Genomic DNA, 55,850 nt, shown 5'->3' with positions numbered 1-55,850 from the left:
ACCGTATAGGAGCCGTCCAGGTACCAGATCGGCGTGAAATGGGTGCGCCGGTTATAGGTGCTGTACTCGTTTTTCTGGAACTCCAGCCGGGAGGACGAGGAGCTGATGGAAATGCGATCCAATAGCCGCCAAAAGGATTCATAGTTGAACTCTGGGAAGTAACTGACTGCATTCTGCAGGGCGGTGGTGGCCGACCTCTGGGAACTGTTCACTCTGGCGGTGACCACCTGATTGACCCCATAGCCGGACTTCATGGTGCTGTCGCTGGCGGTGGGATTCTTCTCGTCTGGAGTAATTTCCATAGCAGCGGAAAGGCTGGCACTGTAGCGTTCCAGATCAAATTCCCACCAGCCGTGGTCACACCAGTATCCGCTGTCTTCGCCGGTACTGTGCCACACCCAGTATTCCCGCCACCAAGGGTCCCAGATGGTCCACTGGGCCGAGGTTTTCTCCGGCCGGTCTGGGACCGAGGAGGGGGTGAAGGAGTCGTTCCGGTCATCCGCCACCGGGTTGGGCGGCGGGTTCTCATCCAGATCTACGATTTTGCAGTGGATGGTGGCCTGTGCTGAGCCTGGGCCGGATACATCCACATTGATGGTCATATCCTGCGGTTCGTCCGGTGTGGTCCAGCGTACCCAGGCCAGTTGGGAATCCCCGTCCGGGTAGTAGACATTGCTGACCGTATAGGTGGTCCCATCAATATGGAACCGTACAGTGACTGGATTATCCGGATCACTCTGGCCTCCGCTGACCTCTACTGCCGTAATGACCTCGGTATTGGTCCGGTACTCATAGTCATAGGTGCTGATTTCCGGCTCCTCCGGCTGCTCCTCAAAGCGGACGATGCCAAGGCCCAAAGAAGACTTGATGTCCGAGTTGGACACATTCTTATTGGTGGGACCGGACCATGCAGGATAGCCTAAATCCGGTGTTTCGAGGAACATGGACAGTGGGAGGTTTTTGGCTGTCAGCGATCCCATCCAATAGCGGAGCTGGCCGCTGACCTGCTCGTCATAAAGCGCCGCCTCCGTTGCGGTTGTGGCGATCATGACGCCCTCGAACTTATAATAGGCAATGGGTTCCAGCAGGATTTTATACTCGCCGCTGATGAGCGTATCGTAATCCATGCCGGTTATATCGGCAATCCGCTTCACAATATACTCAGAGCAGAAATACTTTTTTATTGCTTCGATGTTGTTAGTTCCGTTAGTGCTGATTATTCTTGGCATTATCTGTCCGGGATTTTTAAAGGTGTACCCACCTTTGACAGGAGAAAGCCCCGTTCCGTTATTGTACTGGAGCTTGCTCACCTTACCGAAATGATAGATACCCTCTGATGGTGTTTTGTTGGTGAAGTCAAATGGTGTGGTGACCACAGCATGGTCACTGGCCCGTACCACAGTAACCCGGACACCGTCATTACCGGGGTTCCAGCTCCCGTGACTGGTGGCATCACCCATGCTGCCACCCCCGCCGTCAATGTTGCCAGACCCGCCAGTGTCAGCATAAGCGGACATACAAAGAAGAGCAAGTAACAGGGCCAAAGAAAGGAATGTACTGATAACTCGTTTCATGTCTCCTCCTTTCTGACAAAGAAAAAGCACAGCCGAAGCTGTGCTTTTTCTCGTCATAATTCTGCTGTATCAGTCCATGATACCAATCTGCTTATTGATGTCGCCGTCACCGTCAACATATTCGCCTTGGTTCGGACCAGCGTCTGGCACGTTATCAAAACCAGGCAGGCCACCGCTGGTGTTGGTGGAGGGCTGCTCAGGGGGCGGGGTTACATTGTCGTGGTCCTGCGGCTCAGGGGTGCCCTCTACCGGAGTCCCATCCGGCGTCTTGGTGGGGTCCTTCAGTTCCTCCTCTGTATATTCCGGCTTGGCCGGATCGCCCTGGATGGTCTGCTCTGTGCCGGTAAAGTCAGCGCCGTTTCCCTCGCCGGCGTTGGTATTGGCATCCGGTGTTTCCGGGTTGACAGTCACAGCGTCTTCCGGCTCCTGGACATCCCCGGATTCCGAGGGAGGCGGAGTGCTGTTGTCCGGGTCCACCACCACATTGCCCTGCTGGGAGCTGCTGGGCGGAAGCGGGGCGTCGGTGACCTTGTCTTTGCTGAAGCTGCTCACGATCACAACAACCAGCACCACGCAGATGACGAGGCAGCCGGCCACCGTCAGCCATTTCTTCGTATTATTCTTCATCGTCTGGATTCCTCCTTTTTCTGTTGGTCACACTTCTTGCGGAAGCGGTCCGCATGTAATTCCAGGCGGCTGAGGAGAGTTCGGCCTTAAAATCTATTGCCTACATCTTCCTATACATCCTGGTCTTTGTCAAGCTGTACCCTATCACAAGAGTGGAGAGAAGTCTATTGGGGCAACAGAAAACTTTTTGAAAACTGTGTTAAAACCGAGGTGTGTAGCCCGCGCTGACCTTGACTGTCATCCGCATGGGCGGCAGAAGCTCCCCGCCAAAGGATACCGGGACCTCCAGCTCGATCTCGCAGTCCGCCACAAAACGGTCACCGGCGCTGTCGCCAGAAGCAAACGGCGCGTTGCGGATCTCCACATCAAGGCCCCAGACACGGAACTCTGTGGTGCCGTCCTCCGTGTACTGGGTGTGGTAGCCGCCCTGGTAGGTCAGTCCGAGGATATCGTCCAGGCGTCCATAGATATCGCCATAGTCCAGCGATTCCTCGAAGTCTCCCGCCAATGGCTGATAGGCGCCGGAGTAGCCTTCCCGGACGCTATGGTACACATCGTCATAGTTGTCGTTGACGGTGGAGATCACTGCCTCCTGCACCGCGTCCCGGACCCCCTGGGCCACGATGAGCAGGCGGAAATACTCGCTGATGCAGCACATCAGCATCACCAGCACCAAAACGATGGCAATAATCAGGGGGAAGGCCACGCCACGCTGGTCTTTCAAAATCTGCCGGAGTCTGTTCATTTCCAGTACACCTCCGACTTTCCTGTGGCATCCGCCCGCAGGGTGATGGGAAAGCTGCCAAAGCCGGCAAACAGGCCGAGGTCAATCTCATAGGTGAGCGTGACCGAGACCTCCTCATTGAGCTGGATGCGGCCGGTATCGCTCCACTGGACAGCGGGGTCCAGTCCGGTCTGTTCCCGCAGGGCCTGTTCTCTGCGATCTGTTTCCGAACCGACCCGGCCGGTAATCTCCGCCTCGCGCACCAGTTCAGTGGCAAAGGTGTCGAGCTGCTGTTTGGCGATAAAGGCCGGGAGGACCTGTACCGCCAGCGCAATCATCAGCATGGCGCAGAGAACCAGTACGCACACATCCATGTATCCCTCGCCGCGGCGGGATCTCAGAATCCGTTTCAGCACATGGTCACCTCCATTTCCGGAGAACCTTGTGCCTGCTCGGGAGTTTCCGTGAGGAGATGCCACACACCGTTCTGCCGGCTGGCTGATTTAACCGTCTGAGCGAGGAGCTCATCGGCCGGAACGGTCATAGACATACCTGACACGCCAGGATGAGAAATCATGTCGTGTCCATCAAGCAGGCTTTCCGCCTGAGCTTCCGTGAGAGAAACAAAACCGCACGGCGTCATCAGGAAAAATCCCCCGCCCTTATGATCAAGCAGGAAATCCCGGACGGTTGCGGGGACACGCACATCGTTAAACTCCTGTTGGAGCGTCCATACACAGTGCAGAAGCTCCTCCTCGTGAGGGATATCGGCGCCATTTTCCGAGATCCACCGGTCTGTAAGATAACCAAGCGGGTCATCCAGGCAGAGCAGGAACTTCGCGTCCTGCTCGCTGATGGCATCGTCAAGATTGTCATGGATCAGCTGTGCGGCGGCAATCGTTTCGGCGGCATCCAGCAGTTGGGCGGGATCAGACTCCATCCACTGCTTGACCCTGCGCTCATAGCTGGCATCGATCCGCTTCTTCAGTTCTTGTTTATCATTCATCGGGAGCCTCCTCTCTTAAAACATCCCACCCAGGGAGTGGATGATCTCATAGATGATGATGGCCAGATAGGTCCCCAGGAAGCACATGAGCAGCGTGAGGGAAAAGGCCCGGATCTTGGGCGGGATCTTCATGGCCTTCGCCTTGAGCCGCTGGAGCTCCAGCTGTTTCATATCATGGGACAGCATCTGAAAGTAGTTGATCCCGTTATCACCCCGCAGCACACCGATGAGTCCCCGGACAATGTCCGAGAGGAGGGGGGAATTAAACCGGGCCTCGAAGCGGGTCAGCGCCGCCTCGTAGGAGCCGGACCGCATATCCGCGGTGAGGACATCCAGCTCAGCGGAAAAGGTTTCGCCGGCGTGCTGCTTGTAGTGCTCGATCATGCTTAGCACATCCCGGCTGACAGCCAGCTCCTGTGTGATGGTGGCCACAAACCGGGGCAGCTCCGCCTCAATCTCGTCCCGCTTGACAGAGAGCTTTTCCTCCGCCCGGCGAATCTCCTTGAAATAGACCGCCACCGCCAGAAGAACGACTACCAGTGCCAGCAGCGGGAAGACCAGCAGGCATGGGATCACCGCCAAGAGCACCGCGCTGGTCTGGACCATGGCAAAGGCGGTGTATTCCTCCGGGGTCATGTTCAGCCCAGCGGCGGCCAGTGTGTTTCTCAGGCGCCCGCGCTTGTACTCATCCATGTGGATGTGCGGAGCCAGTCTGACCGCCCAGCCCATGAGCAGGGCTTCCACACTCTTGGCCTGTTTTTTCTCCTGGCGGCCTACTGAAAGCATGGCCCTCTGTGTGGCCAGACGGGGGAGCTTAAGCAGATCGGCCATAATAAAGAACAGGCCCGCCGCGAGGAGAATACCAAAGAGGAAAATTAAAAATACCACCGACATCACCTCCGATACTCAATGGGCTGGGTCAGCTTGATAACCGCCGCGGTGCTGATGAACATCACGGCGGCGATGACCGCCAACAGCGCCTGCCCCAGCGGGGTGTGCATCAGGACATCGTACCAGTCCTGGTTGAGCCAATACAGCAGGGGGATATTGCCGATGACCAGCACCTGCATGGTGATGAACTCCTTGCGGGGCTCAAACACCAGATTCTCCAGCTCACCGTTGACGATGCGCATGTCGGAGAGCTTGGCCACGATGGGGGTCAGGATGGTCTTGAGGCCCCTGTCATGGCGGCAGGTCAGCAGAGCGGCCACCCACTCCCGAAACACGGCGTTGTCGATCTTCGTCCCCATGTCCTGGAGGGCGGCGTCCACATCGGGGTCCACCAGCTTGACGCGGGTGAGGAACTCCGCGAACACGCTCCGGACGGGCGGGTTGAGATAGTCGAGGTTTTCTTCCACCGCCGTCTGGATGTCCTCACTGCGCAGGTAGGCCGTGGTGATGATGGAGAGGGCGGTTTCCAGCTCGGCGGCAATGTTCTTTTTGTAGTGATTCGCAGTCAGGCGGATAAACCAGAACGGCACGAGCATCATGCCCACCGCCAGCACCGGCACCAGGAAGAGGTTGCCCAGCGTCAGGGCGAAGGCGGCTCCCACCAGAAAGAGAAGCAGGGACAGGGCGCACACCATGGGGAACTTGGCGGACCGGCCGGTCATCCGCAGGATATTCTGGGTATCCTCGATCTCCCGGCGCAGGAAGGATTTCTTTTTGCGCCGGGTGCTCTCATTGACCTCCGCCCGGATGCTTTTGGGCTTGCTGGTGATCCTGCGGAACACCCCTTCGGTGAAATCCATGGGCGAGACGCGCAGGAGAATGAAAAAGCCCGTGATCAGTCCGGCACAGGCAATCAACTGGATCATATTCACGCGGATTCGCCTCCTTCCTGACTGGTCTTAGGCTTTGCGGGTGGCTTGGACGCTGTGGTCCTGGTCTTTGGAGCGGACTTTGCCTGTCCTGCCTTTGCCGGACTGGAGCCTGACTTGCTTTTAGAGGGAGCGGGCTTTTTGCCCACAAGCTGGGTCAGCACCTCCCGCGGCATACCGTTGTCGATGAACCGCTTCCGCAGGCTCTCCGAGATGGGGTTGACCGCCTCGTGGCGGCCCTTGACGCGGTATTTGCCGTCCACCAATTGGTTCTGCTCAATCTTGAAATGATAGAGGGTGTTGTACCGGCGTTCCCCATTGGGCAGGATCTCGCACTCCATGATCTCCATGATTTTGCGGGATTTGTCCTCCAGCTGCTTGGCGAACACCACGATGGGGAATGCCTCGGTGACCAGATCCATGAGGGTGTCGTCGGCCATCTCATGCTTGCGCTTGCAGAGGGTGACCATGCGCCGCCAGGTGGCCTGAGAGGAGTTGGAGTGGATGGTGGTCAGCACGCCGTGGCCGGTGCGGGCCGCCTCCTGCGCCGCGTATGCCTCGGCGGAGCGCATCTCGCCCACGCAGATGATATCGGGGTGATACCGCAGGGCCATGTCCAGCAGCATATCTTGGTCGATGTTCTGCTTGGCGTTCTCGCTCTCACGGGTGAGGGTGTGGATGACGCTGTTGCACACCCTTCCGTCCTTCTCCCGCACCAGATCCAGCTCACGGGAGCCGTTCTCAATGGTGAAGATGCGTTTATTATCCGGGATGGTGGTCAGGAGCCACCCCGCCACCGTGGTCTTGCCGGAACCAGTGGCCCCGGCCACGCAGACGGAAACACCGTACCGCAGGCAGGCGGCCAGAAAATCCAGCATGGGGCCAGTGGCCGTGCCGCCCTTCACAAAGTCCTCCTTCTGCATATTCTGCGGGTTGACGATACGGATGGAGGCGGTAACGCCCACATCCTCGTCCACCAGCGGGGTTTTGAGGACAGCGATGCGGATGTTTTTCGAGAGGTGACCCAGAACGGCGGGGCTGGCGTTGTCCAGCACCATGCCGCTGACATGGAGCATGCGGCGGATCACATTGACGGCGTGTTCAGGGCTGTCGAAGTGCTCCTCCAGCTTGACCGTTTCCCCGTTGGCGTACAGTACCTCAATGTCCCGCCAGGAGTTCACATTGATCTCCTCGATGCCGGTCCCGAAGATGTACTTGGTGAGCAGACCAAACTCAGCCATCTCCGTGTAGAGGGCGTCCACCAGCTGGGTGCTGGAATAGCCCTTGACCGCGATGCGCCGGTCCTGCACATATTTGGTGATGTACCGCTTGATCTGGGCCTTGGCGTCCTCATCGCCGCCCTCGGTGATAAGAGCGGAATACTTGCCGGAGATATACTCCTGCACATCCTGCAGGACGGTGTTGAAGTCCTGTCCCTCATTCTCCGGGGTGAAGAAGAGGGAGTGCGCCCGGTGACCGCCTGCCGGCTCCGTGTTCAGGGAACGTCTGGGGAGCTCTTCCGCCATATCCACATGGTCTGCGGGATCAGATTCACCCCCTGTCTCATCATCAGCTGTGACATGATGCAGGGGCTCGTCCACGGGCCGGAATCCCCCTGTGCCGGCCCCATGACGGCTCTGCTCCGTACCGCTGCTTACCGGCCAGTCCGGACCGAAATAGAGGGGGAGCTCCTTTTTCTGTCCGTCCGGGCCTGTGGCGGTATGCGTTACGGTAGAGTCCTCCACGGATGCTTTGGGGGCAAACATGGACTGATTTCGTTTCTCACCTAACACCCAAACACCTCCCTGGCAATCTTCTCGATCTCCTTGCGGAACATCCGGCTGTCCTTCATGGAGAGGTCCGCCAGCAGATTGCCGGCCAGATAGCACCCCTCCAGCTCCACCGAATGGGGCAGCGTGAAGGCCACCGCCCCCAGCGCCTGACCCATGTGCTCTCCAGCCTGCTGGGGCTTTACATTGCTGGCGGTTTTGTACTGCTTGTCCGCGTCCCATTTGGCATCCCGCAGGAGGGGAAGCTGGCTGGACAGGTAGCTGATGCTCTTGAGATCGGCGTTGGCCAGCCGCAGAACAGAATCCGCCTCCATGAGCGCCACGGCGGAGAGGATGTCGTTGGCGATGTAGCTGCCGCAGTCGATGACCACATAGGTGGCGATCTCCCGCAGGCAGTCGATGAGTTCCCGCGCCTGCACCTCGTTGTAGGGCGGGTAGGTGTACTCATTCTCGCCCTTGAGCATCCCCAGCATGGTGAGGTAGCCGAGGCGCTTATGGGTGACCAGATTGTTCTTGACCAGATTCTCCGACACATGGGCGGCGGCCAATACGCTCCCAAGGGAGCGCTCACACTCCAGTTCCGACGCCGGGCAGATGCAGGGCAGCATGGGGGCAGTCATATCACAGAGCAGGAGGATCACATTCCGTCGCTTATCTGCCAGATACTTGGCCAGCCGCACGGCTACGGTGGTCTTGCCGCTGCCGGGACTGCCCCACACCGCCAGCACCCCGCCGCCCTGTTCCTCCTGCTCATAGGCGTCCTCCTGGCCTGTCCCGCGGGAAAAAATGCCGGCTTTCTTAAAATTCAGCATCAGGCCACCTCCTCGGATTCCGTGGGCGCCTCCGTTTCTGCGGTTTCGCTGGGATCGGCGGGAGGCTCGGATTCCACAGGATTCTCCTCCGGCTCCTCCTCGGGATCGGGTTCCGGGGGATACAGCTCCAGAATAATCTCATCCTGAGCAGTCAGGAACTTTTCAGCGTTCTTGCGGTCGCCCCGGTAGACCAGCGCCAGATGGATGGTACCCTCCGCCTCCAGTTCAGCCAGTACCTTGGCCTGTTCAGGGGATACCAGCAGGGTGACGGTATCCGGAAGCTCCTTATCGTCCTCCTCATCCGCAGGCGCGCCGGTGTTGGCGTCGTAACCGGAGGAGGCGGTGACGCTGATGATCTCCACATACTGCAGCTCAGCGGGGACAACGGTCTGGCCCTGCTGCTTGTAGTCCGGGGCGATCACCGACACAATGTCGCCGCTCTGCAGTTTGCCGGAGAGCCCCTCCGCAAAACTTTTGATGGACACAGAGATGGCCTGCTGGCTTCCATCCAGGCTGTACAGGTAGGCATTCTCAGCGGCCGGGGCGTCCGAGAGTTTGGACGAAATGATATAGTCACCTACGGCCAGATCTGCAGTGGCATATTTGCCCACGGCGCTCTCTTTCTGTCGCAGGACATCCTCCGGCAGATTGTAGCCGCCCACCTCTACAGCCTGGACCATACTCTCCGTGATCTCATCTCCGGCCCGGACGGGCTGGACCACCCGCACGATCTCAGCCTTCTGGCTTACACTCTGATTGAAGAGCGGGGTCAGGCCGAAACAGATCAGCAGGGAGAGCAGAATGCAGATCACGCCCACCACGGTGCGGTTTTTCAAAAAACTCATACTCGCATTTCCTCCTTCATTTCATGTTGGGTCGGAAAGTCCGGGCGTTACGCCCGGACCGATCTGGTTCTTCTGCCCCGCTTCAGCCGGGGCAGAAGAATGGCGGCCGCCGTCAGGGGCAGGGTCACGCCGGCGATGGTGAGCACAGTCTTTTTCGTTACATGGAACTTCTTCATAATAGTCAACCTCCAAAACAGTATAGTGCGGCAAAGCCGATGGACAAAAAGGGTCCAAACGGAAGAGGCGTCCGGCCTGTGAGGGCGTGGGGACGGCGGAATATCTTGTGATAGAGCCTGGTGATACAGAAATACAGCACCGCCAGCAGCAGGCCCAAGGCCAGCCCCCAGAATCCCTGCCAAAAGCCCAACACAAAGCCAGCTGCGGCAGTGAGCTTGATGTCACCGCCGCCCATGCATTCCGGCTGGATCAGAGCGGCAATCAGCAGAGGCAGGGATGCCAGGGGACCCAAAAGCTGGACGGGGCTGAAAGAGATCAGCCCCGCCGCAGCAGTCAGGAGACAAAGGGAATTTGGGATAACGCGCTTGCGGCAGTCCACCGCCGAGGCGGCGGCCAGCGCCGCGAGGAACAGGAGCGCCTGCACCTGGAATCAGCCGTTGTAGTCGAACATTTCCTCCACGCGCTCGGTCACGGTGGGCAGGACGGTGTCCCCGAACAGGGTGTACAGGCCGGCCAGGAGCAGAGCACCCAGCACCACGGCGATCAGGATCTTGATGGCGGTATCGATGTAGCCCTCGCCGCGGGTGCTGCAGAGGGGGGCGGACAGGCGGGCACGGGCGCGGGTCATGGCGCAGTGGGCCTTGCAGGTCATGGTCTTCACGGTGTTGGACATCTTGTTGAACATCTTCTTCATAAAGCGATTCCTCCTAAAATTTTTAGATTGTTGATTGTTGTGTGGTCAGCGGGTCACATGCCCATCTTCTGGGCCTGTGCCGTGGGGTCCGGCGCCGACTGCCGCGGCTGGCTCATAGCCTGGGTCAACGCCTGCTGATAGGCGTTGAGTACCGCACCGTCAAACTCCATCCGGGCGTCCTTCGTGCAGGGAAAGCAGATATCTTTGTACTCGCCGTTCCCGGCCTTGTAGCTGGGCATGGATACGAAAAGCCCCTTGCTGCTCTCCATGACTTTGACGCCCCGGACGGCAAAGCAGCCGTTGATATTCACGGATGCTGTGGCCTTGCAGGTTCCCTCCGGCCGGAGCGTGTGGATCTTGACGTCATAGTGGGTGGGATAGACGGCATGGGGATCGCCGGTGCTGTGGGCAGCCGGTTCAACTGCCTTCTGTTCTTTTGCCATGGTGTACTCCTCCTCTCTCTGAATATCAAAAATGAGCGGCCTCGCCGCTCTGGGGTCACAGGGTCATGGTCATACCCGATTCCTGCTCCGGGGCTTCCAACTGCACCGGAACGATGGATGTGCGGTCCACATAGTAGAACTCGCTGCCGGAATCGTCGTAGAGCTCGATGAGATCTGAGATGGCCAGCGGCTGGCCGTCGCTGCCCAGGGGCTTGCGGCAGAACGCCTCCCAGATCCCGTCCAGGCTGTTGGTGCTGACGGTACCGTCATACACCACCTGGTAGCGGGCCAGGTCCGGTCCGCTGTATTCCGCTTGCATACGGTCCAGCCCAATGAAGCGCATGGCGATGGGGGCTAAGGGGCCGAGCTGCCAGACGCGGCAGGCTTTCAGGGCTGGTCCGCCGTCTGCCGCCTGGTATCCGCCAGTGGACAGGCGGTCATAGACGCCGTCCGTCCACTGGACGGCCAGCCCCTTCTTTGCCAGCCAGTCCTCCAGCTCCTCGCGGCGGAACATGGAGTCCGCCACCACTCCCTGTTCTGTCCTGTAGCCCACTGGGTTTCCGTAGTAGAGCAGGCATCGGTTTTTCATCTCTATACTTCGCATGGCGGCATATCTCCTTTCCGCGTTTAGGTCATGCGCATCCCTCCCATACCCGCGTTCTGCCCTTGAAGCTCCTCCAGCTTTTCTCTGGCCCAGCCGGGGAGGAAGTCTTCTTTCAGAACGCCGGTGAAGTCTGTACGGTTCCAACGGGTCATTTCTTCGTCCCCGAGACAGGTGCAGCGGATGGAGCGGCCAATGGCATGCGGCCTGCATCCAAAGCCGTCATGTGCCAGCCAGAGCTGGTTCTGGGGCGTCCAGCAGGACTCCTTGAGGGTGTCTGGACTGAGCACCAGCACCCGGCCCTCATAGCCCAGAGCTTCATAAGAGTTGGGTTCGCAGTGCTCCGGCCCGAACAGCTCCAGCTTGTCGTATGCCTCCCGCACCTGACTGATGAACGTGTCCAGATACAATAGGGCGGTATCTACTTCAAAATAGCGGTTGTGGCCGCGGTCAGGGGGAACGTAGATTTTTGACTGCCAGTCCCGGCTTTCCGCGCTGAGCTGTTCCCTGTAAAAGCCCAGCCCTTCCATGGTGTTGGCCAGAACGAAATTGGTCCGCTTGAAGCCCCACCGCTCCAGCACCTTTTGGGATGCCTCCGGCTTCAACGCGCCGCAGCTGTCGCGGTAGACGCGGATGGCGGCTTCGATGTCCCGGGCGCAGGACACATTGGCGTGGAAGCTTGCGTCCCAAAGCGCCGCTTCTCCAAGCCTGTGGGCCTCTGCCCATGAGTGGGGATAGAGATACACATTATTCTCCATAGAGGATCTTCTCCGTCATCAGATGCTCCTCCAGCTCCCCCAGGCAGATCCCGGCTTCAGCCAGCATATCCAACAGATAGGGAGGTACATCCCGCAGGTCGTGGTCATACTCGGCCACGCCGATGGTGACGGTCTGTTCCTCGTCATCCGCATAGGCGCAGAGCTTGGCTCCGGCAGGGATGCACGCCTCCCGCCGCAGGTAGTCCGGCAGCTCCAGCATTCCATCCTCCAGATCGTCGAAGGGACAGCCATCCTCGCAGTCGTCGCAAGTGCCGCAGACCATGGCCAGATGGACGGTGAGTTCTGTTGCCAGCTGGTGCAGGGCGTCCATTGCCTGGATCAGCTCCGTGGCGGTCATCCGCTTTTTCAGAATGACCACCGCGCTGTCCAGAGCGTGGATCTCGGCCTTTTCATCGGCCTCAAAGCCGCTGATCTTGAATACCCCGCTGGGGATTGAAAGGGTGTTGTTGCTCATCTGTTTGTTGAACTTCATTTTTCTCATCACTCCATCAAAATTGTAGGCATGGCGGGGTTAACCTCCCCCGGCCCTTCGTAGGAATATCTTTGGTTGTGCCACTGCCGCAGCTCATCTCCATGCACCCAAAATTGGGCAAGGGCACTGACGGCACAGCCATACTGGAAGCCTGTAATGAGGTCTGTATCGGCTTGGTGGCTGGTGCGCTCCGCGATATCCGGCAGGGCGGCGCCAGACGCCATCTCCGTCTCCATTAAATCAGCCCAGCGGCCCATGAACTGCACAGCGGCAAAACTGTATCCATCTCTGCTGTTGACTTCCAGGAATTGCCGATATTCTGCTTCCAACCCCTGTTTAATGATCATTTTCTCGCACCTCTTTCAAATCGTCTGACTGAATGCCGGAATATCCAGCCTTTCCTGCTGGGCAGTCAGCCCGTCCCGGAAGGCCGTCAGGTCTTCCATCGTTGGGGTATAGCTCCTTGCTTCAAGGGCAGCCAGCAGCGCGTAGAGCTGGCCCACCTCGGACAGCAGGACCCGGAGTCCGTCCGCGTCCATATCGGTTCCCATCCGGCGAAGCTGTGCGGCGAAGGTGATGCGATAGCGGGGCTGGCCAGGGATGCTGTCGATCCGCATATCCATCCCAAGATTGGAGACGTCTTGCGGGCGGATATAGACCAGCCCCGCCACGCTGGGTCGGATCTGCAGGCGTCCCTGGCTCATCTCCTCAATCAGCTGAGCCGCCTGTTGGAGCTTCTCCAGCTCGGTGATCTGTTCATCCAATTGTTTCACCCCCATTCCAGTCAAACAGCGTCATTTGAGAGGGGACCATTCGGCTCCGCTCCCGCAGGTCATAGTTGGCGATGAGTAATTCCGGGAACTGCGCCCCGTTGTCGTACCGCTGCTTGATGTTGTTGATGCGGGTGGTTTCCATGAGATAAATGCCTGGCTGGTCATACAGCCCACGGACAAAGGTATCGTCGTTATAGGAAAGCAGGAACTTGCCCTCGATCCGCATCAGGGCGTCCCGCAGGCGGATGTGGTCCGCCTCGGTGAAGCCGTCTTCCCCGATGTTGGAGTAGTAGCCCTCGGTGGCATGGTAGGGCGGGTCGAGATAGAAGAAACTCACCGGCCGGTCATATTGACGGAGCAGTTTTTCAAAGTCCTTATTCTCAATAACCACCTTGGCCAGCCTGCGGTGGGCCTGCTCGATGAGCGGAAAGTTGCTCCACATATCATGGGGCTGGCTGCCGAAGCTGGTCAGGCCGGAGGCGTAGCTGTACCGGATGAGCTGATAGAACCAGGCGGCTTTCCGCACATCGCCGGCGGGACTGTCTCTGGCCAATGCGGAACGAATCCGGTCAAAGTCCTCGCGGGCGTTGAGGACATAGCGGAGTTCTGCCATCAGTTCCTCCGGTTTTTCCCGGACACAGCGGTACAGGTTGACCAGAAGACTGTTGAAATCGTTGTAGACCTCGAAATCATTGCCGGGCGGCTTATAGAAGAGGACCCAGCCGCCTCCGCCGAAGACCTCGATATACCGCTCATAGTAGACTGGGAACAGGGTGACGATGAGTTCACGCAGTGCTTTTTTGCCGCCGATCCAGCTCATGAAGCTATTCAACCGCATCACCGCCTTCCAGCGGCAACCGGGTCTGTGCGGTATTGAACTGTTCCAGGGATCGGTTCAGTCCGCTGATGGCGGCGGCGATCCCGCTGATCCGCCGTGTCAGATGGGCGATGGTTGCCCGCACCTCCTGTTCCGTAGTGGCGTAGAAGTACCCGCTGCCGCTGCTGGCGATGGGGACTCCCTTGCGGCGCAGGCGGTTGACCATCTGCCGCACTTCGATCCCCTTGATGGAGAAAACGCACTCCAACTCCCGGCTGGTGGCGGCATTTGATTCGCCGGAGTGATACCGTTTCAAAAATTCCGCCAGCCGTTCTTCCTGCATAGACGCCTCCTTTCCGGGGTGCTTTTCCGAAAAAGGGCGTAAAAAAAGAGGGGGCCGTTTATCCCTCTCGGAAAAACGGCCCCTGTATCTTGATTGGATATGCTTGTTTAGCTTATAGAATCACCCCCAGTTCTCTCAGCATCCGGACACAGTCTTTGGCGCCCTGGCAATAAAGGTGGATATTGTGCCTTTGCTCCATGCGGGAGAGGAAACAGATGTACTCCTGCATTTTCTTTTTTCCCACATGCCCCAAAAGTGGATCTTGTTCGATCTCATCCCGGATGCGGGAGAGTTCTGCCTCCTCTTGGCTGAATTCAGGATGGTTTCGCTCCATCTCCTCAAAGATCAGCTCGATGCGCTGGTCAAGCATCTCCAACCGCAGAGCTTCCTGCTCATTCACTGGTTTCGCCCCCTTTTGGCAAACACTATCACACTCCGTGGAGAATAGCTATACCAATACCTAATAAAATCGAGGCGGCTACATTGACAGAAGAAGGCCGCGGTGCTCAGGCTGGCTGTATTCGTACTGGCGCTCTCCGCCATTCCACGCCGCATAGCCGTGATCCGTGGCGGAGAGACCGTACTGTCTCATTTGGGCCTCCGCATAGGCGGCCCCGTCAAAGGCGTCTGTGAGCAGACTGCTGGGCGGAATCAGACCGTTTCGGATTGCCAGTTCCCGCCCGTATGCGGTCATATCCATGCCCCGTGGAAAGAATGCGTAGTGCTGGAGGTTCTGGGAGAGATCCAGGGCCAGATCCAGCCGGCGGCAGTCCTCCAGCTCCAGCACTGTCAGCCACTTGTCCAGCCAGTGGGGTTCCCCCTGGCCCTGCTCAGCCCAGACATAGCCGAAGTCGATGGCGTGGCGGACCAGTTCGCCGGCGGAGTCGTACTGAGAGAGGACATCCGTCAGCTGGGGCAGACAGCAGTCCACCTCCAGCACGATGCACTCACTGAGGCTCTCCGCCTGCAGTGCGTCCAGCCCCAGCAGGAGTTCATCTGGATGGTTTGAGTCGATGTACTCGCCGGAATCCGGGAAGCCCACCCAGACCCCCTCCATATTGCTCCGGCTGGCCAGCCTGATTCGGATGGCATAATCGCCGGTGACAGGCCGAAGGGTGGGGTCTTCCTCTGCAAAAGGATCTGCCAGCTTGATGCTTCGCACATAGTGGCCGTTGCAAAAGGTTCCGTTCTGTGACTGGTGGTAGGCGGCTCCCAAATGCTCCGCGTTCAGGAATGGCCGGGCGGCCTCCGAGAGAGGCTCCACATTCTCCATGACAAATTTTCCAAGCGCGGCCTCATCTCCCGCGCCATAGAGGAGGTCATAGCAGTCCAGCTGGGACGCGATCCGCGTCACATGGCCCATCTCCTGGGGCTTTTCCAGCTCCATGGCCCCTTGAAACAGAATCTTTTCTTTCTCTGTCATATTGGCAAAGCGCCGTTCCAGCCAATCATGTTCCGATTTGGTGAGATAGAAGCCGTCCAGCTTGTCAAAGAGGGCGGCGGTTTGATCTGCCATGGCTCACATCATCTCCAATCCTTGTTCTGCCGCCTGTTCCGGTTGAAATATGGACAGGGACTGCCCGTCCTTTCTGCGGATCAGGCCATATTCCGTAATGGCCCCCAGCCGGTCATCCAGCATCTGCTGACCGATCCGGGCCGCCTGCGGGGTTTGGAACAGTTCCTCCGGCAAATCCGGATACTTCTCCCGAAGCACCATCTCTGCGTAGCCCCAGGTCTGTGCCACCTCGGGACGAAGTTCGTACTGGCCGGCTTCCTCCATCAGCTGGACGGCGCAGGCCAAATCGGGCTGGCCCACAGCAGCCAGGAGCGCCTTATAGCGGACAAACTCCGCCTCGCCCCAGGTTCGCTCCTGCTCTGCCAGCCGGCGGGCGAAATCGTTGACCTGCTCCAAGCCGTCGTCCTCCAGCGCGTCATTGATGGCATCCCGCAGGGAGGGGATCAGGCAGTCCACACAGTGGAAGGCGCATTCCTTTGTAGAAACGGCGTCTACCGCCTCCAATGTCTGCTGGATACCACCATGGATTACAGGGAGATCCAGCGTTGCAGTGTTATCATTATCATACTGGGGATCATTGAAAAAGCCTTTGCGGACCTCCAGCACAACCGGAGCGCCGGAGCGGTGGAAGTAGGCAACTTCGCCGGGCTGGTACACATAGATAGGCTTGATTTCTCCACCCAGCTCCGCATAGCCGCGGTCGGTGAACACGCCGCCATGGTCCTCTTGATGCTGTTCCCCCAGCAGCTCCAGCAGCCTTTCCCGAAAGCCGCTGCCCTCATCCGTGGTACCCAGCAGAGCCATGGCCTCATCTGAGAGCATCTCATTTCCGTACAAAAACGTCCCAAGTTCTTCGTGATTGGTAACTCGGGGCGCAAAACAGCAGACATCGGTATTATAGGTCAGGTTGATGAGCCGCTCCAGAGGGATGGGCCCGCTGTGCTGTTCCTGTTCCATCTTCAGGAGGGCTTCCATTCCTGGCCGTTGCTCCTCGGTCAGCGTGGCCAGACGCTGGGCAAAGAGATTCAGGTCATACAGGTTGATGTTATCTCCAACCGTGCCGCGGCGCAGGGCCTCACAGCGAATACAGGTCAGTTCGTTTTTACAGGATCTGCCGTCCTTGATCCTTGCTTTCTGGAGCGCGTCATTGAATTCCGCCCAGGTTGCCGGCATCTCCATCACCGTGGCCGTTTCATACCCCTTGGGGCTGCCGTTGCTGATCTCCACCTTGAAAATCGGTTTACCCAAGATCCATCCCTCCCATCTTGGGATAGTTCTCCTGATATTTGGCTGGATCGGCGCCGGGTACATCCCATCCTGCTAATCCCGTGAGTTTTGTTATCCGAGGAGTTTCCCCGAATACAAGGAAACCCCTCGGGTATACACAAAAGTTACAGGATAATCTATTCTCGTAGAAACCAAATAACATCGGTCTTTTCATCTCCTTTTTCCTTTTCAGGTGCTGGCAATTTTGCAGGGAGGCCGCGTTCTCGTAAGATTTTGTTTGCTTGATCTGAGGTAACGGTGGCATAAATCATGGTGGACTGAATAGATGAATGTCCCAAAAATGCTTTAATTGCAGGCAGCGAACATCCGCATGCCAGCATATCAACTGCAATCGTATGGCGAAATGCGTGTGGGGTATAGGCTTTTTGCTGGAATAACCCTGGATGTAATTTTTTAGCCATATTCACATACTTGGAAACAACTTCCTCTACACACGAAATCGTCATATGCTCGTTTCGCTGGCTCGAAAAAACATGACGGTTTTTGTCTCCATAAAATAAACCTGCCTGTTTGAAATGAATTCTCAATAGATCTGCACATTCATTGGGGATAACAATTCGCCGGGCCTTGCTTCCTTTGCCCACCAAGCGCACACGGGTTTCTACACCAAAAGTAACATCATTTGCAGTTAGGTCGCAAAGCTCCTGCGCTCTGGCGCCGCTTGCATAGAGAAAACTCATGAGGACAACATCTCTCCGCCCGCAAATTGTTTGTCGATTTGGCAATGACAATAATATCTGCATTTCTTCTGGCAAAAAGAATACGACATCATCTCCGCTTCTTTTAGAGGCCCTCTTTCTCTCGGTTCCCAGAACGCAAGACGAAAATGCTCCGGCAGATACCACATCTCTTCTCAATGCGAATTTAGCAAAGGAAGACAGCGCAGCAAGGCGTTGGTTCCTGGTTTGTTTACTGCAGCCGCGTGTGGTTTCTATCCATGACAAAAATTCATCAACTATACTGCTGTCCAGTACAGAGAACGTTACTTTACCCGCAGGGATCCCCTTTTCTTCTTCTAAGAAAATGAAAAAGATCCGCAAGGCTGCTTTGTAAGATCGGATTGTATTTTCACTGACACCTTTCGTGTCTGGAAGATAGCTGTCAAAAAATTCGGTCAACAGCCTTATAAATTCCATACCTCGCTTCATTCGTCAATCACCTCCGGGAAGATATTGTGCTTCCTTGTATAGTCCGTAATCAGAGTATGGTCTCGCTGGAAAAAATCGTAGTTTGCCTGCAAGTATTTATCGGTCTCTCTTAGGTCGCAATGTCCGAGATATGTGGATATGAAAGGAACGGCATCGGCAAAATCAAGCGGCGTTTGCAGTAATTGGTCAAATGCTTTTGCCACAAATGTGTGCCTGAAGCAGTGGAGGCACGGCCCGCGCTCATATTTCCGTACCCGTTCAAAATCAATGCCGCAGTCCTGTAGAAGATGTCCCATCCTTTTCCGGGCCCACTCTGCTGAATAGCGTCTTCCGCTGGTGCTATTTACAAACAGATATTCTCTCTGTGGTACAATAGATAAATACGCTCGAATGAGTTCTGTCAGTGAAATATCCATAGGCACATACCGTTGCTTGTCATTTTTGGCGTGTCGGACAAATAGCACCCCTAAATTCAAGTCTATATCTCTCGTTTCCATCTTCAACGCCTCATTTCTGCGCAAACCGCATCCGTACAGCATCCGTAATAAAATACAAAATAGGACTGCACTTTCTGGATTATAATCGCTATATGGAAGACTATCAGCGGAGGCTATCATTCTTTTCCATTCTTCATCGCTAAAAACATACGGCGCATAGGTATAAGAACACCGCGGGTATTCCGGTTCAAATGCGGTAATGTTTATAGAACGCAAATATTTTGAAAGCCCCCTGTAGCGTGCAATGTAGCTTACTTTATTTGCGCTTGTACCACATATCGTAGAAAGCCATTGGTTGATAATGCTTTCACTGAGACATTTTTCGAAAGTATGATTTTGCAGCAAAAAAGAATCCAGACTCCTAAGCATGATTTCATGGTTACGTGTGCTTCGCCCAGCCGATAAAAGCAACTGTAGATAATTGCTAAACTCAACAGCCAGGAAACTTTTGAAATCATTTTTCATTGGGAACCCTCCCCATGTTGCTTAGCCACTCTTTAAGTTTATCTGTTGCTGGAGGGACGGCAACTGCACACCGTCTAAGGTTTTCAATATCCAGTCGGACATAATTGTTAAAACAAAGCGAGCTTTGATGCCCTAAAACCTTTTGTACAACAGAATAGGGAATATCTTCTGCCACCAACTCCGTCGCCAGGCTCATGCGCAGTGCGTGCGGGCCAGTTTTTCTCCTATCGGTGTCTATACCTGCCTTCGCCAAATAGCGAGACATTTCATGATGCGCTACAGTTTGCCCAATTGGTGTAAACGGACATTGTACCCGTAAAAATATATTCTCACTGTCCGAACTGGGACGGCCCTTTGTTAGATAGGCTAAAAGAGCTTCTTTAACATCCGGTAAAAGTTCCAATCTTGCAGATACACCGGTTTTTTTCTGAACAAATTCGATGGTATTTGTATCCCAATGAATATTTTTCTTTTTCAAGTTGCAGATATCAGACGTACGGATGCCGAGTCGTGCGGCCAGCAGCAACATGGCACGGTCCCGTAATCCTTTGTCGGTACTTTTATCTACAACATTTAGAAGCTTTTGGATTTCATCTTTTGAATAGACAGTAGGCATGGGTTTTGCGCGGCGAACCGCGGGGACAAATTCAGCCAAATTCAACGGATGAATCTGCTCTTGATAAAGATATTTCATGAGTTTTCTAACTGCACAGCGAAAGTTCTCTTTCGAGCCACTTGCTGAAAACGCTGCATAGAGGATCTGTGCGTTAATTTCCTTTAGATCTGAAATCCCTTGCTGTTCTACGAAATGAAGAAATTCGTAACAATACAGATCTTGAAGTTTGCGTGTACCATCGCTAATAGACTGCTTACAGAGCATTTCATCGAATCTCTCAAAGACACCGCTAAAGTGCTTTAAATCTTTCTGCTTTTTCCGTGTATGGACTACGACATATGGTCTTTTGTTTAGAATGTCATTCAGCCGTCTCACATAAAAAGACATGTAAAACTGTCGACCGCTGGAGATTCTGCCACCATGTGTTGCCAAATAAGTTTCACCTACGGCTTCGGTGTACTCAAGGATTTGATTCTCTCTCATGTAGCGATCTACTCTGCCCATGGCTTCACGGTAATGTCGAATAGACTCGCTGGGGTACTCCTTTTCGTGTAGTTGGGAAAGAAGATCCTCCCACAACTGCGGCATATTGCCCGTGACAATTTCACATTTCATGGAATGCACCACCTTCTATATTTCTGAATGGCTTTTGCCTTTTTCAGAATACAAGACGGTGGTGCATTGAGCAATATTATCCCAGCAGCAGAATTTAGAAAGGTGTGATATAAGTGAATGATATGAAAACTCCTCGGATAACAAAACTCACGGGATTACATGGCTTATCCCAGTTCTAAGATAAGCCGTGCATACTGCCTACCTCCATGGCCTGCCGCTGGATGGGGGTAACGCCCAGGTGTTCATTCAACTCGTCCGCCAGTTCCACATTCCGTTCCTTGTCTCCGGTGTCCCACTCGGAGGGGTAGTAGCCGGTTTCACCCCGCTTGATGCAGATGAGCTGGCCAGTGGTCCGCAGCGTGGAGAAACACAGCTCCGGCAGGCCCTTGGCTATCTTGGGGGCAAATCGCTCCTGTTCGGTCTGGATGGACCAGCTCTCCGGCTGCCACAGGTGGACATACAGCTCACCGCCGTCCACCTCAATGGGGCGTTGTTCGAACCCTTCGCCCCACCCATCCGAGGCTTGACCACCCAGATACTCTTTTAAGGTGGTAAGCTCTGCCGGGGTCAGCTCGCCGGCTACCCGGCACTCTGCCACGCCCCACAGCCGGCCGTCCCTGACCTCAACGGTGAATACCGCCGAGCGGACTTTGTGGTCTACGCTGTCGCCCTCACCGTACCAGCGCATGAGGCCGCGCTCGCTTTCCTCCGGCATTCGGTTTTTTACTATGGCGGACAGAATGTGTCCCTCATAACCCACAAGGGTGCGGCCATCCCACTCCTCGCCATCCTCCGACAGATCCCCCCACTCGTCCCGGCTATAGAAGTCGGCAGTGAGAGGCATATACAGCTTGAGCGTTTTAGGCCCCGGCGGGCTGACTGAGAAACGGTCCTCGCCCAGCACCAGGGCCAGGGTGCGGCCATTGTCCCACTTTACATGGAAGTGGCCGGCATCATCGATGTGATCCAGCTTCCCGGTACTGCCGGGGGGAAGGGGCTGAGGATCATCCCCCATCTCTGTGAGCCGGATACGGGAATTCTTGGGGAACTGTTCCCGCAAAAAGGCCAGCCATTCTTTCGGTACTGCTTTCATGTGATACCTCCCATCGTCATGCCCTGTTGGGGCATCGTCCGTTTCAGCTCCATGTGTAGCTGTTCTGCCGCCTTCGCCACCACGGGGTCCGACCGGAAGCTTTCCAGCCGTTTGTGATCCTCAAAGAAACTCTGCTCCCCGTCCAGAGAGCGTACCAGATCTACCGTGGCGATGCCGTCCTTGGTGACACCCAGCCGCTTTTCGCTGGCATCGGTGTCTTGGTAGATCTGGATGGCCTCCTCCAGCGTCAACTCCTGCCTGATTTTCTCCTGCGGGGTATTGGTGTCCGTCATGACAAACCAGGCATAGATGTGGGGACAGCTGGGGTCTGCGGCATCCCGGAGGGCCTGTTTTCCGGCCTCAGTCATCCCATAGTTGCAACTCCTGCGGGGATTATCCTCTCCATAAAGATTATACAGCAGGTCGTCGATCTGCTTGTGGACCTCCAAGTCGTCGGTTAGCACCTCCCAGCGAAGGCCGGTAGTAGGTCGGCTGGGAAGTTCCTCTCGGATACAGGCCACGAATTCGTCCTTATCACGGTATTCAAGTTCCTCGCCGCTGGCAAAGGTTATCCGACCCACAATAGGGTGCTCCTGCTGGTATAGTTCCTGCTGGCGCAGATCATAGCAATACAGATACCCTTGATACTCACCAGGGAGGGGCGTACAGCGCAAGCAGAAGCGGTAATTTTCTGTTTCTGTGATATAGCCATAACTTCTGCGGTCTTCCGTGATAGCCCCGCCATGCTGCCAGCAGTAGGCATCCATAGCGCCCAGGTTCTTCAGGAGTCCGGTCTGACGCAGGTTGTCTACCAATCGCTGTAGCACCTCTTTAAACTCCGGGATATTGAACCTGTCCCCGTTATGAGGCCACCAGCTATGCCAGAACTCCCTTCCTCCGTGGCCGAAGTCCATTCGCACATGGCCAATCGTGCCCAGGGCCTCATCTTTCTCAGGTTCCAGTTCGGAAAAAAACAGCCCCGCCTCATTGGGAGAGGCAGGGCGCAGTACAAATTCACGGATGTCCTGGGGGCAGGGCAGATCATGCTCCTCGCAAAACTGCTCCAGCGTCAGTTCCTCTCCCAACAGATAAAATGTACCATTGACCCGGCGCGATGTGACGCCCTCGCGCTTCAAAGGGGTAGGGGAGAGTACAGTCCCCGCATGATAGCCGACTTCCTGATCTACCAGGGTGATCCTGGCATTGGGGGCCTTGCGGGTTCCACGCAGGTCGTAGCAGTGCCAACCCTGGGGGATGGTATCCCGCTGAACCAGCCAGTTGGTAAACAGCACGGGTGTTCCAAACAGCTCCGCGTGCTGCATGGAATCAGTCCAGATATCAATGCTCATTCAATCCCTCCCATCCTCACACTGTTTTCCCACTCGCTCTGGTCCCGCAGCGCTTCCTGCATCTGCGAGCAGAGACTGTCCAGTGACGGAGAGGCACAGTTCCAGAATGCGGCGATGTTCCGCATCAGCCGCTCACATTCCGCCACCTGCTCGGCCGCTTCACTGGCGCCCTGTCCCGGAATCATGTCCATGGCATAGCGGTACAGGCCAAGCACTGCGCCATTGATCTGATCCTGTACGGGTGCCCACGGCTGCTTCGATTGTTCCGCCTCCCGCATCCGGCGGTCAAAGGCGGACAGACGATTTTCTCCACTGTTGTCGAGTCCCCAATACCCCTCCAGCCGGTCAATTAGTTCCCGCAGAGCGGATGACTCGGCTTTCCCGGCGTCGCCTGCTTTCTGCCGCAGTTCAGCGGCGTATTCTGTGAGCCCATCAATGCACTGAACAATCAGCTTTTTGTCTCTCTGTGCCTGGGGTTCCATGAGCGTGATCAGTTCATCCAATGTCAGTTTCATTTTTTCTACCTCCCGCGCAGGGCCAAAGCCCCAGCGGATTACCCGCAACATTACCACACTTTTTGCAGAATAGCCACCCTGACTTCGTAAAAATCAGAGAATAAGCACGGCGCCTGATTCGCTGGTTATTCAACGCCAAAACTCCGCCTCAAAGGTGGTCTTTTCTAACCTTTCCTCCAACAGGGGATTTTTTAACCGCTCAAACTATGGCCAGTCAAATTCTTCCCTATAGCAGAGGATCTTTTCGATTCCATACCCCGCGTCCAGGAGTGGATCAGCCAATCGTTTTATACAGCCTGCCGCAAAAGACGCCGCTTCTTCTCTGTCCACACCTTTACCGCGGAACACATATTCCAGCCATATTCGGTATGTGGGGAGCAGAGTAAACTCCATGTTCTCCTGAATACGCTCCATGAACATATTATCAGACGCCAGAATTGATGTGACGCGCTCCGCCATGGTTGCCTGCAAACCTTCAAACATAGCCCAGCCATAATCCCGTACATTAAAATAGGGATTGATGATAATGCCCATTCTGACATCGTAGTCTATCTTGTACTCCACTTTGTTTTCCTCCATCAAAATAAAGAGCGGCCCCGCCTTAATTTTCAGTGCATCTGCAACCCCTCTTGTACTTCAGGAAACGGAGCGCTGAACCTTCGGATGAGACCGAATTCGGTTCTTCGGACGCCGTCCTCCTGCATATAAAAGTTACCCAGCGCCTCGAAATCCGCAAAGCCATCGAGGGTGGAGATCAGTTCCTCGTCTGCCCCGATCCGCTCCAGCACCTGCTTGCCATATTCCTCCGGATCGTCCGGTACACGCTCATAGTCGTCCAGTTCGATGGAGAGTTTCAAAGCCTCCTGGAGCATTGCCGGCTGTTCCACATCAAGGACGGAGAGGTACTTCAGCAATGCGCCGTCCTCCTGATCCATCTGCCGGATATTTTCCGCCAGCTCATCCAATTGCTCCAACCTCATATCCGTCCCGTGCAGAGGAAGATGTTCCCCCAAATAGGGGCGCAGGGCCTCCACCTGAACGAGTTTCACCATATTGAGGCTGTCTATTCCAAGAAACTGTCTGGCGCTCTCCAGTTGCTCGAAGGTTGCCGGCAGCATAATCTGCACGATTTCATTCTTCGCACCTTTGGAGCAGATGTTTTTCAGCCGTACTCGGAAAACAGCGTCCAATGGCTCATTACCCAAAAGCTCCGGCACCTTTTTCTGGACATAGCTGCCGTTGGCGTATACCCCGTCGTGCTTTTCCCGGTATTCAGCCCCCACACGGGCGTAATTGATATAGGGCTTGAAGCGATCCGGAAATGGTGTGATCCCTTTGTCCACAAGGTAGGCACCCAATTCTGAATCAGAGGTTATATTACCGATGAGCATATATTCATCCAGTCTGTTCGCCACAGCAAGGGCCTCATCCAAGTTCTCGGCGTGTTCCGCATCCAATGCCCCGGAAAAGATGGCGGCTTTTTCTGGAGAGAGGGCATCTGTGCGTTCCGCCAGTTGCTGGAGCTTTTGAAACTGCTCTGAATCTTCCACATCCACATCGTACAGATAGCGGTAAAGACCCGGCACATTGCCTCTCACATCCAGGATAGCGGTGGTTGTGGTATCGAGGCTAATCCCGTCCAGGATTACAAAAGCCTCTCCAATCTCAGCGGGACTGGCAGGCAGTCGCAGATGGACGCGCTCATGTTCGTTGCCTCGGCTTAGTGTCAACAAAATCATTCTATATCCCTCCCATGGTGAGGCCTGTTTGGTGTATGGCTTCAGCTTCCATTAGGTCTTGCAAAGGGGTTTCTCCGTGATAGGACACATAGCCATAATCGTTGAACCAACCGCCTTCCTCCCGAATACGTTGCTCCCCATAGCCTTTGTAGTCATAGAACCCATCCAGGTTGTCATCATACTCGAAGCGGCCAGACTCTTGGATCATGTACTTCCCGTATTCCTCCGGGGTATGGACGCCTGGAATGAAGCTGAACAGATCCAGGTTTTTGGCCAACTGACAGATCTGTGCGGCGTTCTTTGGATCTGCAAACACGATTACAGCCTCCAGCTTGTTCTGCCCTTTCTCATCCAGTTTCGCAATGGCGCTGCTCATGGCGTTGAGGGCGGTCAGGTTGTCTTGTTTCTCGTCCAGGAGTTCACCGACCTCCTTTTGCAGAAAAAACGCATCTATTGTATATTGTGCTGTGCCTGCATCGCGCACACCTGCCCGCAGCAGGGTGCGCCGAATCTGCTGCTCCGACGCGGGGAGCCAAAGCAGTTCCGGTTTTTGGCCTTCTGCCGGCATGATCTTCAATCCAAGGTTGCTGTTATCATAGAGATATTCCGGAAACTGCCGTCCGTTGTAGAGCTGCTCCAGCCTCATGCCGTTATCATAGACAACGCCATAGGGGGTGACGGTCCCGGCCCCGCGGTCAATGAGCAGGAGCGCCGTTTCAACCCCGTCCAGATTCTCCAGCGCCTCCATACTGGCACTGCCACCATTCAGATTCATATAGTGTTCTTGCCCGATTTCCTTAAGGTCAGAAAAATCTGTGATGACCGTGGCCCGCTGGCAGCAAAAGGTCAGATTGATGAAATCTTTTATTTGTGTGATTCCCAACTTGTGGGCCATCCCCTGGAACTGGGCGGCCTCACCGTCATCAAAACTGTCCAACCGCTTGGCCAAGTAGTCCAGCTCGTCCAAGGTAACGGATTTGCCGGTCAGCTCATTCACGACAGTATAAAAACTGTCCAGCTCATCCACTTGGCAGTCCTGACGGAGCGTGTCGCCGATTCCCAATGGCTCCAGCAGTTCTATCGTGTGGTCGTATTCCTCCCTGGGAATGGGGAATGGAATCGTAATCTGCCCATATTCCGGGTGCTGGGCGCTGCTCAGCACCGCTTGGATTACATAGCCCATTCTGCCGTCTCCTTACCTGCATCCATGACTGCCGTTCCATACCGAGCGATCAGTGTAGCGTAAATGATGTTGAGAAAGTCTGTGTCACTCACCAGGTTTCGGTGCGCCAGATCTTCCACCTCCATGGGCGGCTTCAGGTCGTACAGCCGTCTGGCGGAATAAAAGACGGGGTAATCTTGTGCCGTGAACCCGTGGAGCGCAATGCGGTTGAAATCAATAAAATCGTGTGAAAGAGCGGAGAGCGCCGGCTGCCAGAGCCGCTCCTTTGAGGCGAGGAGGTAGAGCGCCGCCAGATAGCCAGGAGGCGTGCCATCCCACGCCCTGTCCGCAAAGCGGCTTTTCATCTGGACGAATACTGTGCGCAGGATTACCTGATCCGGCCCATCCCAATGCTCCACGGCCTGAATTCTCTTGCGCAGGCCGGCATGAGGGATGTGTCCGTAACATTCCAGGATCAAATCACGATACCCAATTGCGCCGGACTTCAACCGCTCCGCGATATAGGGGCAGATGGGGACCTGACAGGACCGGCGGCGGTAGTGCAGGCAGTACCGGCAAGCCACATCCTCCGGCTTGTAGCGGAAGCGGCTGAGGATCATCGTCCCACCGCCGCGCCTCTGAAAGCCGGGGACGCTCATCATCATGCGCTCCAGTCCGGCCCGTGGGGTATCTTGGGCGAAATATTTTGTCATGGTACACTCCTTTTTTGAGCACAAAAAAGCGGGGGACGCTTATGCTGCACAATGTGCAGACGCGGCCCCCGCTCTCTTTGATGTCACATATCCATTTGTGGTTCCTGCTCCTGTCCCTGTTCCAGTCGGTCCGTCAGGTTTGGGACGGTGTATTCGATCTTTGTCCTTGCGGTCTGCAGAGCTTTCAGCTGGACATCTTCTAACTCCGGACCTTCATCCAACAGATAGTCTGTGCCCCGATAGAGTTCGGTTAACTCCTCCGGTGAGAAGAACTGGGCCTTGGAGATCAGCCCGGAACGGACGGCGAAGTCCTGCTTTGCGCTTTGGAAATCTCCCATATAATTATGGCCATAGAGGAGGGCTGTCCTGTCGTAATTCCAGATCCATGTGTTGAACTGATAGCCCCATTCCTTCGGCAGTTCTATGCCGGCCAGCACCGCTCCACCAAAATCCGCAAGCAGATGGAACTCATCTTTTAAGCTGCTGGCGCGAAGCAGGGGGGCGTTCTGAACTGCTTCTACATACTCATATACCTCATCCGCCATCCCTGCCACCCTGTGATACAATTCACTGGCCTTCTGGTTTTGACTCCCGGACGGCAAAAGGAAGGCATCATGCCCTGGAGAAACAAAGAGGACAGGCCGGCCATGGAGAAAAACCTCCAGCCGCTTGTCCTCCACATTGGATGATTCAATTCCGCCTTCTCTCATGCGCCGGGACAGTTCTTCAAAAAACTTGTTTTCCATAGAATCTCCTTTTCCACATTTTATTGTCATCGTGTAAAAGAAAAACCAAGACCCTGTGATCAGGATCTTGGCTGAGGAAATGTGGCGTTTGATATGCGGGTTCGACTCTCCGCTGAATGGAGGGCCGCCGGTCAAATATCGGAAAAATTGGGCCCGTAGATTTACGAATCTACGGGCCCTGGAAGCCTTGAAAACACTGAGGTTGTTCCCTCAATATCTTTTTTAGCCTCCTCTTTTGGTACGCCCGAAGGGACTCGAACCCCCAGCCTTCAGAACCGGAATCTGACGCTCTATCCAATTGCGCTACGGGCGCTCAGGGCACGCTTATCAACGTGCCTGATTATTATAGCAATCTTTTTCGCGTTTGTAAAGCAAAATTTTCGGAACGACAACCATTCCTTTTTTCGATTCAGCAGGGGAGCGTATGCCAGGTATTGACGGCGGTGAGGTCAAGGAAGAGCGGACCGGATGGCGGCAGGAACGTAAACAGCAGAATGGCGGCGCCCAGGGCAACGGCCAGCAGCAGCCAAAGTCCTCGCCGGGCGAGCGGAAACTGCCGGAGCAGGCCAGGCAGCAGGAACGCCGCCGCCATGGTCAGCACATACAGCGCCACGTCAAAAAACAGCGCTTCACCGCCCAAAATGATATGATACAGCCAACCTGCGGCCAACGCCGCAGCACAGCACAGCAGCAGCGTAAGGGCGCGGACGCGCAGGGTATCCCAGCCCTCGTTCCGGGCCAGCAGAAGGCTGGCGGCCAGATAGGGCCAATACAGCAGCTTCAGGTGTTCCCACAGGCTCTCCTGCACGGGAGAAAAGCAGGCGGTGACGGCGTTTGGAAACAGCGCGTAGACAAAGTGGAGACAGGCTCCGGCCAGCGTAGCGACCACAAACAGCAGCAGCGCAGATTTGGACAGACGGGACATGACGATACCCCCTCATTTCTTCTCATTTGGAGGGTATGCCTGTCTGCCCGGGAATAGACCGGGGAAATTATCCCTCGATGGACATTACCTTATCCACGCGGCGCTGATGGCGGCCGCCCTCGAATGCGGTGGAGAGGAACACATCCACGATGCGCTCGGCCATATTGGGGCCGATCATGCCGCCGCCCAGGGCCAGCATGTTGGCGTCGTTGTGCCGCCGGGTCATCTCGGCGGAGAGCGGTTCGGAGCACAGCGCGCAGCGGATGCCGCGGACCTTGTTGGCGGAAATGGAGATGCCGATACCGGTGGTGCAGATGACGATGCCCCGCTCACACCGGCCGGAGGCCACGGCCTCCGCCGCCAAACGGCCGAAGTCGGGGTAATCGCAGCTCTGTGTGGAATCCGTCCCGCAGTCTTCCACCAGACAGCCCTTGTTCTCCAGATAGGTCTTGAGATGCTGCTTGAGCGCAAAGCCGCCGTGGTCGCTGCCCATTGCAATTTTCATGTTTCATATCCTCCTTACAGCCGGTGCAGTTCCGGCTTGCGTTTTTCATAGGTGGCAAGATAGCGGAAGCCGGTCTGCTGCAGCAGCGCGCAGGCCTCCGATATCCCCAGCCCCACGTGCTCCGGCAGGTGTGCGTCCGAGCCTACGGTGACGATCTCGCCGCCGCAGTCCCGGTAGAGCTCCAGAATGGGCCGCCAGTCGGCAATGGTCCGGCCGCGGTAGGTGTTTATCTCAATGCCGCGGCCGCCCTCCGCCACCTTGCGCAGGATCGTGCGGATCGTCTCCCGGTAACGCTCCAGAGAGACTGGGGTGTGCATGTACCGCAGCGGGTAGATGATATGCCCCAGCACATCGTACAGATCGGTGCAGGCCAGAACGGACATGGAGGCAAAATAGTCGTCCAGGGCGGCATAGCAGGCGTCCGCGTCCGGATAATCAACAAAATAGAAATCGCGCCCGCCGCGCGCGGGGCTTAGGTTGTGGACGGAACCGATGACAAAGTCCAGCTCCGGCAGGGAAAGGATCTGCTCTGCGGCCGTACGGTCCACATGGGGAACGCCAAATTCCAGACCAAGCCTGAGGTTCAACCGGCCCTGGAACATGGGGACGGTCTCGCGGAACTGGGATACTGCGGCAGGCCAGTTGTAGCCGTACACGCGCCCGCCGTCCTGGTCCATCAGGTCGCAGTGATCGGTGATGCAAAGCTCTCCCAGACCCGCCGCCACGGCGGCATCCGCCATCCGGGCCAGGGGCACGTTTCCGTCCGGAGAGAGGACGCTGTGCGTATGATAATCCGTAAGAAGCATGGGTGAGAAACCTCCAGAAAAAAGTGAGCGAGGCCCCAAAGCCTCAGAAGGGCCAGGAAGGGAACCAGCGCAGGAAGCAGGTGGTATACCATGTGGGTACCGTAATGCCCACCAGTACGGGATAGAACATGGCATAGAGGACCGCGGCGCCGCCGGTCAGGGCATAGACGGCAGGTTTCCAGCGGACGGCGTCCTCCCGTTCCGCCAGGTCGTGGAACACATAACACAGCGCCAGGATCAGGAAGATCACAGAGGGGAAATAATGATAAGCGAAGGTGATGCGCCCGATCAGGAACCAGGGGGCCAGCTGGGACAGATAGCCCACCAGGATGAAGAGGGCCTTGCCGCAGCGGCGCTGGACCATGCGCACGGCGACGGCGATCATGGCCAGCAGGCCGCCCCAGCAGACCACCGGGTTGAGGAAGGCCCCGAACCGGGTGGTGTAGCCGGGCAGGGAGGAGTCCAGATAGTAGAGGATGGGACGGATGTCCAAGATCCACTGATACCAGCGGGAGGAATAGGGGTGTGTGTCCACCACGCCCTTATGGTAAGAGAACATATACTTCTGATTCTCCCACATCACGCCCAGCCAGCCGCTCAGACTGGTGTCCCCCTTGGCTTGGGCGTAGGGGTAATAGGAGAGCACATAGATGACGGCCGGGATCAGGGCAAAGCACAGCGCCGAGAAGGCCAGAAGCCGGAACGTCCAGGCGGTACGGGTGTGACGCTCTTCCCGGGGCCAATCCCGCAGCTTCTGGTACAGTCCGATGAAGTACAGCAGCGCCAGTCCCACACAGCCGTAGATCACCGTCCACTTGGAGGCTGCGCCGATCCCCCAGAACAAGCCGGAGAGGAACAGCGGCAGAGCACACTTCCGAAAGGGGGCGCCGGCGGGCAGGGTGAGATAGCGGTATAGAAAATAGTACATCAGCAGGATGAAGAACACCCCGTAAGTGTCGATGGTGCCGATGCGGGTCTGGGTCAGGTGCATAAAGTCGGCAGCCAGCAGCACGGTGCCGCAGGCGGCCACCGCCGTCCTGCCGAACAGGTTTTTCAGAAACACATACAGCAGCGGCAGCATGGCCACGCCGAACAGGGTGCCCATGAAGCGCCAGCCGAAGGGCGTCATCCCAAACAGGCGGATGCCAAGACCGAGGATCAGCTTCCCCAGCGGCGGGTGAGAGATCTCGTAGGGGGACACCCCTTCGATGTGCTCCAACGCAGTGCGGGGGTGGTAGATCTCGTCGAAATAGGCTGAATTGAACCAGGAGATCGCGTCTGGGACCGTGTCCTGCTCATCCAGAAGCGGCTCGGCGGAGTCGTTTGTGGAGACCCGTGTTCCGTTGTGGTCGAAGAGGGCCAGCTCCCCCAGCTCCAGCAGACCCTTGTCGGAGCGCCCCGTGAGGCGCAGATACCGGACGTACTGGGGATTTTCCGGGGCCAGTTCAATCCATTTAAAGAGCTGATTGTAGTTCTGGGACATGGCGTAGCTGGGTTCATATCCGGCGGCGTCGGCCCAGTAGTAGGAGGTGACGCTGCCGCTTTCATCAGTTCGGGACCAGAGGGTGGACCAATGCGCTCCATCGGCGGAGATCTCCAGATTGTATTCTCCGGTGCCCAGGTTTGGAAAATACCAGAGGTTCGCTACATAGACCTCCTGAGGCAGAACGATGGTATGGCTTTCCGTGCCGCCCAGATCCAGGGCGGACTGAGGCGCTTTCATGGAGCCCAGCTGAGCGAAAGCGGTCAATGCATAAAGCGCCGTGATCACAAGCAGGGGCAGCGCATCCCGGCGCGCCATAGGGTGGCATTTGCCTGCAAAGGTGAAGCGGCGCCTGGGTACGGACCCGCTGGAACCAGGAGCGGCCAGCGGCGTGCGGGTGGCCTGCCAGTACCAGACGAAGAAATAGAACAGCGCCGCGATGGTCAGGACCGGGAACAGATATACGATAAAGCGGATGGGGCCCATGGCCGACACCTCCGAAACAGCTGAAATAGGGGACGGATCAGCATCCGTCCCCTATTTTATTTCTTTTTCTTCTTCTTGTCAAAAAAACCTTTCAGACCGTCCTCGGCAGCGGCGGGAATCTCGCCCATGGCCTGGCCATAGGCCTGCAGCGCCTCCTTCTGCTCATGGGTCAGACCGGTGGGAACCGTAACGTTCACAGTGACGTACTGGTCGCCCCGGCCCCGGCCGTTGACGCTGGGGATCCCCTTGCCCCGCAGACGGAAGGTAGCGCCGGGCTGCGTGCCCGCGGGCAGGCTCCACTTGACCTTGCCGTCGATGGTGGGCAGCTCCAGCTCTGCGCCCAAGGTGGCCTGGAGGAAGGAGACCGGCTGGTCCAGATAGACTGAGGTGCCGTCCCGCTTGAACAGGGGATGGGGACGCACGGTGACGCCGATGAGCAGGTCGCCCGCCGGACCGCCGTTTTTGCCCGCGCCGCCCTGGCCGCGCAGGGAGACCGCCTGGCCGTTATCGATGCCCGCGGGGATGTTGACGGTGATCTTCCGCTGCCGCCGCACACTCCCGCTGCCGCCGCAGGATTTGCAGGGAGAGTGGATGAGCTTGCCCGTGCCGCCGCACTTGGGGCAGGTGGCGGTGGTGGCGAAGGTAAAGGCCCCCCCGCCCCGCTGAATGCGCACGGTGCCGGCGCCGCGGCAGTCGGGGCAGATCTCTGCGGTGGTACCCGGCTCACAGCCGCTGCCCCTGCAGGCGTCGCAGGACTCGGTGCGGTTCAGGACGATCTCCTTCTCGCAGCCGAACGCGGCCTCCTCAAAGGAAATCGTCACCGAGGAGCGCAGGTTGTCGCCCTTCATGGGGCCGCTGCGGGCGCGGCCCGAGCCGCTGCCGCCGCCGAAGCCGCCGCCGAAGAAGGAGCCGAACAGATCGCCCAGGTCGAAGTCCCCGAAATCCGCGCCGGTAAAGCCGCCGCCGAAGCCGCCGCCCGCGCCGAAGTTGGGGTCCACCCCCGCATGGCCGAACTGGTCGTACTTGGCGCGTTTCTCCTTGTCGGAGAGGATCTCGTAGGCCTCGTTGACCTCTTTGAACTTGGCCTCGGCGGCCTTATCGCCGGGGTTCAGGTCCGGGTGGTACTGTTTGGCCAGCTTCCGGTAGGCCTTCTTGATCTCGTCGTCCGTGGCGCCCTTGGACACGCCGAGGACCTCGTAATAGTCTCTTTTTTGTTCAGGCATTGGTGTTCACCTCTTTACGCGGAAAGCGGCGGGGGCAAGCCCCCGCCCTACGTTTTGGTAGGGGGGCGATCTCCGCCCCGCCGCTTTTCGGATTCGTTACTTATTGTCGTCGTCCACGACCTCGTAGTCGGCGTCCACCACATTGGGGTCGGTATTGCTGCCGCCCGGAGCGCCGCCGGCAAAATTGGCGCCGCCCATGTCAGGGCCTGCCTGGCCGCCCTGAGGATTGGCCTGCTGGTACATCTTTTCCGCGATGGGATAGAAAGCCTTGCTGGCCTCCTCAGTGGCGGCCTTGATCGCCTCCACGTCGGTGCCCTTCATGGCGTCCTTCAGCTTGGTCAGCGCAGCCTCCACCGTGGCCTTGTCGCCGGCGTCGATCTTGTCCTTGGCGTCCTCCAGAGCCTTTTCGGTCTGGTAGATCACCTGGTCGGCCTGATTGCGGACGTCGATCTCTTCCTTCTTCTTGGCGTCCTCGGCGGCAAACTGCTCGGCCTCCTTGACGGCCTTGTCAATGTCCTCCTTGGACATGTTGGTGGAGGAGGTGATGGTGATGTGCTGCTCCTTGCCGGTGCCCAGATCCTTGGCGGATACGTTGACGATGCCGTTGGCGTCGATGTCGAAGGTGACCTCGATCTGAGGCACGCCGCGGCGGGCGGGGGCGATGCCGTCCAGGTTGAAGCGGCCCAGGGTCTTGTTGTACTGGGCCATCTCACGCTCGCCCTGGAGCACGTGGACCTCAACGGAGGTCTGGTTGTCGGCGGCGGTCGTGAACACCTGGCTCTTTTTGGCCGGGATGGTGGTGTTGCGCTCGATGAGCTTGGTCATCACGCCGCCCATGGTCTCGATGCCCAGGGACAGGGGGGTAACGTCCAGCAGCAGCAGGCCCTTCACGTCGCCCACCAGAACGCCGCCCTGCAGGGCCGCGCCGATGGCCACGCACTCGTCGGGGTTGATGCCCTTGAAGCCCTCTTTGCCGGTGAGCTTCTTGACCATGTCCTGAACCGCGGGGATACGGCTGGAGCCGCCCACCAGCAGGACCTTGGCCAGCTCGCCCGAGGAGAGGCCGGCGTCGCTCATCGCCTGCTTGACAGGGCCGGCGGTCGCCTCCACCAGATGGGCGGTCAGCTGGTCGAACTTGGCCCGGGTCAGGGTCAGGTCCAGGTGCTTGGGCCCGGTGGCGTCGGCGGTGATATAAGGCAGATTGATATTGGTGGAGGTGACGCCGGAAAGCTCGATCTTGGCCTTCTCGGCGGCCTCCTTCAGGCGCTGCATGGCCACCTTGTCGCCGCTCAGGTCGATGCCGGTGTCCTTCTTAAACTCGGCGGCCATCCAATCCATGACGCACTTGTCAAAGTCGTCGCCGCCCAGGCGGTTGTTGCCCGCGGTGGCCAGCACCTCGATCACGCCGTCGCCGACCTCCAGCACAGACACGTCGAAGGTGCCGCCGCCCAGGTCGTAGACCATGATCTTCTGGTCGGAGTCCTTGTCCACGCCGTAAGCCAGGGCTGCGGCGGTGGGCTCGTTGATGATACGCTTGACATCCAGGCCCGCGATGCGTCCGGCGTCCTTGGTGGCCTGGCGCTGGGCGTCGGTAAAGTAGGCGGGCACGGTGATGACGGCTTCCGTGACGCTCTGGCCCAGATAGGCCTCGGCGTCCGCCTTGAGCTTGCCCAGCACCATGGCGGAGATCTCCTGGGGCGTATAATTCTTGCCGTCGATGGTCACCTTGTAGTTGGAGCCCATCTCACGCTTGATGGAAGAGATGGTCCGGTCGGGGTTGGTGATGGCCTGGCGCTTTGCCACCTGACCCACCATACGCTCGCCGTCCTTGGAGAAGGCCACCACGGACGGGGTGGTGCGGTTGCCCTCCGCGTTGGGGATGACAACGGCCTCGCCGCCCTCCATGACGGCGACGCAGGAGTTGGTCGTACCGAGATCGATACCGATGATTTTAGACATAATTCCGTTCCTCCAATATTTATCAGGGTTTTGTTTTAACAAAAGAAATCCGGGGCGCGGACGGGGCGCTTGGGCGTCCTGCTGCGCGCCCTCCGCGACGGGCGGCTGCTCCGCGCTTCGGGCTAGTTGGCGACCTTCACCATGGCAAAGCGGATGACCTTGTCGCCGGAGCGGAAGCCCGCCTGGAACACGTCCACGATGGTATTTTCTCCGGCTGCCTCGTCCTCCACATGCATCACGGCGTTGTGAAGATTGGGGTCGAAGGCCTCGCCCAGGGCGGGGATCTCCTCGATACCCAGCTTGGAGAGGACTTCCCGCAGCTGGGCCATGGTCATCTCCACGCCCTTCTTGTAGGCCTCGTCGCTGGTCTCCTGCTTGAGCGCCCGCTCCAGATTATCGTATACCGGCAGAAAAGCCGCGGCCGTCTCCGCCTTGGAGTCCGCCCAGGCGGATTCCTTTTCCTTCTGGCTGCGGCGGCGGTAATTATCGTACTCGGCGGCCAGGCGGAGAAATTTATCCTCCTGATCGGCCAGACTGTTTTTCAGGGTCTCCAGCTCCTCCAGCAGGGGATCGGGGACGTCCGTTCCGGCATCCGGCGCGGCGGCTCCGGGCGTTTCCGGCGCAGGCGGCTCCTGCTCCAATTCGTCCTTGGGCATTTCGTTCTTCTCGCGCATAAGAGGTCATCTCCTATTTCTTATCGTCTGTGCCGCCGGGCAGCTCCCCCCGGCCGAACAGCCGGGAGAGCCCTTCCGCCAGATAGGAAAGCCGGGCGGTGATCTTGGCGTAATCCATACGGGTGGGGCCCACCACGCCGATAACGCCCCGCATGCCGTCCCCAATGTCATAGCTGGCCACCACCACGCTGGAATCCTTCAGCGCGTCGGCTACGTTTTCCGGGCCGATCAGGATATCCATGGGGTTGTCCTTGGGAATGGGGAAGTGGGCGGGGTCGTTTTCGTCGGACAGGTAGCTCATCAGCGGCTGGGCCCGGTCCAGACTGCGGTACTCCGGCAGCTCCAGCAGATGGGTGATGCCCGAGGTGTGTACGGTGCGCTGTTCCAGCGCCTCCAGCACCTCAATGGCAAAGGAGACCACCAGACTGATCAGGCCGTAAGCCTCGCCGGCGGCATGCTGGGCCACCCGCATCAGCTCCGGGGTGATCTCCTCCAGGGACAGGCCCGTGAAGGTCGTATTCAAAAGGGTATTGAGCATCTGCAATTGGGCCTCGGTCAAGTCCGAGGGCAGGCGCATGAGCCGGTTGCGCACGATATTCGTATCGGTCATCACCACGATGATAAAGGCATTGCGCTCCACCATCAGCAGGTCAAAGCGGCGGATGGTCACCCGGCCGGAGCCGGAGGAGAGGGCGAAAGCGGGATAATTGGTCAACTGGGACACCACGCGGCCCGCCTCGGTGAGCACCCGGTCCAGCTCCCGCATCTTCATGCGCAGGGCCTGGTTGATGCGCTGCGTCTCCTGGATGGAGAGCTTATGTTCTTCCATCAGCTCGTTGACGTACAGCCGGTACCCCAGGGGAGAGGGCACACGCCCGGCGGAGGTATGGGGTTTTTCCAAAAGCCCCATGGACTCCAGGTCGGCCATCTCGTTGCGGATGGTGGCAGAGGAGACCTCTATGCCGATATTTGCGGCGACGGCCTTGGAACCCACCGGTTCCGCCGTCTCGATGTAGCTTTCGATGATGGCGCGCAGGATCCGCTTTTTTCGTTCCGTCAAATCCATTTGCGCCGCCTCCCGTATGATTTTAGCACTCAACATCTCTGAGTGCTAAAGATAATGTACCACCGTCCCCCCGAAAAGTCAATAGGCCGGATGTAAATTAAATATGAACGGGGCGGGCGGGCCGGGAAAACGCACCTGAGTCGCGGGAATGCGAAAGCAGGAGAGATTGACGGCACGGGGGAACCTATGGTATGCTAAACGAAGAATAAAGGAGGGCTGACCGACGTGGATGCCTTTGCGATCATCGACTATGATCCCCGCTATCAACACGAGCTGGAAGAGATCTCCCTGCCCTGGCTGCTGGAGCACGACCTGCTGGAGCCGGTGGACCTGGAGATGCTGGCCGCGCCGGAGCGCTTCCTGGCGGACGGCGGACGGGTGCTGCTGGCCCGGTGGGGGGAGCAGATTGTGGGTATGGTGATGCTGGAACTCCAGGGGGAGGGCGTGTGCGAGGCCCTCAAGCTTGGGGTGCGGGAGGAATTCCGCGGAAAAGGCGTCGGCCGCGCGCTGATGGAAGCGGTCATCCAGGCCGCCCGGGACGCGGGGCAGCGCCGGATGGTGCTCACCTCCAACCATAAGCTCAAGGACGCGCTCAGGCTCTATGAGGACTTCGGCTTTCAATACGTGGAGTATTCGGACAAGTGGTTCCAGCTCTCCGACGTCCGGATGGAGCTGGAATTATGAAGCGGCCCGTGCGGCTGAAGGCCGGGGATACGGTGGCGGTGGTCAGCCTGTCCTGGGGCGGCCTGGGGGAGGCGGAGCTGCTCCACCGGTATTTGATTGCAAAGCGGCGGCTGGAAGAGGACTTCGGCCTGCGCGTGCGTCCCATGCCCCACGCGCTGAAGGGTGCGGCCTTTGTCCACGCGCATCCGGAGCTGCGGGCCCGGGACCTGATGGACGCCTTTCGGGATGACTCCATCGCCGCTATTTTCTCCGCCATCGGCGGGGACGATACCATCCGGCTGCTGCCTTATATCGACTATGCGGTGATTTCCGCCCATCCCAAGATTTTTATGGGCTATTCCGATACCACCATCAACCATTTTATGATGCTTAAGGCAGGCGTGACCTCCTTTTACGGTCCTTCCGTCCTGTGCGAATTCGGGGAGTACGGGGCCATGTTCGATTATACCGCCCAAGCGGTGCGGGATGTGCTTTTTGGGGATACGGCGGGTTACCAGATCAAGCCCAGCCCCCTCTGGAGCGATACCTTTGTGCCCTGGGCGGAGGAGAATATGGACCGGCGGAAGATCCTGCGGCCGGACGTGCACGGCTACGAGCTGCTTCAGGGGCGCGGTACGGTGCGCGGTCCTCTGTTGGGCGGCTGTATCGACGTGTTCATGATGGCGGCCGGTACGCCGGTCTGGCCCGCGCCGGAACGATGGAGGGGCGCGCTTTTGTTTCTGGAGACCAGCGAGGATAAGCCCTCGCCCACCTTCGTTACCTGGGCCCTGCGCAATCTGGCGGCCCAGGGGGTCCTGGACGCGGTCAGCGGAATTCTGTTCGGCAAGCCCCAGGACGAGGCCTACTATGAAGAGTATAAGCAGGCCCTGCGTCAGGTGGTGGCGGAAGAGGCCGGGCGAAGCGAGCTTCCCATCCTCTATAATTTGAATTTCGGCCACGCCGCCCCCATCGGTGTGCTGCCCATCGGGGTTCCCGCGGAGCTGGACTGCGAAAAAAAGACGCTCACCCTGCTGGAGAGCGCCACAAAATCAGAATAAGACAGTCTGCGGGGACGGCGTAACGCCGTCCCCGCAGTTTGTCGAAAAAGGCCTTTGGCCTTTTTCGACAGAGGGATGCATGACGGACAGGGCTCGATTCTTGCCGGGGACGGCGTTACGCCGTCCCCGGTTCTGATTTGGCAAATTGCGTTACGTCGTTGATCCATTCCCGGGAGCGGAAGCGCCGCACGCCGAAACCGAACTTCACGACCTGCTCCAGCTCGATCCCCGCAAAGACCCAAAAGACGCTCAGGCGGAGCGCCAGCCCGAGGAAAGCCGCCGCCGGGATCGCCGCGCACCAGAGCGGGATCAGATCGATGGCGGTAGCGGCACGCACGTCGCCGCCGCCCCGGAGCACGCCTACGATATTGACGGAGTTGAAGGAACGCAGGGCCAGGAATATGCCGGTGAACGTGAGCATCATAGTGGTGATGGAGCCGGCGGCGCCGGAGAGGTGAAAGATGGGATAGAGCAGGCCGGGGAAGACGAACCAGGCGCACAGGACCATAGGGATCCCGATGGCCAGGGCGCACAGCATGGCCAGCGTATTCAGCGCGGCCCCCACCTCATAGACGGTGTCCCGCCGGCCCGCGCCGATCTCCCGGCCGATGATAATGGAGGCGGTGCCCGCCACGGCGAACACAGCCACCGAGCAAATGTCTTCGATGTTGCCCGCCAGAGCGCGGGCGGCCAGGATCTCGGTGGAGCCCTCCATGTGGCCCAAGATGACCTTGTAGACCGAGGTGCCCAGGCCCCACAGCGTCTCGTTGAGGACTACCGGGCTGGAGTAGCGGATGAATTTTTGCAGCAGCGGCAGGCCGGGGCGGAGCATGGCGGCGGGGCGCAGGCGGAAGCGGCGGTTGGTCAGGGCGTAGACCGCCATGATGGCGAACTCCAGGATACGGGAAGTCAGAGTGGCCGCGGCGGCCCCGGTGACCCCCAGAGCCGGGGCGCCCAGGTTGCCGAAAATGAAGACCCAGTTCAAAACCGTGTTGGCACACATGGAGATGGAGAAGACGATCAGCCCCAGCTTGGGGTTTTCCATGGAGCGGTGGGCCCCCACATATACGCCGGTGATGCTGTTGAACAGATAGGAAAAGCCCACGATGCGGGCGTAGTCGGCGGCCAGGGGGATCAGCTCGGCATTGTCGGTGAGGACGGCCATCAGCTGCTCCGGCAGGAAAAACATCACCGCCGCGAAGAGCGCGGAGATGGCGCCCGCCGCATAACAGCCCAGACCGATGACGCGGTTGATGGAGTCGGTGTCTCCCTTGCCCCAGAACTGGCTGATGAGCACCGAGGAGCCGCTTTGCAGGCCGAAGATGACCAGCTGGATGACAAACACCGGCGTGTTGGCCACCAGTACGGCGGCCAGAGGGGCCTCGCCCAGGGTACCCACCATGAAGGTGTCGATGAGGCCCAGAAAGGTGGTGGTCAGATTTTGCAGCAGAATGGGCAGGCCCAGCAGTACCACGTTTCGGTAAAAGCCGCGGCCGCGTTTCAGGTAAGAAAACAAACGGTCACCTCATTGCGATCCTGGTTTTAGTGATTTGGATCAACCCATCCCGCAGGGCGTCCACATCGGCACGGGTATTTTCCGGAGAAAAGGAAATGCGCAGCACCCCCATCAGGGTGCGCTTGGGCAGGCCCAGCGCGGCAAACACATGGCTTGGCTTACCCTTGTGGCAGGCGGAGCCGGAGGAGACGGATACACCCTGGTCGCTCAGGTCCCGTACCAGCATCTCGCTGGGATAGCCGGGCAGGCTGACGGCACAGATATGGGGGGCGTCTCCGGCGGAGACCACCTCCAGGCCGGGGACGGCCGCGAGGGTTTCCAGCGCATACTGTTTCAGCGCGGACAGGTGAGCCGGGAAGGAATCGTCCCAGGCGCGGCAGGCGGCGGCAAGGGCCGCGATCTGAGCGGTGGGCTCGGTCCCCGGGCGCCGGCCCTGCTCCTGACCGCCCCCCAGCAGCAGGGGGGACGGCTCCAGCCCCCGGCGGACGTACTGAACGCCGATCCCCTTGGGGGCGCGGATCTTATGGCCGCTGACGGTGAGCAGGTCCGCTCCAAGCTCCGCCGGAGTAAAGGGGACCTTCAAAAAAGCCTGCACGGCATCGGTGTGGAGCAGAGCGGGGCAGCCGGAGCGGCGGATGGCCTCGGCGGCCTGCCGCACGGGCTGCAGGGTGCCCAGCTCGTTGTTGACCAGCATCAGGGATACCAGCGCCGTGTCGGGCCGCAGAGCGGCCTGCAGATCTTCGCAGCGGATGCGCCCGCTCTTGTCCGGTTTGAGGTACGTGACCTCGCAGCCCTGGGCAGCCAGGGCGCGGACCGGCTCCAGCACGGCGGAGTGCTCGATGGCGGATACCACGATATGCCTGCCCCGGCGTTTGTTGAACTCCATGGCGGCACGAATGGACCAGTTGTCCCCCTCCGTGCCGCAGGAGGTGAAATACAGCTCCTCCGCCGCGCAGCCCAGCCGCTGGGCCACAACGGCCCGGTCTTCCGCCAGCCGCGCGGCCGCCGCGCGGCCCGCAGCATGACCGGAGGAGGGGTTCCCAAACCCCTCGGTCATCACTTCCAGCGCGGCCCGGGCGGCCTCGGGGCAGACACGGGTGGTCGCGGCGTTGTCCAGATAGGCGGGCATAAACAGTCACCTCTCAGCAGAGTTCGTACGATACAGCGTTCGCTTATTGTATCGCCCGGGAGGAGGAAAGTCAAGCTTGGCCGCCGGTTGCCAGGCGCTGCGGCCTGTGTTAAAATAATGTCTGCTGAATCAACCGCCAAGCGGTTTGTTCGTGCGGCTGCTGCCGCATCATTTCATCCAAAGGGCTATAAGTAGCCCTTTGGATAAATTGAGACATTGTTACAATGCGTATTTCTGCTGGAGTGCCGTATTGCTCCAGCGAAAGGTGCAAGGTTTTCTGGCTTATTTGCCAGAAGACTTTGCACCTGAACAAAGCCAATTGGCTTTGTTCAGTACGCATTAAAATAAAACGAAATCGAACATAAGGAGGTGCGGTATGTTTGAGGTAAAGGCCGCGGTACGCGGAGAATACGCCATGGTGCTGGACTTCTATGACCGGCTGACCGATGGGATGGAGCATGCAGAGTTCCCTCCCGGCTGGAAAAAGCGCGTCTACCCTACCGAGGACTTCCTGCGGGAGTCCATTGCAAGAGGAGAGCTGTTTTTGGGGCGCCTGGATGGGGCGCCGGCAGGCGTCATGGTGCTCAACCATATCAGCACGGATGGATACGCGCGGGTGGCGTGGAACGTGGATGCCCCGGCGGAGGCGGTCACAGTCATCCATGCCCTGGGGGTTGCACCGGAGCGCCAGGGCAGGGGGCTTGCCAAACAGCTGGTGAGGCAGGCGATCCACATTGCCCGCACAAAGCGGCAGCGGGCGCTGCGGCTGGACGTATTGGGCACCAACCTGCCCGCGCAGAAGCTGTATACCGCGATGGGCTTTCAGTACAGGACCACCCTGAAACTGTTCTATGAGGATACTGGTACCACGGACTATCTGCTCTACGAGCTGGTCCTGTGATGTTCCCCCGGCAGAAGAATCGGAAAGCGGAGGTCCGGCCTTTGGCCGGACCTCCGCTTTCCGATTCCTGGAACGCTTATACCTCCATGATAACAGGCAGGATCATGGGATTGCGTTTGGTCTTCTTGTAGAGGAAATTGGACAGGGCGTTTTTGACCTCGGTCTTGATGGCGGCCCAGTCGGAGCGGGAATCCCGCCGGCAGTTTTCCAAGGCGTTGACAGCCACCCGGCGCAGCTCCTCCATCAGTCCCTCGGACTCCTTCACGTAGACAAAGCCGCGGGTGATGATATCGGGGCCGGAGATGACGCTTCCGTCCTCGCCGGACATGGAGACCACCACCACGATCATGCCGTCCTCGGCCAGATGCTTGCGGTCCCGCAGCACCACGCTGCCTACATCGCCCACGCCGTAGCCGTCCACGAATACCCGGCCGGCGGGCACGGTGCCGTTGATCTTGGCGGAGTTGGGCGTCAGCTCGATGACCTTGCCGATGTCGCTGATGATGATGTGCCGGGGGTCCATCCCCATCTCCTGGGCCAGTTTGGCGTGGGTCTTCAGATGCCGCTGCTCGCCGTGGAGGGGGATGAAGAACTTGGGCTTGACCAGCGCATGGATGATCTTCAGCTCCTCCTGGCAGGCATGGCCGGAAACGTGGAGCGCGCCCAGCCGCTCATTGACCACTTCAGCGTCCTTGCGGTAGAGCTCATTGATGACGCTTCCAATGGAGTTTTCGTTGCCGGGGATGGCGGAGGCGGAGATGACGACCCGGTCGCCGGCCTGAATATCCACCTGACGGTGGGTGTTGAAGGCCATGCGGGTCAGGGCGGACATGGTCTCGCCCTGGCTGCCGGTGGTGATGATGCAGATCTTGTGTTTGGGCAGGCTCTTGATGTGGTTGAGGTCCACCAGCACGCCGTCCGGTATTTTCATATAGCCCAACTCAGTGGACACCCGCATGGCGTTCTCCATGCTGCGGCCGGTGACGGCCACCTTCCGTCCGTACCGCGCGGCCACGTCGATGATCTGCTGGATGCGGTCCACATTGGAGGCGAAGGTGGTGACAATGATCCGCTGCTCACAGCCCCGGAACAGTGCGTCAAAGGACGCGCCCACGCTGCGTTCGCTTTTGGTGAAGCCGGGGCGCTCCACGTTGGTGGAGTCGGCCAGCAGGGCCAACACGCCCTCCTTGCCCAGCTGTCCCAGGCGGCCCAGGTCCATCATGCCGCCCTGGATGGGTGTGGGGTCGATCTTGAAGTCGCCGGTATGGACCACCGTGCCCACGGGGGTCTTGATGGCGAAGCTCACCGCGTCGGCGATGGAGTGGTTGGCGTGGATGAATTCCACGGAGAATTTGCCCGCGCGGACGACCTCGCCCGCCTCGCAGGTAATGAGCTTGGTCTTGTCCAGCAGGCGGTGCTCCTCCAGCTTCAGCTTTACCAGGCCCGCCGTCATGCGGGTGGCGTAGATGGGGGCGTTCACGTCCCGCAGCAAGTAGGGGATGGAGCCGATGTGGTCCTCGTGTCCGTGGGTCAGGAAGATACCCCGAATGCGCTCGCGGTTTTTGATGAGATAGGTAAAGTCCGGGATGACCACATCGATGCCGTACATGTCGTCGTCCGGAAATCCCATGCCCACGTCTACGAGGATCATATCCCCGCCGTATTCGTATACGGTCAGGTTCTTGCCGATCTCGTTGAGGCCGCCCAGGGAAATAATTTTCAGTTTTTCTGCCATAAAAGTATGGAACACTCCTTTTCAAATTGAACGTTATCAAACGGTATGTAAGGACACAGCGGCGGCTTTGGGCGCACCAAAAGAAAGGCGGTCGCCGACCCGTTCTTCCCGGCCCTGCCTCGCCGGGAAAAAGGGCTGCACCAGACCGCCTGGCGCAAGGTATGCCCGCTGTGTCCTGCCTTATCAAAGCGCGATTGCCGCGCATAAAGCCAAATCAATCAATATCAGTATACCACAATTTGCAGGAAAAGTATACCTTTATTTTTGGCCGGACGGATCAGGGTCCAGCGCCCGGACCGTTCCGGCGTAAAAATCGCACAGCTCCCGGGCCAGCTCCGCGCTGACGGCCTCGCCGACCACCCGCAGGGCCGCGCGCCGGGTGAGCGGGGCCAGATACACCCAGCTCTCCCCCTGCCGCAGGCGCAGTCCCGCTCCGGTATCCTCCAGTCCGGGCAGGCCCTCCGCCAGGGCCTGCATCACCGCGCCCCGGTCGCCCCGGAGCGCCACCTCCCGGCGGCAGAGGGAAAAATGGGGGACCCTTCCGGCCAGCGCGTGCAGCCGCTCGCCCGTCACGCCCATATGGGCGCAGATACGGCAGGCGGCGAACAGGGCGTCCCGCAGCCAGGGCAGCTGGGCATAGCGCGCCCGGGCGCGCTCGCCGTCCCGGTTCAGGCGCAAAGCGCTGCCGTGGAAGGCTTCGGCCACGGCGTCGATGGCGGCGGGGGCGTCGGGGGGGACGGCCACGTTCCCTTCGCCCGCCTCGTACTCGATGAGCGCCACGATGGTCAGCAGGACCTCGGGAGAGAGCGGTTCGCCCTCCTCGTCCCAGGCCAGCAGCCGCAGGCCGCCCCGCTGGGTGCGAAATGCGGGCACGCCGGGCCGGGCCTGCCGGCCTACGCAGCAGCCCAGGGCGGACAGCGCCTCTGCCAGGTACCGGTCAGCCGCCGTCCGGCCGAGCACCGATACCTCCGTGTGCCGCAGGGGGGCGCGGCTGAGACGGGCGCGGCGGGCGGCGTCGGCGGAATAGGCCGCCCCCACGCCGGAGACGATCTCCCGCCGCCCTACCCGGCAGGCCGGGACGCGGGATTGCTCGCCCCGAAGAAGGGCGCCCTCCAGCTTGCGCTCCCTGGCCCGGCCAAGGGGCAGGCCCTGCCGGTCGAAGAGGCGCAGGTAGGCCATGTCCTCCACCTGCTCCACGAACAGGGAGACCGGCAGGGACCAGTTTTCCGCCAGCCAGGCCGCCGCGGAGGGGCCGGCGGCGTCGTGCTCCAATACCTTGGCCCCGGCGGCGCAGGCGCCGCAGCAGGCCGCCTGGGCCAGCATCCGGGCGCCCTCGCCGCCGCAGTGGCCGACGCCTACCGTGCCTTCGGCGCCCAGGGCACCGCCGAGCAGGAGCAGCACCTCTGCCGTCAGCTCTTCCCCAATGGAGCCCCGGAGGATCCCACCGTCGGAAAAGGAGGGGGGCCCCGAAAGGGAGCCGGAGGTCAGGCAGGCGCCCAGCCGCACCCCGCCGCCCACCACCCGGCGGGGCCAGACCCTGGCCCCCTCCAGCAGGATCGCGTCCCGGCCGGCTGCGGCCCCTTCGCCCAGCACCGCGCCTTCGTTGAGGACGGCTCCGGTATGGACACGGGCATCCTTGCACAGAATGGCGCCGTAAAGTGTGGTGCGGTCGCCCGCCGATGCGCCGTGGAACACGCTGCGCTGGACCAGCGCGCGCTTGCCCACGGTGCTTCCCGCGCCCAACGCTACGTGAGGGCCGATGAGGGAGCCGGGGCCTACGGTCACGTTGGCGCCGAGATAGCAGGGGGGCACCAGTTCCACATCGGCAGGCAGAGGACTGGCCGACCAGATGCCGGGCGCCACCCGGGCCGCGCCCAGGTCCAGCTTCACCTTGCCTGAAAGCGCGTCGGCCACGCAGTCCAGATAGGCCCTGCAGTCTCCCATATCGCACCAGTAGCCCTCGCTCACACAGCCGTACAGGGCCTCGCCGCGCTCCATCAGCGCTGGAAACAGGTCCCGGGCAAAGTCGAAGGGCTTGCCCTCGGGCACCAGATCCATGGCGCGCCGGGTGAGCAGATAGATGCCGGTGTTGACCTGATTGGTGACGACCTGTCCCCAGGCCGGTTTTTCCACAAAACGCTCCACCCGGCCCTCCGGGTCGGTGAGCACCAGGCCGTATTCCAGAGGCGTGGGGTGCCGGTGGAGCACCAGGGTGGCCGCCGGGCGGCGGGTGGCGTGGAAGTCCATGGCCTGCTTCAGGTCCAGGTCGCACACCGCGTCGCCGCTGATGACCAGAAAGTCCTCGTCCCCCAAAAAGGGCATGCAGTTTTTTACGCCGCCCGCGGTACCAAGGGGCTCCGTCTCGGTAAAGTAGCGCAGGTGCACGCCCTGGACGGCCCCGTCCCCAAAATGATCGGTGACCGCCCGGGGCATGTAGTGGAGCGTGACGGCGATCTCAGTAATGCCGCTGCGGCGCAGCAGGGAGATGATGTGTTCCATCACGGGCTTGTCGAACAGGGGGGTCATGGGCTTGGGCAGTCCCAGACTCAGAGGGCGCAGACGCGTCCCCTCTCCCCCGGCCAAAATCACGGCTTTCAAACGGAAACCATCCTTTCAGGCGTTTTCCGCTAGTATTGCCCGTCTGCAGGGGATTTAGCCCGTCAAACTTGTCTTTCTGGAAAGACTGTGCTAAAATGAGCAAAAAGTTGGTTCGGAGGCCGATATGGAAGAGATTCGTCCGGGGAAATACCGGCATTTCAAGGGAAAGGAATACCGTGTGCTCACGACCGCCTGCCATTCGGAGACGCTGGAACGCATGGTGGTCTACCAGGCCCTTTACGGCGAGGGGGGCGTGTGGGTGCGTCCGGCGGCCATGTGGGGCGAACTTGTGGAGCGGGACGGCTATTCCGGCCCCCGTTTTGTGTTTGTGGAGGAATAGGGACATGAACCTTCAGATCTTCGGCAAATCCAAATGCTTTGATACCAAGAAGGCTGAGCGGTATTTCAAGGAGCGGCGGGTCAAGTTCCAATCCATCGACCTGGTGAAGTACGGCATCAGTCCCGGGGAGCTCAGCAGCGTGAAGAACGCCGTGGGGCTGCAGGCGCTCATTGACCCCAAGCACCCGGATGCGGCCCTGCTGAATTATCTGGCCTGCGACGCGGACAAGCTGGAGAAGCTGCTGGCCGACCCGCGCCTGCTCAAGACCCCGATCGTCCGCAACGGCAGGCAGGCCACCGTGGGCTATCAGCCCGAGGTCTGGAAAAACTGGGAATGAGGGCTTGACGGGTGCGCGATGCCGTGGTATAGTGAACGGGCGGCAGGTTCTGCCGACAAAGGAAATGAAAGGGAGTGGGCATATGAAAAAGACCGTCAAAACCGTGCCGCTCCCTGCCCGTTCTGCCGTGTGATGTTCTGCGCATTTCGCAGCTGCAGTGAAAAAGGGCCCGGAGCGGTAGCGATCCGCCCCGGGCCTTTTTGCGCCCAAATTGGAAAGGAGAACTGCAAATGATCACACTACAGGAAATTCATATGGAACAATTCTGGGACGTCATCGACCTGTCCGTCCGGCCGGAGCAGGCGGAGTTTTGTACCCCCAACGCCGTTTCCATCGCCCAGTCCAAAGTGCAGAGCGAGTGTATTCCCCTGGCCATCTATGACGGGGAAACGCCGGTGGGCTTTCTTATGTACTGCGTGGACCGGGACGACGGGGAGTGGTGGATCTACCGGTTGATGGTGGACGCGCGCTTCCAGGGGAGAGGCTGCGGTACGGCGGCGCTTGCGCTTGTGTTGGAGCGGATGCGTGCCGACGCCACCCGCAGCCGGGTCTTTCTGGGCGTGCATCGGCAGGCCGCGGCGGCGGTGGCGCTCTATGAGCGCGCCGGCTTTCGTTTCACCGGGCAGGTATTCGGCGCGGAGCATATCATGCGCCTGGATTGGTAAGGAGAAAGCGCGATGAAATGGATCCAGACCCACGCCCTGACGGCGCGGCAGCAGGAGCAGATCCGGTCCCTGCAGGAGACCTGCCGCCGGGCGGAGCCCTTTGGACACAGCGTGTTCCTTTCGGGGGAGCTCAACCACTTTGGGGAGATGGACTGCTTTTTCCTGGGCTATGAGGGGCAGGCGCTGGCGGCCGTTCTGACGCTGTTCCAGCCGGATGCGCGGGAGGCGGAGGTAACCGCCTTCGTCCGCCCCGACCTGCGGCGGCAGGGGCGCTTTACCGCGCTCTTTGCCGCCGCCCGGGCAGAGCTGGAACGCTTCGGCGTCTCTTCGGTGCTGTTCTTCCACGAGCCGGTGTGCGCCAGCGGGGGAGAAGTGCTCAAGCGCTTTCCAGTGGAGCGCCACCATACGGAATATCTGATGGAATATGACCGGACGGCTGCGCCGGCCGTTCCGGTCCTGCCTCTGGAGCTGGAGCCGGCGACGCGGGAACTGCTGCCCCGGCTGGCGGAGCTCTCGGCCGCCGCCTTCGGGGACGCGGCGGCCGATTCCAGAGAGAAGGTGGAGCGCTTTTTTACCGCGCCTGCTGTGAGCGGCTATGCCGCGCGGCTGGATGGACGCGTGGCGGGGCACCTATTCTGCAACACCGAGGGCGGGGAGGCCTACCTCTGCGACTTTTGTGTGGAGCCCGCCCTCCAGGGGCGGGGGATCGGCCGGTCGATCCTGGCGCTGGTCCTGGCGCGCGTCCGGCGGGAGACCGAGCTGCCCATCCGGCTGGAGGTGGACGCGGTCAACGACCGTGCGCTGGGACTGTATACCGCCTGCGGCTTCCGGGAGACCGCACGGTGCGATTACTGGCGCATGGCGCTGTGACGGCGGCGCAGCGGGACGCTACAGCTCTTTGCAGAAAAAATATTGTCCATGTGTCCCGAAGCAGGGCTCCAGAGCGCCGAAACAGCGGTAGCCCTGCTTTTCATAAAAGCCCGGCGCCTGAAACGAAAAGGTGTTCAGCAGAACGCGCCGGGCGCCCTGGCGCCGTCCCTCTTCCTCCACCCGGCGGAGCAGGGCGGCGCCCAGGCCGTCCCCGCGGGCGGAGGGCTCCACATACAAAAAGTCCACCGTCACGCAGTCCAGGTCCCGGGAGGCGGCAATGCCGCCCAGCGGCGCTGCGTCCGGCCCCCGGACGCAGAAATTCAGTTCGCCGCAGTCGGTGATATATTGGGCGTTATACGCCCGGATGCGGTCGTGGACCCAGTCTGCCGTGTCCGTGCCGCAGGGGTCGATCGGAATGCCGTTCACAGAGATTCCTCCTTCCGGTACAGGCGCTGTACGGCCTGCAGCTGTGCGTTCAGCTCGTCCACCGCCCAGGCCGGGGAACAGACCTCCACCCCGTCGCCCAGGCCGAAGATCCAGCCCAAAAACTGGGGGCTGACCACGGCGGAGACGGTGACGGTGAACCGATCCTCCCCATCGGGGATGAGAATGGCCTCCTGGCCGAAGCGGTCCAGCACCACCCCCACCAGGTGGCTGCGGCAGCGCAGGCGCACCTGTCCCTCCCGGCCGGAAAACATACCGAAGTGTTTTTGGGAATAGGATGCAATATCGAAGTTCCGGCACGCCTCGTCCCCCTGAAGAGGCAGGCAGGTCACGGCCAGTTCCGCCATCTTGTCCACCCGGTAGTGGCGCATCTCGCGCCTGGCGTGGTCAAATCCGGCCAGGTAATAATTCTCGTTGTCCCAGATCAGTCCGTAGGGGGACACGGCGTAGCGCTTCCCGTCCCGGCGGAAGACCTTCTCCTTGCGCATGTTGTACTCGAAGTATTTGAAGGTCACCGCCCGGCGGGCGTTGAGGGCCGTATGGAGCTTGTCGATGGTGTAATAGACGCTCTCGTTCATCGCCTTCACACGCCCGGCCACATAGACCTGCCGCTGGAGCTGGCGGGCCTGATGGACGCTGGAGAGGGACTCCAGCTTGCGGATGAGCGCGTCGCTCTTCCTGCGGGTGATAAAACGGCAGGCCTGCACCGCGTCCACCAGCAGCTTGAGTTCGGGCAGCTCAAAGGGACGCTCGCCCAGAAACCAGCCCGGAGCCTTCCCCTTGCGGCTCTGCACGTCCAGGCCGAAGGTGCGCAGCGTCTCCATATCATCGTAGATGCTCTTGCGCTCGGCATGGATATCCATGCCCTCCAATGCGTCGATGAGCTCCTGTACGGTCAGGGGATGCTCCTCGTCGGTGCGCTCCCAGAGAAGCTGGCACAGGCAGAGCAGTTTGCGTTTTTGGTTGGGGCTTCTCGCCATATCCATTCCTCCTTCCTATGCTTATCCTAACGGAGAAGAGGTCCGATAGATCGGACTTTTCCGAGGCGGGCACGAAACAAAGCCGCGGCCCTTGAGGGGCGGGGCGTTTCAGGCGCTTTGCCCCTGTTCGAGTACGGGGGGCGGACGGGATCGTGCGAGCCCCCGCCGGGCACCGCTTTGCAGCAAGGCCTGAAGGGTGTAAAAAAGGCTGCTGCCGCGCGAAGAAACCGCAAAGCGGCTTCTTCAGCAGGCATGTATAGTATACCGTATGCTGCCTGAGAAAGCGAGGATTTTTGTATGAGAGCTGTGGTCTGCGTTCCCATCTGCCCCCTCCATGTCCGTCCCCAGGCCGATGCGCCCCTGGCCGACGAGGCGCTGTGCGGCTGGCCCCTGGAACTGCTGGAGCAGCCCTGCCCCGGGTGGTTCCGGGTGCGTACCCGGTACCGCTATGAGGGGTTTGCCCCCGCCTGGGCCCTGACGGTGGGGGAGGGGGGAGCGGCGCGCTGGGCGGAGCGGGAAAAGCGGCTCGTCTGGAAGGCGGCCGCCGATGTGCTGGACCGCCCCGCCGTCCAGGGATGCGTCATGACCACGCTGCTGCGGGGCTGCCTGGCGGCCCCTCTGGGAGAGGCGGAGGAAGGCTGGCAGGAGCTGGCCCTTCCCGACGGCCGGACGGGCTATACAAAACGTGATTTTTTGGAAGAATACTACGAAACGGCGCCTCAAATCGACCCGGCGGCCCTGCGCCGCCGGGTGGCCGACGCAGCCTTGGCCTACTTGGGCGTCCAGTACCGTTGGGGCGGCAAGTCCTCTCTGGGGCTGGACTGCTCGGGCCTGGCCTTTATGGCCTGGTTTGCAAACGGCGTGCTCCTGTATCGGGACGCGCAGATCGTCCCCGGCTTCCCCGTGCGGGAGATTCCCCGGGAAACGATGGACGTGGCCGACCTGCTCTTTTTCCCCGGACATGTGGCGCTGTATCTGGGCGGGGGGCGGTATCTCCACTCCACCGCCCGGGCGGGGAGCAGCGGCGTGGTGATCAACAGCCTGGACCCGCTGGCGCCCGATTACCGGTCCGATCTGGCCCAGTCCCTCACGGCGGTGGGGAGCGTGTTTCCGCTGGAAGAATGAGGCGGAAAACGGCGGCTTTACGGCCGTCCTCTCCCTGATGGAAAGACTCCGAAGGGCTTTCTGGCAAGCGGAACGGCGTTTCCCGGCAGACCTGCCGGGAAACGCCGTTCTTTTTTATTTGCGCTGCCTGTCCCGGACAAAGATGTGCTTCACGTGGGGCAGACTGGTCTGGCGCACGTCCACCTCGAAGCGGTCCAGCGCGCGTACCAGATTGGTGAGCTTGGAAAAGCCGAAGTTCCGGGGATCGAAATCGGGCTGCTTTTTCACCAGCAGATTGCCCAGATCCCCCATAAAGGTGTACCCGTCCTCGTCGGCCAGCATATCCAGGGAGTCCGCGATGAGCGTAATGATCTCCGGCGGCACGCCGTCGGCGGGCCCGGGAGCGGACGGCTCCGGTTCGGGGGCCGGGGAGGGATCTTCCGGCTTTTTCTTGGAGCTTTTCTTGGTTTTTGCGGTCTTTTCTTCTCTGGGAGGCTCCGTCCGGGCCTGTTCCTCCGCCCGCGCCTGGTCCGCGGCGGAACGGATGACCTCGATATAGACGAATTTGTCGCAGGCCACGATGAAGGGAGAGGGGGTCTTCCGCTCTCCCATGCCGTAGACCTTTTTGCCTGCCTCCCGCAGGCGCACGGCCAGGCGGGTGAAGTCGGAATCGCTGCTGACCAGCACGAAGCCGTCCACCTCCCCAGTGTAAAGGATATCCATGGCGTCGATGATCATGGCCGAATCGGTGGAATTCTTGCCGGTGGTGTAGCCGTACTGCTGGATGGGGGTGATGGCGTTCTCCAGCAGGATCGGTTTCCAGGAGGCCATGTTGGGGGTGGTCCAGTCCCCGTAAATGCGCTTGATGGTAGGGGTGCCGTAAACGGCGATCTCCGCCATCACGTCCCGCATGGCGGTGCGGGAGGCGTTGTCCGCGTCGATGAGCACCGCCAGACGCAGGTCGTTGGGATTGTCGGGCATGTCGGTCCCTCCTTGTTTCAAAAGTAGTATAGCACAAAACAGCTGCAATTGGCAATCAAATCCAGTCAAAAGCCGTAAAACGCGAAAAAACTTTAAAAAGCAACTTGACTTTTTCGGGGCGAGAACTATAATGTAGTCGTCAAAGGGGGCAGGGAGGCTTCGAAGAAGAAGCCGGCATGCCGCCCTATCTTTTTTGAGGAGGGAATATCCATGATCACGTTCTTTGTATGTCTGGCCCTGCTCATCGTTGGCTTTTTGACCTACAGCAAGCTGGTGGAGCGCATCTTCCGAATCGATGACCGCCCCACCCCCGCGGTGGCCCACCCCGACGGTGTAGATTACGTTCCGATGAAGCCCTGGCGCATCTTCCTGGTCCAGCTGCTGAATATAGCCGGTCTGGGGCCCATCTATGGCGCGCTGTCCGGTGCCTGCTGGGGCCCGTCCGTTTACTTGTGGATCGTCTTCGGCACCATTTTGGGCGGCGGCGTACATGATTTTCTGTCCGGCATGATGAGCGAGCGCAACGACGGCAAGTCGATCTCCGAGGTCGTCGGACTGTATATGGGCAAGGTCATCACCTTCATCATGCGGGTGTTCTCCGTGGTCCTGCTGGTGATGGTGGGCGTCAACTTCTCCGTCGGCCCCGCCGCGCTGCTGGCCAAGCTGACGCCCGAGGCGCTGAGCACCATGTTCTGGCTGGTGGCCATCATGGTCTATTATCTGATCGCCACCTTCCTGCCCATCGACAAGATCATTGGCAAGCTCTATCCCATCTTCGGTATCTGCCTGATTGTCATGGCCCTCGGTATCGGAGGCGCCACCGTTCTCCTCCGGGGCTCCGACATGCCCGAGCTGACGCTGGCTTCCCTGGCGGCGGTGCATCCCAACAGCCTGCCCAAGTGGGCGATGATGTTCGTTACGGTGGCCTGCGGCGCGATTTCCGGCTTCCATGCCACCCAGTCCCCCATGATGGCCCGCTGCATCACCAGCGAGAAGCAGGGCCGCGGCATCTTTTACGGCGCGATGGTGGCTGAGGGCGTTATCGCGCTGATCTGGGCGGCCGCCGGCGTCACCTTTTATACCAATCACGGCTCTCTGCTGGACGGCATGAGCGGCCTGACCACAGCCATCGCCGCCGGCGGCGCGGGCGATGTGGTGTACGAGATCTCGACTACGCTGCTGGGGCCTGTGGGCGGCGTGCTGGCGATGATCGGCGTGATCGCCTGTCCCATTACCTCCGGTGATACGGCGTATCGTTCCGCACGGCTGACCATCGCAGACTGGTTCCACATCGATCAGTCCAGGACCGGCCCCCGTGCGGCGCTGTCCGTGCCTCTGCTGGCCGTGGGTGCGCTCATCGCTCTGGCGCTGCCCTGGGATGTGCTGTGGCGCTATTTTTCCTGGGCCAACCAGACCCTGGCCATGATCGTGCTGTGGACCGGCGCGGTGTTCCTGCACAAATACGGGTTCCCGCCCAAGGCCTGCCTGATCGCGGCGCTGCCCGCCACGTTTATGTCTGCGGTGTCCGTGACCTACTTCTTCCAGGCACCGGAGTGCCTGGGGCTGTCCACAGCCGTTGCCTACCCTGTGGGCCTTGTCGTGGCCGCGCTGTTCCTGGCCGTCTTTGTTTGGCGTGTTCTGGTCGTCGGGAAGGACGACGTGACGGCGCTGACCGCTGCGGCCAAGTGACATGGCGGCTTACCGGAAAAGATGGAAGGCATTTTGCAAAAACCGCGGGACGGATTTCCGTCCCGCGGTTTTTGCGCAAATCTGTGCCGCGTTTGCAGCAATTTGCCGTCTAAAAGCGTATATAGAGTGAAAGGGGGAGGGAAGATGACAGACCCCGGCCGGCTGGAACTTCTGGTCTGTACCTATGAACACGCCATGTACCGCACCGCCCTTGCCATTTTGGGCGACTGCCATGAGGCGGAGGACGCGGTACAGGACGCCTTTGTCAAATATCTGGAGAAAGCCCCCGCCTTCGCAAGCGGGGAGCATGAACGGGCGTGGCTGCTGCGGGTGCTGATAAACGGCTGCAAAAGCCGTCTGCGCGCGCCCTGGCGGAGGCGCACAACACCCCTGCTGGATACGTATCCCGCCGCCGCTGAGGAGGAGCGCCTGGCGCTGGAGGAGATATCCGCTCTGCCGCCCAAGGAGCGGGCGGTGATCCACCTTTATTATTATGAGGGCTACCCGACGGCGGAGATCGCCGCTCTGACCGGGGAGCGGGAGGGGACCGTCCGCTCCCGGCTGACCCGGGCCCGCGCCCGCCTGCGGGAATTGCTGAAAGGAGAGACGTAATGAACGGCTACCGTTCCTATTTTGACCGAGTCCGCCTGAGCGAGGCACAGCACCGACGGCTGATGGAGGCGCTGGACAGAACGCGGCGTACCCGGCCTGCGCCGAAGGCGCGCCGTCCCAGCCGCTGGGCGGCGGCGGTGGCGGCCTGCGGTGTACTGGCGCTGGCGGCTTATCCGATACGGCATGCAGGGGGGCTGCCGCGTCCCAGCGCCGGAGCGGCACAGTCTCCGGCGCCCGTCGAGACCGGGGCCGCGTCCACCCGGGCGCCGCAGGCGGGGGCGGAATACGTTCTGGAGGTGGGGGACCCCTTTGCGGGACAGCACCATTCTGATTTTAGTCTGCCGGCGCTGGAATTCACGTACTGCGATTTCTCAAAGCACCTGGAGCTCGACTATGCCCCGCCTGCGGATTATTCCGTGTACCGGTTGACGGCGGAGGACATCGTAAGGGCGGTAGGCGGTACGGAGCAGGCGCCCTGGACCCTGGGATGGGAGGGTTTTGCTCTGGGTGGAAACGCCTGGATCGACGGCGGCGGGGCGCTGCTGTGGGCGGCGATCACGGGAAAACGCGACGGCTCCAGCGCCGAGATCGAGCTTTGGCTGGCGTCCGGCGGCCTGCCGCCCACCGACGTGGCCTATGAGGAGGCGGAGCAGACGGAATATGACGGCACTGCCGTTACCCTCTATTACACCGACGTGGGCAGCGGCGATTGGCGCTATTATGCGGACTTTATGTGCGGAGATACCGGCGTGCGCTTCCAGTGTACCAGCCGGGACCAGGACGAAGCGGCGCGGCTGGCGGCGCTGGCGGTCCGGCAGATCGGCTACGGCGGCTTTACCGTCGAGGGGCTGGAGCCCGACGAGGGTGCGCTGGTATACGCCAGCCGCAGAACGGACCTGTCGCTGGAGGATCTGCGGGCCGACCCTTTGGGCGCTTGGCTGCCCGCTAAACTGCCGGAAGGGTTTGCATTTGAAAGCGGCGGCAGGCAGACCATGCGGGACGTCGATACGCTCTTCGCCTCCTGGAGCCGGGGATACGATTACGTGGAGCTGTCGGTGGCCCGCTTTCCAACCTCGGCCTCGCTGCCCGCAGCGGATCTCAAAGCGGGCGCGGTCACGGCCGAAGCGCTGAAGACGTTCGGGCGTTACGTGGAGGACGACGCCGGAGACGTTCCCGGCTGGCGCTTTCAGTTTACCGTGGACGCCGGAGCGGCGTCCGTGCGCTACACGCTCAAGGGCCTTTCGCCGGAGGAGGCGGCTGCGCTGGTCAACGGCGCGGTTCCCCCTGCCGGAGGCGACGGGCCATAACGCGCAGAGGGGGCCGCCGCGTGGCACGCGGCGGCC

61 protein-coding genes and 1 tRNA gene (1 of these 62 running past the window's edge) are annotated in these 55,850 nt (G+C 59.6%); 11 read left to right on the top strand and 51 right to left on the bottom strand.

Features of this window, described 5'->3' with window-relative positions; genetic code table 11:
* The 44 genes from NE547_RS03065 to hrcA all read right to left on the bottom strand — a co-directional run.
* Positions 1-1,574: the 5' portion of a hypothetical protein gene (locus NE547_RS03065; RefSeq protein ID WP_256174707.1), read on the bottom strand. The gene continues 121 nt to the left of window position 1, outside the view; 1,574 of the gene's 1,695 nt are visible here — the first part of the coding sequence; its start codon is at positions 1,572-1,574; its stop codon lies off the left edge, out of view.
* Between the two features lie 69 nt (positions 1,575-1,643).
* Entirely contained in the window at positions 1,644-2,201 is a 558-nt protein-coding gene (locus tag NE547_RS03060; RefSeq protein ID WP_033120331.1) for a DUF6550 family protein, read from the bottom strand.
* A gap of 199 nt (positions 2,202-2,400) precedes the next feature.
* Complete coding sequence (locus tag NE547_RS03055; RefSeq protein ID WP_033120332.1) at positions 2,401-2,946, bottom strand: TadE/TadG family type IV pilus assembly protein; 546 nt, start codon at positions 2,944-2,946, stop codon at positions 2,401-2,403.
* A complete protein-coding gene (locus NE547_RS03050) occupies positions 2,943-3,338 on the bottom strand; it encodes a DUF4320 family protein (RefSeq protein ID WP_370866814.1) in 396 nt (131 codons plus the stop codon). The genes NE547_RS03055 and NE547_RS03050 overlap by 4 nt, the downstream gene beginning before the upstream one ends.
* Positions 3,335-3,931, bottom strand: a complete 597-nt coding sequence (locus NE547_RS03045; RefSeq protein WP_256174706.1) for a hypothetical protein — start codon at positions 3,929-3,931, stop codon at positions 3,335-3,337. The genes NE547_RS03050 and NE547_RS03045 overlap by 4 nt, the downstream gene beginning before the upstream one ends.
* Before the next feature lie 15 nt (positions 3,932-3,946).
* Positions 3,947-4,819 (bottom strand): hypothetical protein, encoded by an 873-nt coding sequence (locus NE547_RS03040; RefSeq protein WP_033120389.1) that lies wholly within the window; start codon positions 4,817-4,819, stop codon positions 3,947-3,949.
* 5 nt (positions 4,820-4,824) lie between these two features.
* Positions 4,825-5,754, bottom strand: coding sequence for a type II secretion system F family protein (locus NE547_RS03035; protein WP_081958377.1), 930 nt, complete (start codon positions 5,752-5,754; stop codon positions 4,825-4,827).
* Positions 5,751-7,544 carry an ATPase, T2SS/T4P/T4SS family gene (locus tag NE547_RS03030; RefSeq protein WP_370866811.1) on the bottom strand — a complete coding sequence of 598 codons (1,794 nt, stop codon included), beginning with the start codon at positions 7,542-7,544 and terminating at the stop codon, positions 5,751-5,753. Before NE547_RS03030 ends, NE547_RS03035 begins: the two co-directional genes overlap by 4 nt.
* Positions 7,538-8,353 carry a ParA family protein gene (locus NE547_RS03025; protein WP_256174705.1) on the bottom strand — a complete coding sequence of 272 codons (816 nt, stop codon included), beginning with the start codon at positions 8,351-8,353 and terminating at the stop codon, positions 7,538-7,540. The genes NE547_RS03030 and NE547_RS03025 overlap by 7 nt, the downstream gene beginning before the upstream one ends.
* A complete protein-coding gene (gene cpaB, locus NE547_RS03020; protein WP_256174704.1) occupies positions 8,353-9,198 on the bottom strand; it encodes a Flp pilus assembly protein CpaB in 846 nt (281 codons plus the stop codon). Before cpaB ends, NE547_RS03025 begins: the two co-directional genes overlap by 1 nt.
* A 47-nt stretch (positions 9,199-9,245) precedes the next feature.
* Complete coding sequence (locus tag NE547_RS03015) at positions 9,246-9,374, bottom strand: hypothetical protein (protein WP_255358003.1); 129 nt, start codon at positions 9,372-9,374, stop codon at positions 9,246-9,248.
* A gap of 5 nt (positions 9,375-9,379) precedes the next feature.
* The gene (locus tag NE547_RS03010) at positions 9,380-9,799 is read right to left on the bottom strand and encodes an A24 family peptidase (protein ID WP_033120337.1); all 420 of its coding nucleotides are present in this window, start codon (positions 9,797-9,799) and stop codon (positions 9,380-9,382) included.
* 6 nt (positions 9,800-9,805) lie between these two features.
* Entirely contained in the window at positions 9,806-10,069 is a 264-nt protein-coding gene (locus NE547_RS03005) for a DUF6133 family protein (RefSeq protein WP_033120338.1), read from the bottom strand.
* A 53-nt stretch (positions 10,070-10,122) separates the two neighbouring features.
* Positions 10,123-10,512, bottom strand: coding sequence for a SpoVG family protein (locus NE547_RS03000; protein ID WP_256174703.1), 390 nt, complete (start codon positions 10,510-10,512; stop codon positions 10,123-10,125).
* Positions 10,513-10,567: 55 nt separating this feature from the next.
* The gene (locus NE547_RS02995; RefSeq protein ID WP_033120340.1) at positions 10,568-11,116 is read right to left on the bottom strand and encodes a YodL domain-containing protein; all 549 of its coding nucleotides are present in this window, start codon (positions 11,114-11,116) and stop codon (positions 10,568-10,570) included.
* Between the two features lie 23 nt (positions 11,117-11,139).
* Positions 11,140-11,871 (bottom strand): DUF3849 domain-containing protein, encoded by a 732-nt coding sequence (locus tag NE547_RS02990; protein ID WP_256174702.1) that lies wholly within the window; start codon positions 11,869-11,871, stop codon positions 11,140-11,142.
* Entirely contained in the window at positions 11,861-12,364 is a 504-nt protein-coding gene (locus NE547_RS02985; RefSeq protein WP_033120391.1) for a hypothetical protein, read from the bottom strand. The genes NE547_RS02990 and NE547_RS02985 overlap by 11 nt, the downstream gene beginning before the upstream one ends.
* An 8-nt stretch (positions 12,365-12,372) precedes the next feature.
* Positions 12,373-12,711 carry a hypothetical protein gene (locus NE547_RS02980; protein ID WP_052084440.1) on the bottom strand — a complete coding sequence of 113 codons (339 nt, stop codon included), beginning with the start codon at positions 12,709-12,711 and terminating at the stop codon, positions 12,373-12,375.
* Positions 12,712-12,726: 15 nt separating this feature from the next.
* Entirely contained in the window at positions 12,727-13,137 is a 411-nt protein-coding gene (locus NE547_RS02975) for a hypothetical protein (RefSeq protein WP_242842923.1), read from the bottom strand.
* Positions 13,121-13,957, bottom strand: a complete 837-nt coding sequence (locus tag NE547_RS02970; protein ID WP_033120393.1) for a DNA adenine methylase — start codon at positions 13,955-13,957, stop codon at positions 13,121-13,123. The genes NE547_RS02975 and NE547_RS02970 overlap by 17 nt, the downstream gene beginning before the upstream one ends.
* Positions 13,958-13,961: 4 nt before the next feature.
* Entirely contained in the window at positions 13,962-14,297 is a 336-nt protein-coding gene (locus NE547_RS02965) for a hypothetical protein (RefSeq protein ID WP_256174701.1), read from the bottom strand.
* 112 nt (positions 14,298-14,409) lie between these two features.
* A complete protein-coding gene (locus NE547_RS02960) occupies positions 14,410-14,697 on the bottom strand; it encodes a hypothetical protein (RefSeq protein ID WP_256174700.1) in 288 nt (95 codons plus the stop codon).
* A 78-nt stretch (positions 14,698-14,775) separates the two neighbouring features.
* The gene (locus NE547_RS02955) at positions 14,776-15,813 is read right to left on the bottom strand and encodes a hypothetical protein (protein ID WP_256174699.1); all 1,038 of its coding nucleotides are present in this window, start codon (positions 15,811-15,813) and stop codon (positions 14,776-14,778) included.
* Between the two features lie 3 nt (positions 15,814-15,816).
* Positions 15,817-17,061 (bottom strand): hypothetical protein, encoded by a 1,245-nt coding sequence (locus NE547_RS02950; protein WP_256174698.1) that lies wholly within the window; start codon positions 17,059-17,061, stop codon positions 15,817-15,819.
* 155 nt (positions 17,062-17,216) lie between these two features.
* Positions 17,217-18,248 carry a tyrosine-type recombinase/integrase gene (locus tag NE547_RS02945; protein ID WP_256174697.1) on the bottom strand — a complete coding sequence of 344 codons (1,032 nt, stop codon included), beginning with the start codon at positions 18,246-18,248 and terminating at the stop codon, positions 17,217-17,219.
* Complete coding sequence (locus NE547_RS02940) at positions 18,245-19,210, bottom strand: tyrosine-type recombinase/integrase (RefSeq protein WP_256174696.1); 966 nt, start codon at positions 19,208-19,210, stop codon at positions 18,245-18,247. The genes NE547_RS02945 and NE547_RS02940 overlap by 4 nt, the downstream gene beginning before the upstream one ends.
* Entirely contained in the window at positions 19,200-20,441 is a 1,242-nt protein-coding gene (locus NE547_RS02935) for a tyrosine-type recombinase/integrase (protein WP_187016427.1), read from the bottom strand. The genes NE547_RS02940 and NE547_RS02935 overlap by 11 nt, the downstream gene beginning before the upstream one ends.
* A gap of 175 nt (positions 20,442-20,616) precedes the next feature.
* Positions 20,617-21,534 (bottom strand): DUF4314 domain-containing protein, encoded by a 918-nt coding sequence (locus NE547_RS02930; protein ID WP_256174695.1) that lies wholly within the window; start codon positions 21,532-21,534, stop codon positions 20,617-20,619.
* The gene (locus NE547_RS02925) at positions 21,531-22,883 is read right to left on the bottom strand and encodes an LPD28 domain-containing protein (RefSeq protein ID WP_256174694.1); all 1,353 of its coding nucleotides are present in this window, start codon (positions 22,881-22,883) and stop codon (positions 21,531-21,533) included. The genes NE547_RS02930 and NE547_RS02925 overlap by 4 nt, the downstream gene beginning before the upstream one ends.
* The gene (locus NE547_RS02920; RefSeq protein ID WP_256174693.1) at positions 22,880-23,398 is read right to left on the bottom strand and encodes a hypothetical protein; all 519 of its coding nucleotides are present in this window, start codon (positions 23,396-23,398) and stop codon (positions 22,880-22,882) included. Before NE547_RS02920 ends, NE547_RS02925 begins: the two co-directional genes overlap by 4 nt.
* Positions 23,399-23,602: 204 nt before the next feature.
* On the bottom strand, positions 23,603-23,962 hold the full coding sequence (locus NE547_RS02915) for a hypothetical protein (RefSeq protein WP_256174692.1): 360 nt from the start codon (positions 23,960-23,962) through the stop codon (positions 23,603-23,605).
* A gap of 44 nt (positions 23,963-24,006) precedes the next feature.
* On the bottom strand, positions 24,007-25,137 hold the full coding sequence (locus NE547_RS02910; protein WP_256174691.1) for an antirestriction protein ArdA: 1,131 nt from the start codon (positions 25,135-25,137) through the stop codon (positions 24,007-24,009).
* 1 nt (position 25,138) lies between these two features.
* Positions 25,139-26,320, bottom strand: coding sequence for a hypothetical protein (locus NE547_RS02905; RefSeq protein ID WP_256174690.1), 1,182 nt, complete (start codon positions 26,318-26,320; stop codon positions 25,139-25,141).
* Complete coding sequence (locus NE547_RS02900; protein ID WP_256174689.1) at positions 26,308-27,012, bottom strand: hypothetical protein; 705 nt, start codon at positions 27,010-27,012, stop codon at positions 26,308-26,310. The genes NE547_RS02905 and NE547_RS02900 overlap by 13 nt, the downstream gene beginning before the upstream one ends.
* Before the next feature lie 83 nt (positions 27,013-27,095).
* Positions 27,096-27,758 (bottom strand): hypothetical protein, encoded by a 663-nt coding sequence (locus NE547_RS02895; RefSeq protein ID WP_256174688.1) that lies wholly within the window; start codon positions 27,756-27,758, stop codon positions 27,096-27,098.
* A 236-nt stretch (positions 27,759-27,994) separates the two neighbouring features.
* A tRNA-Arg gene (locus NE547_RS02890) sits at positions 27,995-28,071 on the bottom strand.
* Between the two features lie 96 nt (positions 28,072-28,167).
* Positions 28,168-28,683, bottom strand: coding sequence for a DUF6512 family protein (locus NE547_RS02885; protein ID WP_186907915.1), 516 nt, complete (start codon positions 28,681-28,683; stop codon positions 28,168-28,170).
* 67 nt (positions 28,684-28,750) lie between these two features.
* On the bottom strand, positions 28,751-29,188 hold the full coding sequence (gene rpiB, locus NE547_RS02880) for a ribose 5-phosphate isomerase B (RefSeq protein WP_186907914.1): 438 nt from the start codon (positions 29,186-29,188) through the stop codon (positions 28,751-28,753).
* Between the two features lie 14 nt (positions 29,189-29,202).
* Positions 29,203-29,994 (bottom strand): histidinol-phosphatase HisJ family protein, encoded by a 792-nt coding sequence (locus NE547_RS02875; protein ID WP_256174687.1) that lies wholly within the window; start codon positions 29,992-29,994, stop codon positions 29,203-29,205.
* 43 nt (positions 29,995-30,037) lie between these two features.
* Complete coding sequence (locus tag NE547_RS02870; RefSeq protein WP_256174686.1) at positions 30,038-31,963, bottom strand: glycosyltransferase family 39 protein; 1,926 nt, start codon at positions 31,961-31,963, stop codon at positions 30,038-30,040.
* Positions 31,964-32,019: 56 nt separating this feature from the next.
* Positions 32,020-33,186, bottom strand: coding sequence for a molecular chaperone DnaJ (dnaJ, locus tag NE547_RS02865; RefSeq protein ID WP_186907911.1), 1,167 nt, complete (start codon positions 33,184-33,186; stop codon positions 32,020-32,022).
* A gap of 96 nt (positions 33,187-33,282) precedes the next feature.
* Entirely contained in the window at positions 33,283-35,145 is a 1,863-nt protein-coding gene (gene dnaK / locus NE547_RS02860; protein ID WP_186907910.1) for a molecular chaperone DnaK, read from the bottom strand.
* A gap of 122 nt (positions 35,146-35,267) precedes the next feature.
* Entirely contained in the window at positions 35,268-35,819 is a 552-nt protein-coding gene (gene grpE / locus NE547_RS02855) for a nucleotide exchange factor GrpE (protein ID WP_186907909.1), read from the bottom strand.
* A 13-nt stretch (positions 35,820-35,832) separates the two neighbouring features.
* Positions 35,833-36,885, bottom strand: coding sequence for a heat-inducible transcriptional repressor HrcA (hrcA, locus tag NE547_RS02850; protein WP_186907908.1), 1,053 nt, complete (start codon positions 36,883-36,885; stop codon positions 35,833-35,835).
* 225 nt (positions 36,886-37,110) lie between these two features.
* On the opposite strand from hrcA, the gene NE547_RS02845 reads away from it, so the two are divergent.
* Positions 37,111-37,569, top strand: coding sequence for a GNAT family N-acetyltransferase (locus NE547_RS02845; protein ID WP_287879013.1), 459 nt, complete (start codon positions 37,111-37,113; stop codon positions 37,567-37,569).
* Positions 37,566-38,606 carry a S66 peptidase family protein gene (locus tag NE547_RS02840; RefSeq protein ID WP_207723759.1) on the top strand — a complete coding sequence of 347 codons (1,041 nt, stop codon included), beginning with the start codon at positions 37,566-37,568 and terminating at the stop codon, positions 38,604-38,606. The genes NE547_RS02845 and NE547_RS02840 overlap by 4 nt, the downstream gene beginning before the upstream one ends.
* Positions 38,607-38,721: 115 nt before the next feature.
* Here NE547_RS02840 and NE547_RS02835 read toward each other — a convergent pair whose 3' ends face one another.
* Together NE547_RS02835 and NE547_RS02830 are read right to left on the bottom strand one after the other, a co-directional pair.
* Positions 38,722-40,122 (bottom strand): MATE family efflux transporter, encoded by a 1,401-nt coding sequence (locus NE547_RS02835; protein WP_186907907.1) that lies wholly within the window; start codon positions 40,120-40,122, stop codon positions 38,722-38,724.
* A gap of 4 nt (positions 40,123-40,126) precedes the next feature.
* Positions 40,127-41,251 (bottom strand): cysteine desulfurase family protein, encoded by a 1,125-nt coding sequence (locus tag NE547_RS02830; RefSeq protein WP_256174685.1) that lies wholly within the window; start codon positions 41,249-41,251, stop codon positions 40,127-40,129.
* Between the two features lie 376 nt (positions 41,252-41,627).
* Here NE547_RS02830 and NE547_RS02825 point away from each other — a divergent pair, with 376 nt between their 5' ends.
* Entirely contained in the window at positions 41,628-42,152 is a 525-nt protein-coding gene (locus NE547_RS02825) for an N-acetyltransferase (RefSeq protein WP_256174684.1), read from the top strand.
* A gap of 76 nt (positions 42,153-42,228) precedes the next feature.
* Here NE547_RS02825 and NE547_RS02820 read toward each other — a convergent pair whose 3' ends face one another.
* Positions 42,229-43,887 carry an RNase J family beta-CASP ribonuclease gene (locus tag NE547_RS02820; RefSeq protein WP_256174683.1) on the bottom strand — a complete coding sequence of 553 codons (1,659 nt, stop codon included), beginning with the start codon at positions 43,885-43,887 and terminating at the stop codon, positions 42,229-42,231.
* A gap of 258 nt (positions 43,888-44,145) precedes the next feature.
* Entirely contained in the window at positions 44,146-46,476 is a 2,331-nt protein-coding gene (locus tag NE547_RS02815) for a sugar phosphate nucleotidyltransferase (RefSeq protein ID WP_256174785.1), read from the bottom strand.
* A 133-nt stretch (positions 46,477-46,609) separates the two neighbouring features.
* Between NE547_RS02815 and NE547_RS02810 the strand changes: the two genes are divergently transcribed.
* The 4 genes from NE547_RS02810 (at position 46,610) to NE547_RS02795 (ending at position 48,697) form a co-directional block, all read left to right on the top strand.
* A complete protein-coding gene (locus NE547_RS02810) occupies positions 46,610-46,825 on the top strand; it encodes a DUF1653 domain-containing protein (RefSeq protein WP_186907902.1) in 216 nt (71 codons plus the stop codon).
* Between the two features lie 4 nt (positions 46,826-46,829).
* Positions 46,830-47,162 (top strand): arsenate reductase family protein, encoded by a 333-nt coding sequence (locus NE547_RS02805; RefSeq protein WP_256174682.1) that lies wholly within the window; start codon positions 46,830-46,832, stop codon positions 47,160-47,162.
* Between the two features lie 230 nt (positions 47,163-47,392).
* Positions 47,393-47,827, top strand: coding sequence for an N-acetyltransferase (locus NE547_RS02800; RefSeq protein WP_256174681.1), 435 nt, complete (start codon positions 47,393-47,395; stop codon positions 47,825-47,827).
* Positions 47,828-47,839: 12 nt separating this feature from the next.
* A complete protein-coding gene (locus NE547_RS02795; protein WP_186907899.1) occupies positions 47,840-48,697 on the top strand; it encodes an N-acetyltransferase in 858 nt (285 codons plus the stop codon).
* A gap of 18 nt (positions 48,698-48,715) precedes the next feature.
* Here NE547_RS02795 and NE547_RS02790 read toward each other — a convergent pair whose 3' ends face one another.
* On the bottom strand, positions 48,716-49,123 hold the full coding sequence (locus NE547_RS02790) for a GNAT family N-acetyltransferase (protein ID WP_186907898.1): 408 nt from the start codon (positions 49,121-49,123) through the stop codon (positions 48,716-48,718).
* Positions 49,120-50,121 (bottom strand): YafY family protein, encoded by a 1,002-nt coding sequence (locus tag NE547_RS02785; protein ID WP_186907897.1) that lies wholly within the window; start codon positions 50,119-50,121, stop codon positions 49,120-49,122. Before NE547_RS02785 ends, NE547_RS02790 begins: the two co-directional genes overlap by 4 nt.
* Positions 50,122-50,418: 297 nt before the next feature.
* On the opposite strand from NE547_RS02785, the gene NE547_RS02780 reads away from it, so the two are divergent.
* Positions 50,419-51,246: a C40 family peptidase gene (locus NE547_RS02780; RefSeq protein ID WP_256174680.1), complete on the top strand. Its 828-nt coding sequence runs from the start codon at positions 50,419-50,421 to the stop codon at positions 51,244-51,246.
* Positions 51,247-51,360: 114 nt separating this feature from the next.
* Here the strand turns inward: NE547_RS02780 and NE547_RS02775 are convergent, their stop codons facing one another.
* The gene (locus tag NE547_RS02775; protein ID WP_186907895.1) at positions 51,361-52,206 is read right to left on the bottom strand and encodes an NYN domain-containing protein; all 846 of its coding nucleotides are present in this window, start codon (positions 52,204-52,206) and stop codon (positions 51,361-51,363) included.
* Positions 52,207-52,416: 210 nt separating this feature from the next.
* Here NE547_RS02775 and NE547_RS02770 point away from each other — a divergent pair, with 210 nt between their 5' ends.
* The 3 genes from NE547_RS02770 (at position 52,417) to NE547_RS02760 (ending at position 55,814) form a co-directional block, all read left to right on the top strand.
* The gene (locus NE547_RS02770; RefSeq protein WP_186906349.1) at positions 52,417-53,895 is read left to right on the top strand and encodes a carbon starvation protein A; all 1,479 of its coding nucleotides are present in this window, start codon (positions 52,417-52,419) and stop codon (positions 53,893-53,895) included.
* 144 nt (positions 53,896-54,039) lie between these two features.
* Entirely contained in the window at positions 54,040-54,507 is a 468-nt protein-coding gene (locus NE547_RS02765) for an RNA polymerase sigma factor (RefSeq protein WP_186906348.1), read from the top strand.
* The gene (locus NE547_RS02760; protein WP_256174679.1) at positions 54,507-55,814 is read left to right on the top strand and encodes a hypothetical protein; all 1,308 of its coding nucleotides are present in this window, start codon (positions 54,507-54,509) and stop codon (positions 55,812-55,814) included. The genes NE547_RS02765 and NE547_RS02760 overlap by 1 nt, the downstream gene beginning before the upstream one ends.
* Positions 55,815-55,850: the final 36 nt, after the last annotated feature.

Source organism: Flavonifractor sp. DFI.6.63 (assembly GCF_024462255.1).
Lineage (GTDB): Bacteria > Bacillota > Clostridia > Oscillospirales > Oscillospiraceae > Lawsonibacter_A > Lawsonibacter_A hominis.
This window is presented reverse-complemented; position numbering and strand designations above follow the sequence as displayed.

Excerpts from the sequence above, each read along its gene's own strand:
- NE547_RS03060 (WP_033120331.1), bottom strand. The coding sequence starts at position 2,201 with ATGAAGAATAATACGAAGAAATGGCTGACGGTGGCCGGCTGCCTCGTC.
- NE547_RS03055 (WP_033120332.1), bottom strand. The coding sequence starts at position 2,946 with ATGAACAGACTCCGGCAGATTTTGAAAGACCAGCGTGGCGTGGCCTTC.
- NE547_RS03045 (WP_256174706.1), bottom strand. The coding sequence starts at position 3,931 with ATGAATGATAAACAAGAACTGAAGAAGCGGATCGATGCCAGCTATGAG.
- NE547_RS03025 (WP_256174705.1), bottom strand. The coding sequence starts at position 8,353 with ATGCTGAATTTTAAGAAAGCCGGCATTTTTTCCCGCGGGACAGGCCAG.
- cpaB (WP_256174704.1), bottom strand. The coding sequence starts at position 9,198 with ATGAGTTTTTTGAAAAACCGCACCGTGGTGGGCGTGATCTGCATTCTG.
- NE547_RS03015 (WP_255358003.1), bottom strand. The coding sequence starts at position 9,374 with ATGAAGAAGTTCCATGTAACGAAAAAGACTGTGCTCACCATCGCCGGC.
- NE547_RS03005 (WP_033120338.1), bottom strand. The coding sequence starts at position 10,069 with ATGAAGAAGATGTTCAACAAGATGTCCAACACCGTGAAGACCATGACC.
- NE547_RS03000 (WP_256174703.1), bottom strand. The coding sequence starts at position 10,512 with ATGGCAAAAGAACAGAAGGCAGTTGAACCGGCTGCCCACAGCACCGGC.
- NE547_RS02995 (WP_033120340.1), bottom strand. The coding sequence starts at position 11,116 with ATGCGAAGTATAGAGATGAAAAACCGATGCCTGCTCTACTACGGAAAC.
- NE547_RS02990 (WP_256174702.1), bottom strand. The coding sequence starts at position 11,871 with ATGGAGAATAATGTGTATCTCTATCCCCACTCATGGGCAGAGGCCCAC.
- NE547_RS02985 (WP_033120391.1), bottom strand. The coding sequence starts at position 12,364 with ATGAAGTTCAACAAACAGATGAGCAACAACACCCTTTCAATCCCCAGC.
- NE547_RS02980 (WP_052084440.1), bottom strand. The coding sequence starts at position 12,711 with ATGATCATTAAACAGGGGTTGGAAGCAGAATATCGGCAATTCCTGGAA.
- NE547_RS02970 (WP_033120393.1), bottom strand. The coding sequence starts at position 13,957 with ATGAGCTGGATCGGCGGCAAAAAAGCACTGCGTGAACTCATCGTCACC.
- NE547_RS02965 (WP_256174701.1), bottom strand. The coding sequence starts at position 14,297 with ATGCAGGAAGAACGGCTGGCGGAATTTTTGAAACGGTATCACTCCGGC.
- NE547_RS02955 (WP_256174699.1), bottom strand. The coding sequence starts at position 15,813 with ATGGCAGATCAAACCGCCGCCCTCTTTGACAAGCTGGACGGCTTCTAT.
- NE547_RS02945 (WP_256174697.1), bottom strand. The coding sequence starts at position 18,248 with ATGAAGCGAGGTATGGAATTTATAAGGCTGTTGACCGAATTTTTTGAC.
- NE547_RS02940 (WP_256174696.1), bottom strand. The coding sequence starts at position 19,210 with ATGAAAAATGATTTCAAAAGTTTCCTGGCTGTTGAGTTTAGCAATTAT.
- NE547_RS02935 (WP_187016427.1), bottom strand. The coding sequence starts at position 20,441 with ATGAAATGTGAAATTGTCACGGGCAATATGCCGCAGTTGTGGGAGGAT.
- NE547_RS02930 (WP_256174695.1), bottom strand. The coding sequence starts at position 21,534 with ATGAAAGCAGTACCGAAAGAATGGCTGGCCTTTTTGCGGGAACAGTTC.
- NE547_RS02925 (WP_256174694.1), bottom strand. The coding sequence starts at position 22,883 with ATGAGCATTGATATCTGGACTGATTCCATGCAGCACGCGGAGCTGTTT.
- NE547_RS02920 (WP_256174693.1), bottom strand. The coding sequence starts at position 23,398 with ATGAAACTGACATTGGATGAACTGATCACGCTCATGGAACCCCAGGCA.
- NE547_RS02910 (WP_256174691.1), bottom strand. The coding sequence starts at position 25,137 with ATGATTTTGTTGACACTAAGCCGAGGCAACGAACATGAGCGCGTCCAT.
- NE547_RS02905 (WP_256174690.1), bottom strand. The coding sequence starts at position 26,320 with ATGGGCTATGTAATCCAAGCGGTGCTGAGCAGCGCCCAGCACCCGGAA.
- NE547_RS02900 (WP_256174689.1), bottom strand. The coding sequence starts at position 27,012 with ATGACAAAATATTTCGCCCAAGATACCCCACGGGCCGGACTGGAGCGC.
- NE547_RS02895 (WP_256174688.1), bottom strand. The coding sequence starts at position 27,758 with ATGGAAAACAAGTTTTTTGAAGAACTGTCCCGGCGCATGAGAGAAGGC.
- NE547_RS02885 (WP_186907915.1), bottom strand. The coding sequence starts at position 28,683 with ATGTCCCGTCTGTCCAAATCTGCGCTGCTGCTGTTTGTGGTCGCTACG.
- rpiB (WP_186907914.1), bottom strand. The coding sequence starts at position 29,188 with ATGAAAATTGCAATGGGCAGCGACCACGGCGGCTTTGCGCTCAAGCAG.
- NE547_RS02875 (WP_256174687.1), bottom strand. The coding sequence starts at position 29,994 with ATGCTTCTTACGGATTATCATACGCACAGCGTCCTCTCTCCGGACGGA.
- NE547_RS02870 (WP_256174686.1), bottom strand. The coding sequence starts at position 31,963 with ATGGGCCCCATCCGCTTTATCGTATATCTGTTCCCGGTCCTGACCATC.
- dnaJ (WP_186907911.1), bottom strand. The coding sequence starts at position 33,186 with ATGCCTGAACAAAAAAGAGACTATTACGAGGTCCTCGGCGTGTCCAAG.
- dnaK (WP_186907910.1), bottom strand. The coding sequence starts at position 35,145 with ATGTCTAAAATCATCGGTATCGATCTCGGTACGACCAACTCCTGCGTC.
- grpE (WP_186907909.1), bottom strand. The coding sequence starts at position 35,819 with ATGCGCGAGAAGAACGAAATGCCCAAGGACGAATTGGAGCAGGAGCCG.
- hrcA (WP_186907908.1), bottom strand. The coding sequence starts at position 36,885 with ATGGATTTGACGGAACGAAAAAAGCGGATCCTGCGCGCCATCATCGAA.
- NE547_RS02840 (WP_207723759.1), top strand. The coding sequence starts at position 37,566 with ATGAAGCGGCCCGTGCGGCTGAAGGCCGGGGATACGGTGGCGGTGGTC.
- NE547_RS02830 (WP_256174685.1), bottom strand. The coding sequence starts at position 41,251 with ATGCCCGCCTATCTGGACAACGCCGCGACCACCCGTGTCTGCCCCGAG.
- NE547_RS02825 (WP_256174684.1), top strand. The coding sequence starts at position 41,628 with ATGTTTGAGGTAAAGGCCGCGGTACGCGGAGAATACGCCATGGTGCTG.
- NE547_RS02820 (WP_256174683.1), bottom strand. The coding sequence starts at position 43,887 with ATGGCAGAAAAACTGAAAATTATTTCCCTGGGCGGCCTCAACGAGATC.
- NE547_RS02810 (WP_186907902.1), top strand. The coding sequence starts at position 46,610 with ATGGAAGAGATTCGTCCGGGGAAATACCGGCATTTCAAGGGAAAGGAA.
- NE547_RS02805 (WP_256174682.1), top strand. The coding sequence starts at position 46,830 with ATGAACCTTCAGATCTTCGGCAAATCCAAATGCTTTGATACCAAGAAG.
- NE547_RS02800 (WP_256174681.1), top strand. The coding sequence starts at position 47,393 with ATGATCACACTACAGGAAATTCATATGGAACAATTCTGGGACGTCATC.
- NE547_RS02795 (WP_186907899.1), top strand. The coding sequence starts at position 47,840 with ATGAAATGGATCCAGACCCACGCCCTGACGGCGCGGCAGCAGGAGCAG.
- NE547_RS02785 (WP_186907897.1), bottom strand. The coding sequence starts at position 50,121 with ATGGCGAGAAGCCCCAACCAAAAACGCAAACTGCTCTGCCTGTGCCAG.
- NE547_RS02780 (WP_256174680.1), top strand. The coding sequence starts at position 50,419 with ATGAGAGCTGTGGTCTGCGTTCCCATCTGCCCCCTCCATGTCCGTCCC.
- NE547_RS02775 (WP_186907895.1), bottom strand. The coding sequence starts at position 52,206 with ATGCCCGACAATCCCAACGACCTGCGTCTGGCGGTGCTCATCGACGCG.
- NE547_RS02770 (WP_186906349.1), top strand. The coding sequence starts at position 52,417 with ATGATCACGTTCTTTGTATGTCTGGCCCTGCTCATCGTTGGCTTTTTG.
- NE547_RS02765 (WP_186906348.1), top strand. The coding sequence starts at position 54,040 with ATGACAGACCCCGGCCGGCTGGAACTTCTGGTCTGTACCTATGAACAC.
- NE547_RS02760 (WP_256174679.1), top strand. The coding sequence starts at position 54,507 with ATGAACGGCTACCGTTCCTATTTTGACCGAGTCCGCCTGAGCGAGGCA.